Raw genomic sequence first — 57,671 nt, 5'->3', positions numbered from 1 at the left:
TTTTCAGATCGGCGATACGACGGGCATCGGAGGGGTGATCCGACAGGAATTCAGCCGGTGCTTTGCCGCCACCCGCCTGCGCCATACGGGTCCAGAAGGCAATGGCCTGGTTGGGATCATACCCGGCCATCGCCATAAAGATCAAACCCAGGTGATCGGCTTCCGACTCCTGGCGACGGCTGTGCGGCAACCCAACACCGTACTGATAGGCCAGTGGGCCAACGACGCCAAATGCCTGCTGGAAAATAGCCTGCGTCTGCGGGCTGCGGGCCGAAGTAGCGATACCGGTAGCAACCTGCCCGGCCTGTAGCAGCCCATTGGCTACCAGGCCTTCGCTCATCCGTTCGTTACCATGCTCGGCCACCGCGTGCGACACCTCGTGGCCCAGTACCGTTGCCAGCCCGGCTTCATTCTGCGTATACGGCAGAATACCGGAGTACACCACGATCTTGCCACCGGGCATACACCAGGCGTTTACCTGCGGACTCTGCACCAGGTGATACTCCCACTTGAAGCCTTCCAGCCGCTTGCTCAGGCCGTTGCTGTTCATGTACGTTTCGACCGCCTGCCGGATACGATTCCCGACCCGACTAACCATTTCAGCGTCGCCGGAATTACTGCTGACGACTTTACTGGTATCGAGAAACTGTTTGTACTGCATAAAACTCATGCTGAGCATGTCGTTGTTCGGCACGAGAATTAGTTGCCGGCGCCCCGTTAGCGGTACGCGCTCACAAGCTGTTATGGCGAGGGCAAGGCCGAACAGCGCGATCATCATCTTTTTCATTGGGTACTTTGTTTTTCTTTTGTGTGTAAATGGCAAAAATCCGAACACTCACTATGACTGTTACGTCGGCGGGTTTGTTTGATTTTTTACCCATCGGCGTGGTCAGGGGCGCTTTACTGCTTAGATTTGCGCGTATCCCGTTTGTTTAATACGAGCCGGTGCAGGTTACGTCACCGCCTGCTTTATTTTCCTTCGCCCGCTTCTGACCAGGGCCATACCCCGTGGTACTCCTATGAAACTAATCTGCGTTGGCCGCAACTACGTCGACCACATCCACGAACTCAACAACGAACAGCCCGACGATCCGGTCATCTTCCTGAAGCCCGAAACGGCCCTCCCGCTGCGTCATGAACCGTTCTTCTACCCCGACTTTTCCAGGGACGTACACCACGAGGTAGAAGTGCTGGTTAAAATCAGCCGCGTCGGCAAAAACATCGACCAGAAGTTCGCGCACAAATACTACGACGAAATTGGTGTGGGCATCGACTTCACGGCGCGCGACGTACAGAGCAAATTAAAAGCGAAGGGACTGCCGTGGGAACTGGCCAAAGCATTCAACGGCTCGGCCCCCATTTCGAATTTCGTTCCCAAGACAGAGTTCCCGGACCTGCAAAATCTCAACTTCCGGCTCGACGTCAACGGCCAGACGCGGCAGCAGGGCAACACGAGCCTGATGCTGTTCAAGATCGATTACCTGATTTCGTTCGTGTCGCGTTATTTCCTGCTGCAACAGGGCGATATCCTGTTCACCGGTACGCCCAAGGGCGTTGGCCCCGTACAGATCGGCGATACGCTGACGTGCTTCCTGGAAGACCGCCCCATGCTGACGGTCGACGTAAAATAATTCCCTGACCGGTTCGTCTAGTCAGTAGCGAATCGCTTGCTTTTCTTTTTCTCGTTGAAACAATTCCTGTTTTATAGTGCCCTGCTTACGCTGTCCGTCTTCGGTCAGTTGTGGGCGCAAACCCCAGCAGCCGGCACCGGTCAGACGACCCCGAATCGTCCCGCCGGTTATATTCAGTCGGGCACCGTTCAGCCCGGCTATTTTCTGTTTCCGATTCAACCGGGTGGTGCCAACTCGCTGTCGGGTGGGCTGGGCGACCTGCGGCCCAACCACTTTCACGCCGGACTCGACATTCGGACGGGTGGCCGGGAAGGCTTGCCGGTTCACGCGGCTGCCGACGGCTATGTGTCACGCATTGCCGTGTTTACCGGCGGCTACGGTAACGTCGTTTTCCTGAAACACCCCAACGGCCTGACAACGGTGTACGGTCACCTCAAAACGCTGAACGACACGCTGGGGCGGTACCTGCACGAGCAACAGTACGCCCGCAAAACGTTCGAGATCGACCTGCGCCCGGCCCCCGGTCAGTTTACCGTTAAAAAAGGCGACGTGATTGCCGCGTCGGGCAATACGGGCGGATCGGGTGGACCGCACCTGCATTTCGAAATCCGCGATGCCCGCGACAACCTCATCAACCCGCTGCTCTACAATTTTTCGGAACTGAGCGACGACGTACCGCCCTATTTCGAGCGCATTGCCCTGAAAACCATGACGGCCGAGTCGCGCATCAACGGCGAATACCAGCGGGTTAGCTACGCGCCCGTCCGCCGGTCCGATGGCTCGTACGTGCTTACCCAGCCGGTATCCGCGTCGGGGCTGATCGGGCTGGAAGTGCTGGGCTACGACAAAGCCAACGGGTCGCCGTACCGGAATGGGATCAACTGCATGGAGGTCCGGCTCGACGGCCGGGAGGTGTTTGCCTACAACATGAACAGTTTTCCCAATGAGCAGACGCGGCTTCTGAACATCCACGAAAACTACGAGGTCGAACAGACAACGGGGCAGCGTTACCACCGGGGCTACCTTGCCGACGGCAACACGCTGCAACTTTACTCAGCCGTCAATTCGGCTTACCGGGGTCGCCTGCCACTCCTCGACGGCAAACCGCATGAGGTGACAATCACGCTGTTCGACGCGTACGACCACGCAGCCCGGCTATCATTCACGATTCTGCCCGACGGTGTGCGCACGTCGCCCCCTGCCGATACGCTCGCCAGCGACCCGGAAGCCGAGCCCGTCGACAGCAGTGAGGTCGATTTGCCCGCGCCGGGGGTGTCTCCACCCCTCGTGCAACCCTCCGGCCCGCCCGTCGCGACGATTACTACCGACGAGAACGTGCTGAAGCTCACCGTTCGCAACGTATCGATCAGCAACCCGCCTACCGCGCAGTTGGTAACCGGCCGTAGCGCGGTCAGTCAGGCAGTGAGTTACGTGCAGGGCGACAGGGCCGTTTATCTGATCGATTTGCGCAAGACAATGCCCGATTCGATTCTGTTCGGACGGCAGGTTGTCCGCACCAATTTCCGGAAACGCATCCTGCCGGGTCGGGCGGAAACACTGACCGTGGGGGCAGCACGGCTGTCGTTCTCCCCTAAAACCTTGTTCGACACACTACACCTCGCCGTCCGACCGCTACCCGGCGGTGGGCTGGAAATCAATCAGTCGACCATCCCGCTCAACGACTTTCTTTCCGTACAGTATCAGTCGGGCTATTCACCTGGTACGATCGACACCATGCGGACGAAGATGTACTGGGTCAGCGCGGGTCGTCCGAGTTTTCTGGGCGGTAGCTGGCAGAACGGCCGGATCGATTTCCGCACCCGCAACCTGGGTCGGTTCAAAATCCTGACGGATAACACGCCACCAACGGTACAGATCACGGGCGCGACGCCCAACGGCATTACGGCCAAAATTCGCGACGACTTATCCGGTATCGCCGACTTTCGGGCGCTGGTCGACGGTGAATGGGTGCTGATGCAATACGACTACAAGCGCGCGTTGCTCTGGTCGGACAAGCTCGACCCAACCGAACTGTTCGAATCCGGGGCAGAGGTAGTCGTTCAGGTGAAAGACCGCGCCGGCAACATCGGGCAGGCCGAAACCACAATTCATACGCCCCGCCCACCAGCCCGCAAAACGGCGACAAAGAAGGCAACCACCAAGAAGCGCAAGCGAAAATGAGTTCAGTATACGGTTTTCGGTTTACCGTTTTCGGTGTTTTGCGGACGTAGCGAAAATGTAGACCAAACCGAAACCGTATACTGAAAACTGTAAACCGAAAACTACACTTATGCTCACTATTGGCGATACGGCTCCTGATTTTACGAGCATCGATCAAAACGGCGATACCGTCCGGCTCTCCGACTACCGGGGCCGACGCGTGGCGCTGTATTTTTACCCGAAAGACAATACGCCCGGCTGCACCGCACAGGCCTGTAGCCTGCGCGACAGGTACAGCGACCTACAGGCGGCTGGCTACGAGGTACTGGGCGTCAGTACGGACAGTCAGGCGTCGCATCGGAAGTTTGCTGACAAATATGAGCTTCCGTTTCGACTTGTCGCCGACACAGATAAGCAGATCGTCAACGCGTATGGTGTCTGGCAGGAAAAATCGAATTATGGTCGTACGTACATGGGCATCGTCCGCACGACCTTCGTCATTGACGAACAGGGCATCATCACCGACATTATTGGCAAAATCGACACGAAGAACCACGCCAACCAACTGCTGGGCTGATTACTTTTTTGACAGGATTACAGGATTAGATGGCAAGCGGATGACACGGATAGTGCGGATCAGCACAAATTAAGTAATCAGCGGCAATCCGCAGTATCCGCGTCATCCGCGTGCCATTCACACATTGGCCTGTTAAACTGCAATCAGGAATAGATAAAATCCTGTCAATCCGGCAATCCTGTCCATAAAAAGCCGCTCAGTTAGCTGTAAAGCCGTATTATTACACCCAAAATAACCAGTAAACCTCCACATGGAAATCGAACAACTCGAACACGTTGCCACCGCTGTCCGGCGGGATATTGTCCGCATGGTTGCAGCTGTTAATTCGGGGCACCCCGGCGGCTCGCTCGGCTGCACTGACTTTTTGGTCGCCCTGTATTTCGACGTGATGCGCCTGAAACGCGACGCCGACGGCACGCCAATCTTCAACATGGACGGCACCGACGAAGACCTGTTCTTTCTGTCAAACGGCCACATCTCCCCCGTTTTCTATTCGGTACTGGCCCGTGCGGGTTACTTCCCACTGGCAGAGCTGGCTACTTTCCGTAAACTCGACAGCCGCCTGCAAGGACACCCCACTACCGCTGAACACCTGCCGGGCATCCGCATCGCGTCGGGTTCGCTGGGTCAGGGGCTGTCGGTAGCTGCCGGTGCCGCCTACGCCAAGAAACTCAACGGCGACGACAAACACGTCTACGTACTGATGGGCGACGGCGAGCAGCAGGAAGGCCAAATCTGGGAAGCTGCGCAGTTTGCACCCAACAAAAAACTGGGTAACCTGACCGCCGTTGTCGATTATAACCTGGCGCAGATCGACGGTAAAACCGAATACGTCAACGATAACCGGGACTTAGCCGCGAAATATAAAGCGTTTGGCTGGCACGTCGAAGAAATGAAAGGCAATGACATGGCCGACGTCGTTCGGACGCTGAAGAAAGCCCAAGAGAATCCCGACGTTCCGACCTTGATTCTGATGCATACCGAAATGGGCTTTGGCGTCGATTACATGGTTGGCAACTACAAATGGCACGGCGTAGCCCCCAACGCGGAGCAGGTAACCCAAGCCATGAACCAACTGCCCCTGTCCGTCGGCCTCACCGATTACTAGGTCTGAAAGCCTAAAAGGTTTTTGAAACCTTTTAGGCTTGGTAGCCACCTCCTGTCTCAACCCGTTTTTCGCGTCCTGCCGGCACCGGCTTATTTCCCGCGTTGCGTCGATGAAGATCAACCGCCTGGTCATCGAAAATTTCAAGTCTATTGAACGGATCGAACTCATTGAGCCGAATCCGTTCACGGTCTTTGTCGGCCCCAACGGTTCCGGCAAATCGAATATTTTCGAGGCTTTGGAATTCTTCACAATCAACACAAAATTTCGCGATACTGACAGACTGTTCTTAGGCGAAGAAAATTTCCTATTCAGGAATAGATCAGAAGATATGGTCGGCTTTTATTTGAAAACCGACTTTGGAAATTCAGAGTCTAGCTTTGCAAAACACTATGTATCTAAAGCCCATTTAGATAAAATAAATGCAGAAAACGAAGCCGCCGGAGACAGACGAGAAATTTCAAGAAGAGTAATTTCTTTTGAAAATTTCCCAGGCTGGAATAATGACGATGAGATAGTGCCCCTGAAGGAATGGAAAGAATTCTACAATAGTTTCAGTAGAGTTTTTGTTAGGCATTCAGGTATTGATAAAATCATACTGAATGACAACTTGCGTTTGCTACCGTCAGCCAACAACCTCGAAAAAGTTCTAAAGCGTATTCTTACGAACCCCATTCTGCGCGACGAAATATTCGAATGGCTGGATTTATTTGTACCGGGCTTTAAAGCGGTTGAAGTCGATGATCGGGATGAGTTGCACTGGTTTGAAAGTTCATCTTCCGAATATTTTACGAAGGATTTGATCTCTGACGGCACGTACAATATTCTGGCTTTACTGACTGCGGTTTACCAAAGCGATGACAAACCACAGTTTCTGTGCATTGAAGAACCGGAGAATGGCTTGCATCCACAGGTTTTGATGTCTCTAGTTAATTTTCTCCGGCAACAGTGTGAAGAGAAAGGTCACTACATCTGGTTGAACACACACTCTGAATCACTGGTGCGCGGCCTAACGACTGACGAAATAATCTTGGTCAACAAAGTAAACGGTGCAACGCAAACACGCCAAATCAAGGGACGTAATCTATACGATCTGCCAACTGATGAAGCGTGGCTAACAGGGGCTTTGGGAGGTGGCTTGCCGTGGTAAAAGTTGGGTTTATTGTTGAAGGTGGCTCAGAGAAGATAATTTTGAAATCAGTGGAGTTCCAAACGTACCTGCGGACAAAGCAAATCGAACAGGTGGGCGATGTGATTGATATTGATGGCAAGGGAAATCTGAAGGCCAGCAGCCAACGAATGAACACACAGGTTCAGCTACTGCGGGATGCAGGCGCAACGTGGATCATCGTACTTCGAGACATGGATAACGCCACCTCGTTTGAACTCGTTAAAAGCGAGGTATATCAGGCAGCGGACACAGTAACCTGCATTGCTGTGCAGGCACTGGAAGCATGGTTCCTAGCCGACTCCCGAACCTTGCACAACCTGTTCCAGACGAGCTTTGAACATCCCAGTCCCGAAGCAGTATCGAATCCCGTTGATGAATTAAATGCGTTACGCAAACAGTACACGGGCAGGGGCATTGGCGACAAGAAAGCCTTTGCCAGAACAATGCTGGGTTGTGGCTTTACCATCGAGCGGGCGGCAGCGCATCCGAACTGCCCGTCGGCACAGTATTTTTTAAGGAAATTGCAAACCCTCGCTTCGGCGAACTAACCATGATACGGCGTTCCCGGACGTCGCTACACCCAATGAAAAAATACGAATACACAGAATCAAAAGATACGCGCTCGGGCTTCGGCGCGGGTATTGCCGAACTGGGCCGTACCAACCCCAAAGTCGTTGCGCTGACCGCCGACCTCGCCGGTTCGCTTAAACTCGACACGTTTATCAAGGAAAACCCGGAGCGGTTCGTGCAGTGCGGTATCGCCGAAGCCAACATGATCGGCGTATCGGCCGGTCTGACCATCGGTGGGCATATTCCCTTCGCCACGACCTTCGCCAACTTCGCCACGGGCCGCGTCTACGACCAGATCCGGCAGTCGGTCGCTTATTCGAACAAAAACGTCAAAATCTGCGCATCACACGCGGGGCTGACGCTGGGCGAAGACGGCGCGACGCACCAGATTCTGGAAGATCTGGGCATGATGAAGATGCTGCCCAACATGGTCGTTATCAACCCCTGCGATTATAACCAGACCAAAGCCGCTACGCTTGCCATTGCGGAGCACGAAGGACCGGTCTACCTGCGGTTTGGCCGTCCGGTTATTCCAGTATTTTCCCCCGCCGATCAGAAATTCGAGATCGGCAAAGCCTGGACCGTAAACGAAGGTAGCGACGTGTCGATTTTCTGCACGGGTCACCTCGTTTGGGAAGCCATCAAAGCGGGCGAAACGCTGGCAGCTGAGGGCATCGAAGCCGACATCATTAACATTCACACGATTAAACCGTTGGATGAAGAAGCGATTCTGGCGTCGATCAAGAAAACGGGCTGCGCCGTGACAGCCGAAGAGCACATGCTCAACGGTGGTCTGGGCGACAGCGTTGCGCAGGTAGTAGCGCGCAACTACCCCGCTCCCATCGAGTACGTGGGTGTACACGACACGTTCGGCGAAAGCGGCACGCCCGCCCAACTCATGGAGAAGTACGGTCTGACCGCCGAAAACATCGTCGCTCAGGTGAAAAAAGTAATGAGCCGGAAGAAGTGACGGTTTACTGTTCACGGTATTCGGTTTACGGTAGTACTACTAGTAATGTGTATCGACTTGGTACCCTACAGTGAATCCACCGCAAACCGAATACCGTAAACCGACCACCGCAACGTATGACTGACGAAGAACTGCTTGCCAAATTTCGCGATCCGTCGAGCCGGAACTATGCCTTTAATCTGCTGGTGCGTAAATATCAGCAGAAGATCTACTGGCATGTTCGGAAAATGGTCATCGACCACGACGATGCCGATGATCTGGTGCAGGAAACGTTTATCAAAGTCTGGAATAGTCTGGAACAGTTTCGGGGGGATAGTCAGTTGTACACATGGGTGTACCGCATTGCGACCAACGAGTGTCTTAATTTCCTCAACAAGAAACGTCGACGCTTTTTCCTGCCTATCGGCGATGTGGAGGGCGAGCTGATGGAGAAGCTGGAAAGCAATACCAGCTACACAACGTCGGGGAACGACCCGAGTGGCGACGAGGTACAGCTGAAACTACAGCAGGCCCTGCTCAAGCTACCCGACAAACAGCGGCTGGTGTTCAACATGAAGTATTTCGATGATCTGAAATACGAGGACATCGCCGAAATCACCGGTACGTCGGTCGGGGCGCTGAAAGCATCGTATCACCTGGCGGTAAAAAAGATAGAGGATTTTATCAAGAAAACTGACACGTCGGATTAAACCCAGCGGCTGGGAATCAGTCAAATCGGTACATAGATGATTTAAGACAGTTGCTTGCTCAACCTTCCTTATGAACACGGACGATTTTTTCCGGCTCGACGAATTACCACCTGAGCACCCGCTGCGGCAACAGCCGTTTCAGGCGCCTGCGGGTTATTTCGATGAATTACCGATGCGGGTTCAGGCCCGTGTAGCCCGTAAGTCGAAACCGGCTTTCTCGGTCAGTTGGTCGTGGCAACGGTCACTGGCAACACTGGCGGGAGCTGGTCTGGTAGCGGTGCTCGTTTGGCAGACCATACCCCAACGACAGGAGGCACTGCCTTCCGAGGCCCTGACCGGTGTCAGTGATGACGCAATCGCGGCTTATCTTGACGATCAGGGGCTTAATCCGTACGAATTGGCTGATATTGGTCAGATCAATGCGTCGATGGGCAGCGATAGTACCGCGATTCAGTACCTAAACGTACAGCCAACTGATATTCGTCAGCAACTCGACGAACAAAACTTTACGGAGACAAAAAATCTGGACTCCTGATTTTGATAAAACGTATAACTGCCATGAACTACGCATGTGTTGGTCTGCTAGCCGGCTTGCTGACGCTGGCTACCGCAGCCGGAGCACAGGACTTAAATGGACGTCAGAAAATTGAATCGGCCAAAATCGGCATGATTACCAACCGACTCAACCTGACCCCCGAACAAGCTACTGGATTCTGGGCCGTGTACAATGATTACAATAACAAGAAACAGGAACTGAATCGACGTATCCGGCAGCTCAACAACGAGCCGGGTCGGGCTAACCTAAACGACGATCAGCTTATAAACGGCATCCGGGAAGTCAACGCGACCCGGCAAAAGCTGGCTGACCTGGATTCGGAGTACTCGAATCGCTTTCTGAAAGTGATCAGTCCGCAACAACTCGCCGAGCTTTACAAGACCGAGCAGGTATTTAATAATATGCTCCTGAAACGGCTGCGAGATTAGGTTACGGATTTCGGCGACTCACGGTTATAATTTTCGACGAAAAGGGGGACTACAGCCATTGCAGTCCCCCTTTATTTGTTGCTGATCCAGACAGCGTCCTGCCGTCTGAGACAACCGAAACCTGTAAACCGAATACCGTACACGGTATCCCCCCCTAGTATCGAACGACTTTCAGGCTCGATAGGCCGCCGTCGAAACGGATCGTGATTTTCTTCGCCGAGGCATCGTAGCCGGGGCTCAGAAATTCGCCACCACCGGTTTCCGTGAATCCGACAAGGTTTTCGGAGGTCAGGGCACCGTCTTTTTTGACGCGGCAACCCACGTTTTTAGGAACCCGCACCGTTACCGAAGCGGCCCCCACGTCTAACTTCACGTCCGACTGCTCGACTTTATCGCTCAGCTTTACGTCCAGGCTGGCAGCTCCAGCCGCAACCTTGAGCGACTTTACAGCATACTGACTCAGATTCAGCTCACCCTGCCCGGCTCCCAGCGCGACATCCATCGTCCAGATCGGTGCCGTATTCAGCTGCACGTCGACGCGATTTTTGAAGTTACCGTCTTTCAACTCAATGTGCTGATTTCCGTCGGTCGGTTTCAGTTCGATTGTTGGAATGCGGGTCGATGGGTCGCGTTCAACCGACATGGAATAGGAACCCACTGTCTGTTTCGTATCGGCTTTGATCAGCTCATCCGACGTCCCGCCGATGTTGAACTCTCCGGCCCCGCCAGCCATTTTTAGCACGGCTTCACGCGTGTCAGGCGTCATGGCTTCGGTGAATGTACTGCTGCGCTCGACTCCGTCGTTCCGGCGTTCGCGCTCGGCCCGATAGTCGCTTTCGTTATCATCGTCGTCTGCTTCGTCGCTGTCGTCTCCATTGTCGCCGTCTTCGCCATCGTCCGAATCTGTATCGTCATGATCACGATTGTAATTATCCCCCCAGACGACCTGATAGCGATTAGTATCGCGGGAGAAGAAGCCGAAGAGCGTAATCGGAACGGCAACAGCGAGCATAACCGTCGTGATGAAAGCAGCCGGATTGCCACGCCGTTCCAGGATGATGTTGATACCCGCCAGAATCAGCAGTACAGGCCACAGGTTGGTCAGACTGTGCCAGTTTACGTCGAGCCAACCCGCCCGGCGCGCCAGAAACAGAACGCCCAGCGTGAGTAGTAGCAAGCCCCAGAATAAGCCTTTTCGTCGTTGTTGCATAATGAGTAGAGATTAGCCGCGTCGACTCCCGGACGGAGTCGACGCGGACAGTTGATTTACAGACCCGAAGAAGGCGGATTACCTGTGTTATCGTACGGGGGGCGAATCTGGTCGCGGAAGATGAACCACAACCCCAGCGCAATCAGGATGAACGGAAACAGGTCCCCGAAGCTGATGTCGAAATAGCGGTCGATTAGGAAAAGCACGCCGAGGATGATCAGAATAGCCCCACCGATCAGGCTACGGTTTTGCGCATTCGGCTGGTTGGGATTGTATGGATTCATGGAGAACATGGGGTTTGCGTAGAACGTAGAAGAGTGAACCGACAGGCCGTGCGCCTGCTTCGGCATCACGATCCACAAGATACAGTAGATCAGCAAGGAAGGAAAACCCGGCAGCGGGATGCCAATCAGAAAGAGCAAGCGAACAACCGTGCGGTTTATGCCGAAATAGTGGGCCAGTCCGGCCGCTACACCACCGACTACGGCTTCGTCGGCAATGCGCTCTAATCGTTGTGTCATGGCGTTTTGTAGTTGATTAACGATGTAAAGCTATGGGACGATCGGGACCGGTGGTAACAGAATTGGACGGATGGACGGGGCTGTTGATGGAAGTATGTTTTCAATGATAGTAGGTAATACATAGTAGCTACAAAGTTGCCAACTCATCCGTCTCCTGTCTGTGTGGCTTGCGGATTAGTCTTCTTCGATGGCTTCGAGGATATCCATCAGTTCGCCGAACTCTTTGTCGCCGGGTTTCTCTTCGTCACCACCACGCAGGGCGATTCCCCGAACTGGCAGTTCATCGAGCAGCTCATGCACATTGTCGGCGGTGATGCCCGTACCGAGCAGAATCGGATACTTTCCCGCCAGTTTGTAAACGGTAGCCTGTTGCTCGGCAGTGAGCGGCTGGGCCTCGTCACGTTCCAGCAATATGTACTCAGCTGTGGCTGACCCGTCACGCACGATGGCTTCGAGTTGAGCGGAATTCGTCGTCGTCAGATCAACGCGCAGGATCAGTGGCTTGTCAAACGACGCCAGGTACGGCAGCATGGCCGCGTCGTCAACCTGCAGGTAGTCGGGCTGGTAGGCCTGAACCAACTGCTCAATGGCGACGGGGTCGGTCGAGTGCGTTTCACCGACGATCTGCACGCCGGCGACCCACCCCCGAATAGCAGCAAAACGGTCCGGATCGACGTAGTCCGGCGCGTCGGCGTCCATGCAGAAACCCAGCAGATCGACGCCCATACCGGCGCAATAACGAGCATCACTGAGATTGGTAACGTTGGAAATTTTAACGAGGGTACTAAGTGCCATACTACCTGATATACGACTGTCGAACGCTATGATTATCGCACAAATGTACGTGCAAGCCGCGAATTGACTTTCATTGTCAACGGCCGTAGCTCATTGTCGGACTGTGGCCGACTCTGTTCATATACCCGGCACTTCCCTGAACAACCAGCCCGTTTTCCGGACCTGAGTTAACTTTTTTCAATGTAACTACGCTCCACTAATCAACCGCTGATTTATTGTCTGTCCCTGTCCCATCGCCGGTTGCAACGATACCGAGGTAACATTACGCGTCGTCTGTGTACTCGTTATGTGTACATTAACCAGCTACAGGCTACTTATCTGTTTATTCATAAACCGCGCTGGTATTGTACGGTTCTATAACGAAACGATTGTACAACAAGTGTTTACAATTTATACTTTTCTGTGAAATAATTGTAAGATATAGTAAAAATCGTACTAGTTTTAGGTACAGTAGTCAGTCAGGAGCCGGGAATAATGTCATAAACGCGGTAGCTATGCATTGTCGAAAGAACGATCCACATCGAGTAGAACAACGTACCGGTCAGGAAGATCTGCTGGCGTATTGGCTGACAGCCATTGCGGAGTTTCATTCGCTACACACGCAGCTAAGTGACTGTCTCGCTGTTCATAATCACTCCCTGACTTCATCGCCGGAAACAGCGCAATGGATCGGCCAGTGTTCTGTCCGCCAGGTCAAGACATTGATCGCGACAATGCACAACGAACTGGAAGCCCTGCTCAATGACGCGAATCAGTTTGAGCGTCTCACCAAACGGGAGGGGTATGAGCAGTTGGCCACTCATGTCAATCATGTACGTCACCTCAATCAGCAGGCGAAGACATTGCTTTGTCTGGCTTCACTACCGACTGGCTAGCACCGGGTGCCGGCGACAACGGTAAGTCGTGGTCAGCACCGCGAAACGTACCCGCTTTCAGCAGGCCATCGAAACGACGTGGCTTCCCCGACAGTAGTCCGCTTCCGGGCAGGGATGTTAAGTTTTTGAGTTGACACTAACGGTAGCCAAATTCTCTTTGGACCATCTACCCCCCAGCCCCCTAAAGGGGGAGCGTCCTGCGAAGAAACTACTCCCCCCTTTAGGGCAGGGCTGTTAAGTTCTTGATTTGCTACTAACAGTAACCAAATTTCCTTCGGCTAACAATACCCCCCGCCCCCTAAAGGGCAGGGCTGTTAAGTTCTTGATTTAATGCTGGTATTGGCCAAATTTCCTTCGGCTAAACCACCCCCCAGCCCCCTAAAGGGGGAGCATTTTGCGGATGAACTTCTCCCCCTTTAGGGGGCTGGGGGGTGGGGCTACCCAGAACTTAACAGCCCTGCCCTAAAGGGGGAGAAGTTAGCACACGATTTTCTCCCCCTTTAGGGGGCGGGGGGTAGATGAACTAGAACTTAACAGCCCTGCGCTTCCGGGTTGCATCCGAGCCAGCCAACGTTCCCTCTCCAGCATACCCTGCCCGACTCAGCCATGCATGCGCTGGCAGATTTTGCCAGTTCGTCGTTCGGAAACCAAATCGACGGATTTCGGTGTTGGGTACGGAGTCAGCAACCGTGCTGACTGGTTACCATCGGAGGACTTTGACCCCTCGCGGATTCCATAATGAGCAAACACGGACGCATTTTGGTCGCCATGAGTGGCGGCATCGATTCTTCACTGGCAGCGGTTATGCTGCACGAAGAAGGCTACGAAGTCATTGGCATGACCATGAAAACATGGGACTATACCTCGTCGGGCGGAACGAAAAAAGAAACGGGCTGCTGTAGCCTCGACTCGATCAACGACGCCCGTAACATCGCCGTGAGTCTCGGCTTCCCCCACTACATTCTCGACATCCGCGAAGAGTTCGGCGACTCCGTCATCGACCATTTTACGGGTGAATACCTGGAAGGGCGCACGCCAAACCCCTGTGTGCTGTGCAACACCCACATCAAATGGGACGCGCTGCTGCGCCGGGCCGACCGGCTCGACTGTGAATCCATTGCCACGGGCCATTACGCGCACATCCGGCAGGACGTGGGTGCATCCGGATCACCAGGTCGTTCGGACGGGCGGTATGTCATTTCGCGGGGCGTCGACACGCTGAAAGACCAATCCTACGTGCTCTGGGGCGTATCGCAGGAAAGCCTGAGCCGTACCAAGCTGCCGCTGGGCCACCTGCGCAAATCAGAAATTCGGCAGATGGCGACCGAGCGCGGCTTTATCGAGCTGGTCACCAAATCCGAATCGTACGAAATCTGCTTCGTGCCCGACAACGACTACCGGGGCTTTCTGAAACGGCGCGTACCGGGGCTGGAAGCGGAAGTGGCGGGCGGCAACTTCGTCGAAGAAGGTACGGGCCGGGTGCTGGGTAAACACCTGGGCTATCCGTTCTACACGATCGGGCAGCGGAAAGGACTGGGCATGGCCTTTGGTCAGCCGATGTTCGTCACCGAGATTCGGAAAGACACCAACGAAGTCGTGCTGGGCCTTGACAAAGACCTGTTCCGCGATGGCATGTACGTCAGCAAACTGAACCTGCAAAAGTACGCGTCCATTACCGGGCCACTGGAAACGGTTACGAAAGTGCGCTACAAAGATCCCGGTACACCCGCGACCATCACGCAGGATGGCGATCGCATCACGGTCCTGTTCAACGAAGGCGTATCGGCCATTGCACCGGGCCAGGCAGCGGTATTTTACGAAGGCGACGACGTGGTCGGGGGCGGCTGGATTATGAAAAGCTTCCGGCAAACCGATGCCCTTGCCGCTGAACAGCAACTACTAGCGGTTTAACAACTGCTACCAGTTGAAAAGCCAGTAGCTGCCCCGAATACCGGATGCGGCTACTGGCTTTTCGTTTCATTAGCAAGTACGGTAGCCAACTGGCAACGCGCCTGTTTTCCTAGCAAACCAGTTTGTACCCTATTCCCCGTAGATTCAAAATCTGAACCGACGCATCGCTCCGGAGCTGTTTGCGCAGCTTGGTAATGAATACGTCCATTGTCCGGGCATGATAAGGATTGTCGTCGCCCCACAGGTGAAGCAGGGCCTGCCGACGAGCCAGCACGTCGTTGCGATGGTCGTACAGCAACTGCAACAGCTGCGTTTCCCGGTAAGTCAGGCGTGTATCAGGTTGCCCATCCATTTGAAGCACCTGCTGTTGCGGTAAAAACCGATAGCGACCAATCGGACAGGCGTTACCAGCCGACGACTCGCCTGCGTTCCTGCGCCGGAGCAGCTCGGCCACACGCAGGAATAGTTCCTCCAGGCTGAAGGGCTTCTTCAGATAATCATTTCCCCCGCTGCCGTAGCCTTCCATAACATCGGCGGTATCCGTACGGGCAGTCAGAAACAGAACGGGCACCTGCTTATCAACCGCCCGGATCTGGCGCACCAGCGTAAAGCCGTCGACCTGCGGCATCATCACATCGACGATACACAAGGCGAAATCACCCTGTACAAACAGGTCGTAGGCTTTTCGGCCGTCTACCGCATACGTTACCGTGTACGATCGCTGTTCGAGGCTGTCTTTGACAACCCTGGCCAGAAACGGCTCGTCTTCCACCAGGAGAATATGCAGCATAGATTCAGAGCAGGGGAAGTCTAACGATAAACTGGCTACCTACCGGTTCGTTGGCCCCGACCAGCACGGAACCCCGGTGTTGCTGCAGAATCTGCCACACCTGATTCAGCCCCAGCCCGTAGCCTTTTACCGTGTGTACGTTGCCCTGCGGAACCCGGAAGAACGGCTCGAAAATCTGCGTTCGGTATTCGGTCGGTATGCCAATGCCCTTATCGGAAAAGACGATTTCAGCCCAGCGGTTTTTTACGGCCAGTTGAATGTCGAGTTTTAGTCCGCCCGGCGCGTATTTCAGCGCGTTGTCCAGCAGATTGACAAACACTGTCAGCAAACTACCCGCTTCCCCCTTGACCAGTATCGGCGTCTGGCCCGGCTCATACCGGACAGCCGCCTGCTCATATTGAAGTCGCACGGCCATCTCCTCAATCGCTTTGTTTACCAACGTCCGCAGATCAATGGGTTGCCACGGCTGGGCCGGGGTCGTCAACTGGCGATTGGCCTGTAGAACCCGGCTCGTCAGTTCGGTCAGTTTGTCCGTCTGATAGCCGATGATCGTCAGGTATTCCTGCTGCGTGGCAGGATCATGGGCGAATGTTTTGAGCGCTTCCGTCGTGATTTTGATGGATGCCAACGGCGTGTTGAACTCATGCGTCATATTATTGATGAAGTCTTTCCGCAATTCGGCGAGCTTGTGCTGCGACAGCAATGTTTTCACCGTATAGCCGAAGCAGAGTACGCAAACCCCGATCAGCAGCAGCGTCGACAGCAGCACCCATTTCATATGCGCGAAAAAGTACCGACTGGGACTGGCAAGGCTGGCCCACACCAGTTCCCGCTTGTAAGGCCGACGCATCGACGCATTGACCGGCTGCGTCAGAAATTCAGCAGCCGACGTATCAGCCGGGTTCAGTTTGAATGGCGATTGAATATCCCGACTGGCCAATGCCTGCCGGTACAGCGTGTCGAGTACCGGCAGGCGCAGGCGGCTTTTTTGAAAGGCAACGACGATACTGTCGCCCAGCCGCTGCGTGAAATAATACACAGAGCCTTCCTTCAGATCTTTGTGTAACAGGTTGTCGCCAATATGGTCGATCACCAGTTGCCGGGCCTGCGGTGTCATGCGGGTCAGTTTGGGCGTAAAGTCAGCGAGACTAAACGACATTCCTCCACTACCCGCCACCTTCGGGTAGCGGTCGTTAATATTAAATACGGTTCGTCCGTATCGCTTATTGATGCTACAGGTAATGCGGATGAAACTGGTATCGGCCAGCCAACGCTTCGTCTGGTCGATAATCACCCTTCGGCGCTGTGCCATCTCCTGATCGACGGCGATCCGCAGGGCTTCGTTGCTGTCGTGGCGGAAGGTGGCTACGGTACGCTGGTAATTCTGATAATTCCAGAACAGCTGCAAACCGACAACACCGGTAACACACAACGACATCAGCCACAGAATCAGGTTGACGGGCTTTTTCATAGCCATAAATGTACGCGCTTCGACCGGCTGAAAACTCAGGCGTTAACACTAATTAACCTTGCTTAACAGTGCTTAATCGACGGGTACGGCATTTTCAGCGTGGTTTGTCCTCATCAAAAAAAACGCCATGAAAACGATACTGCTACTGCTTGTCCTGAGTGCTCATTGCGGGCTTGCGCAACCCCACACCGGACAGCCTGTCCCTGACTTCTCCGTTCAGTTGCTCAACGCACCGACAACGTCCACGACCCTGTCTGCACAGCGGGGCAAGCTGGTACTGCTGGAATTCTGGGCTACCTGGTGTAGCCCCTGCGTAGCCGCCATGCCACACCTACAGGCGCTGCAACAACGCCACGCCCGGCAGCTACAGGTGATTACCGTTACCGACGAGACGCCCAAACGCATTGGTCAATTTCTAACGAACCGACCGTCCAGCCTGTGGTTTGCCATCGACACCGCCCGGTCGCTGATGAACCTGTTTCCCCATAAGATCATTCCGCACACGGTACTGATTGGTCCGGACGGTACGTTGCTGGCCCAGACCAGCCCTGAGCGGGTAACGGACGGCCTGATCGACAGCCTGTGGCGAAACCTTCCCGTAACCATCACGCCCAAAGCCGACATCACACTGAGCCTGCCGGAAATCATGCAGACTTACTTTCGGGTGGCCGATACAACTCGACACCGATTCGTTATGCAGGGGCCGATGGTGGGTGCCCCCGGCGTAAAAACGCCCCACATGCTGGACAGTATCTTCGCTCACCGACGACTAACCTGCCTGAACTTACCGCTCACCGCACTATATCGCATCGCATACGAAGGCTATTCCTACAAGCGCAGCATCGACAAAACCGGCCTGGGAGACGATGCACCGGTGTATTGTCTGGATATAATCGTCGATAAGCCGGAACAGTTGTTACCTACGCTCAAGGCCGAACTGAACCGGCGTTTTGACCTGAAAGCCAGCCTGGAGCCACAAGCCAGGGAGGTGAGTGTGTTGCAAATCACAGACCCGGTCAAATTCAGGCAGATTCCCCGCAATGCAGCGGGTAAGCAAACTTTTTCGGCCCGGCAAGGTGAGATCGCGCAGCAGGCGGTAACGATGGCTGACTTTGCTCAGGCACTGGAAGACTTTGGCAGCATGCGTGGACTGGTTGTCGATGGAACCGGCAATGACGAAAAACTGGACATTACCCTTTCGTTTCAACCCGAAGATCCCCAGAGTCTGCCCCGCGCTCTGGCGCAGATGGGTTTAGGCCTTGTCAAACAAAAACGAGACGTCATGATGCTGGTGCTGCAACCGTAGTCGTCCGGCTTCGGCCCGTTCGCTGCCGGTTACCACACGACCCACCCACGGCCATTATTTGGTTGCGGGTGGGTCGTGGTTCGTTTGTCAATCGTGTATCTTTACGGCTAAGCCTCATACCAGGGCTGCGCTCAGTTTACCCGTATGACCACCGAACCCATTGACCCACTCCGTTTTCCAATCGGCCCCTGGCAACCGCAGGAGACCTACACCCTAGCCGATATCCGGCAGCTTGTCGACCAGATTCGTACCCTGCCCGACGTGTACGCACTGGTCCTGAACAACGCCACGCCCGACGATCTACAGAAACAGTACCGCCCCGGTAGTTGGACCGTTCAACAACTTGTTCACCATGTGGCGGATATGCATCTACTGCATTTTTTTCGACTAAAAAATGCGCTTGTCGAGCCGGGTACGACCACGCTGATGGTTGATATGAATGGCTGGGCAGCGCTCCCGGAAGCCCAGAATGCCCCCATCTCCGATTCGGTGACGATGCTGTATGGCGTTCACCGGCGCATTGCCTTCCTGGCCGGTTCGTTACAACCCGAAGAACTGGCCGTTACCTACTATCACCCCGTACGCGCCCGTACGCTAACAATCCCGCAGGCACTGTCGATGACGGTATGGCATGGTGAACATCACCTGGCCCATATCCGGCTCGCCATGCAAGCGTAAGATACGTACGAGTAGACCTGACAGGTTTTGAAAACCTGTCAGGTCTGTAAATCAGCAACTTCTCTTAGGCATCCATGCCTACTTATTGACTTGACTTCTGTGCTTATTTCCTTCATGCGCTTCCTGATTATCCTAACCCTGATTGTCAGTTTCGGTCAGTCGACAATGGCCCAGACACCACCCAAAGGCCATCCAAACACCAGCGGGGTCGGCTGGGAGTATCTCTTCGAAACTAACCTGACGAATGCGTCGTTTCCAAAGGGAGTCTGGCGCATGGACGAGGGCGAACTGACGGCAACGGATGACAAGCCCATCTGGACGAACACCCCCTACGACGATTTTATTTTGGATTTGCAGTTTAAAACGGCCGACGGGACAAACAGTGGCGTCGTGGTGCATGCCAGCGATACGGCCAACTGGATTCCGAATTCGGTAGAAATTCAGATTGCCGACGACTACGCCAAAGAGTGGGCGGAAGCACCGGCCAACTGGCGTTGCGGTTCGTTTTTCGGTCACCAGCCGGCAACTAAGAGCGCCGTAAAGAAGCCGGGCGAGTGGAACCGCTATACCATCACCTGTCAGGGCAAGATGATCTACGTGGTGCTGAACAATCAGTTGGTCAACACCATCGACCTGAGTCAGTTTATATCGGCAACGGTCAACCCCGACGGTACCAAGCCGCCCGCGTGGTTCAGCAAAGCCCCGGCGACGTTGCCCCTCCACGGCTTCATCGGTTTGCAGGGTAAACACGCCGGTGCGCCGATCTACTACCGAAACCTGAAAATCAAACCGCTCTGACCATGACCGAGACCCGCCACAGCCACGCGCTACCCGAACTGCGCTTTTCGCTCAGCCTGCTCTACGTAGGTCGCGTGCTGCTGGGCATGAACAGGACAACGGTGCTGGATGACGAACGGCTGGCCGACGTCGACGAGCGGATCGAAGCCGTCACCGACGAACTTGTCGCCACCGAACTCCTCCACGAAGCCGCCCAACTGGCGGGAGACGTAATTAGTTAATTAGTTTGTGGTTCGTGGTTTGTCGTTGGTTAACGCAGGTATGTAGCCTGGACGTCCACGTCCGGGTGGGCGCGATAGCGACCAACAAAGCTGCCGCCCGAATTAATTGCCCTGACGGGCACCCGGACGTGGACGTCCAGGCAACAAAACCACGTCAGCCAACTACGAACCACAAACCAAAACCCATATGCTTACCCCCGCTTTCGCTGCGCTGTTCGACATGGACGGCGTGCTGGTCGACAATACCGATTTTCATATCAATGCCTGGATTCAGTTTGCCCACCACAACGGCCTGACGCTGACCCGCCAACAGTACGTCGACCACATCAACGGGCACGTTTCCGCCGACTCGATGGCTTACGTTTTCGGACACCCGTTGTCTGCTACGGAACTGGCGCAACGGACCGAAGAAAAGGAGGAGATTTACCGGACGCTGTACGTACCGCATCGGCAGCCGCTGACGGGGTTGCTCGATTTCCTGACGGCCATGCAGGCCGACGGAGTACCGATGGCAGTAGGCACGTCGGCACCGGTGAGCAACATCGGCTTCACACTCGACGGGCTGGCGCTGCGCCCTTTTTTCGACACCATCGTCGATGCGAGTATGGTTACGCACGGTAAACCCGACCCCGAAATCTACCTGAAAGCCGCCGACCGGCTCAACATACCGCCCGCCCGATGCGTCGTATTTGAAGATGCGTTTGCCGGTATCGAAGCCGGACTGCGGGCGGGCATGGTTGTCGTGGCGCTGGCGACGACGCATACACGTGCCGAACTGGCCACGTCCGGAGCCGCGCTAATCATCGATAACTTTGTCGGGTTGACACCAGCCTCGATTCAGCAACTACTGCCTACGGAATAAGCGGCTTGTTACGATGCCGTAGGCCTTTTTCGTAGCTTTGCGGCATCATTACCCCGTTCATACATGGCCCCGCTTTCAACCTCGCCGGCGCTGTCCGACGATTTTATTCCGGCACAACACGGCTTTTTCTTCCCGCCCGAATGGCATCCCCACGTCGCTACCTGGCTTAGCTGGCCCCATACGGAAGCTTCGTGGACATCGGAGCGGCTACCGCTGATGCTGCCCGCCTACATCGACTTTATCAAAGCCATTTCGGCCAGCGAACAGGTCTGCATCAACGCGCACAACGAAACGGTGATGCAGACAGCCGCGCAGAAGCTCACCGAAGCCGGTGCCGATATGAGCCGGATTACACTGCTCCCCCACCCGACCAACGATTCGTGGTGCCGCGATCATGGTCCGGCTTTTCTGATCAACCCCGACCGGCAGGAACGCATGATCGTCAACTGGGGCTATAATGCGTGGGGCGGCAAATACCCCCCGTTCGACCTCGACGATCAGATTCCGGCGGCCATCGCCCGCTACCGGAACCTGCCGTACGTAACGCCCATGACCGCTGCCGGTCCGGTAATTATGGAAGGCGGCTCGGTGGAATTCAACGGAGCGGGTACTGTATTGACGAGCCGGGCCTGTCTGCTCAACCAGAACCGCAACGCCCACCTCTCGCAGGCCGACATCGAACGGTATCTGTGCGACTACTACGGCGTGCAGCAGGTGCTGTGGGTCGAAGAAGGCATCGTCGGCGACGACACCGACGGCCACATTGACGATACGGTTCGGTTCGCCAGCGAAGACACGGTCATTGCCGCCTACGAAGCAAATAAAAACGACGACAATTACCCGTTTTTGCAGGAAATCCACCACGAGCTGAAGCAGATGCGTTTGCTCAACGGCAAGCAGCTCACGATCGTGGAATTGCCCATGCCTGACCCAATCGTCAGCGATGGGCTGCGCCTGCCAGCGTCGTACGCCAACTTTCTGATTACGAACGGCTCCGTCATTGTCCCGACGTTCCGTTGCAAGCAGGATCAGACTGCGCTCGATTTGATCGGACAGTGTTACCCCGGCCGCGCTATCGTCGGCATCGACTCGACCGACATCGTCTGGGGGCTGGGCAGTTTCCATTGCCTGAGCCAGCAGGAACCGTCCATCTAATCGCCGTCTGCCATGCACTTCGATCAGCTTCCCGCCACCCTGCAACGGCTACTGCCGCCCACAGACTGGCATCCTGACTCGTTAGGCATGTCGTCGGCGCAGACGATATTCATAAACGGACGGGAGCCGTTCTATCTGAAAGTAAACCCGGTCGACCCCTGGGGCGGTTTACGGGACGAAGCCGACGCGCTAGTCTGGTTACGAACGTACCTGCCAGCCCCGGAGGTGGTCCACTACGAACGGACCGACGGTGTCGATTACTTGCTGATGCGGGCCTTACCCGGCCTGCCAGCGTCGGACGAACGCTGGCAGGCCGATCCGGAACGGTTGGTCAGGCGGCTGGCGGAGAGTCTGCGCATGCTACACGATCTGAACCCCGCCACCTGCCCATTCGATCAGCGCAACGACGTAAAAATCAGCGCGGTGAGCGTGAACGTTCTCCATAACCTGGTGGATACGGACGATTTCAGCGAGGCCAATCAGGGGCGGTCACCGCAGGACATGCTGGCCCAATTGCGTATGGAGCAACCCACCCAGCGCGAACTGGTTGTTACCCACGGCGACTTCTGTTTGCCCAACATAATCCTCGACAACTGGTCGTTGAGCGGCTTTATCGACGTCGGTCGGCTGGGCGTGGGCGACCCGTATCAGGACCTGGCCCTGTGCACCCGCAGCCTGATTCATAATTTCGGCACCGATCGCTTCGGCGCCCTGTTTCTGGCAACTTATGGGCTGACCGCCGTCGATACAGAACGGATGCGCTACTTTACATTGCTGGATGAATTAAACTAACACGTATGTACGACGGAAAAACGTTTCGCTCTGTAACCAACACGGCCAACGGCGAAGTAAGTGGCGACACGCTGTTTCAGTATCATCAGGAAGGTACCATCGTTTGGGCCGAATACGGTGGCGGTTCCATCGTACGCGGCACGCTGATTGCGACCGTTGCGCCCGACAACTCCCTCGACATGCGGTATCAGCATGTCAACACAGCGGGCGAATTGATGACCGGTCATTGCCGGACGACGCCCGAACAGTTGCCCGATGGTCGGCTGCGGCTGCACGAACGCTGGCAGTGGACCAGTGGCGACGGTTCGTCGGGAGAATCAATCATCGAAGAAGAAAAGTAACATGGTAAACCGTCCCGTCTCAGCCCGGCTGCGGCTTCTTTACTGGTTATCGCCCCTGCTGCTAGCGGGGGCCTGTACACCCCAACTGGTACCGACGGCGCAGCTTCGACCGACCCAGCTGACCGCCGTCAACCTGGAAGAAACCGTCAGTCAGCGCGACGAAATCATGCTGGCGTATTCGCTGGCGACGTTCGACGCGCAGAACAAACCCGCTGGGGTCGTCAACGGGGGCTGGGGTGTCGAGACCGTTCGGAAGGGGCAGGTGATCGATTTGCAGGCGGGGCAGAAACCGGCTGCGCCCATCGACATCACCGTTCCGCGCGGGGGGCGGGTCGTAGCCTCGCTGGTGCTGGTCGAAGTCGACGCCTACGACCGGGCGCAACAGTTGGTCGATCAGGTCAAACGGGTACACAACGTGGTGGCGGGTCCGGCCTCGTGGCTACTGACGGCGGCAGACGTGCTGACGCCCCTGCGCTACGTATCGGCGGGACTGGCGGCATCGGGTGTGGGCTTGAAGCTGGTCGACCACCTCGACGACGACGATCTACTGGGCCAAAGCAGTGTCGACCTGAACGAGACGGAACTGCGTCAGAATAAGCAGGGTTATGTGCGTGTGCCCGTGGTTTTCACGGGGCGCAACCTGCGCGACGCGTATGAATACCGCCTGACCTACGACATTCGCCTGAATCGTATTCGCCCCGGAAAAGACAAAAAATAACCCGCTCGCCAATAGGCAGTTTAGTTGCTTCGTTTACGGTGTACAGTATTCCGTTTTCGGTAGTGAAGGCGTTACGCAAAAGCCACCGTGAACCGAATACCGTAAACCATATCTACTACTTTATGCGTGTACTTACTGGCGGTTTGCTCCTGACGTTGCTAGCCGCTGCCTGCAAAACGACAACCCCCACCACGGTGCAGACGGCTCCCCCCCAGCCGACCCTGCTGACACTGGGAAACAAGTCGTTTACAACCGATGACTTCTTTCAGTCGTTTACCAAGAATCAGCTCTCGGCCGATTCGGTCCAGCGTACCGACGTCCGTAACTACTTCGACCTGTACACCAACCTGAAGCTCAAAGTACTCGCGGCTCAGGCCGAGGGGCGCGACACGACGGAAGCCTTCCGGGAAGAAATTGATACCTACCGCAAGCAACTGGCGCAGACGTACCTGACCGACAAACCACTCATTGAATCGCTGGCCGCCGAAGCCTACCAGCGGATGCAGCAGGAGGTCAACGCGTCGCATTTGCTGGTCGCAGTATCGGAAGATGCCGCTCCGGCCGACACACTGGCTGCGTATCAGCGGGTGCAGGCACTCCGGCAGCGGGCCGTAGCCGGTGAAGACTTTGCCAAACTGGCCCGCGAAAACTCAACCGACCGCAGCACGGCGCAAATGGGTGGCAACCTGGGCTACTTCACCGCCTTCTCGGTTGTATACCCGCTTGAGACCGCAGCTTACAAGACACCCGTCGGAGGTATTTCGCAGCCGGTTCGCACCCGCTACGGCTATGATTTGCTAAAGATTAATGATCGGCGACCCAGCCGGGGTCTGGTACGGGTAGCGCACATCCTCGTTCGGCTCAGTCCGGCAGCCGACGAAGCCGGGCAACAGGCAGCCCGGCAACGCATCGACGCGGCTTACGAGCGGCTTCAGAAAGGCGAAGCGTTCGATGACGTGTGCCGCGACCTATCCGACGATGTTACCTCGAAGCTAAACGGCGGGGTACTACCGCTGATTGAAACGGGCCGACAGGTGCCCGCCTTTGAAGAAGCCGCCTTTGCCCTGACCAAACCCGGTGAGCTGTCGAAACCGGTCCGTACGAACTACGGCTGGCACATCATCAAACTCATCGACCGGCAGGGTATTCAGCCCTACGCCGATCTGGCCCCCTCGCTCCGGCAACGCGTCGCTACTGACTCTCGGGCCGAAGTGCTGCGGCAGGCCACCCTGCAACGGCTGGAAAAGAGCTATACGGTACAGGCCAACAAGGCCGTACTGGCAGCCACCCTCGCCAAAGCCGACAGCAGTCTGCTACGCGGGCAATGGCGTTATACCGAACCACTCGATCCGGCCCTGCAAAACAAAACGCTGGTTACGATTGCGAACCAGCCGTTTACGGTTAACCAGTTTTTCGCTTACGTCCGGCAGAAGCAACAGCCGGCCCGCAAGCCCGGCGCGCCAACGCCTGTTCAGCCAGTTGAACAACCACTGACCGGTTCGCCCGCCGTGGCCATGCAGCGCCTATACGACCGCTACGTTGGCGACCGGTTGCTGGCCACCGAAGAAAACGGACTGGAGCAGAAATCAGCGGAATTCCGATCGCTGATGAACGAGATTCGGGACGGGGTGCTGATGTCGCAGGTGATGGAAGCGCACGTCTGGGAAAAATCGGTGGCCGACTCGACGGGGCAACTGGCTTATTTCGACGCGCACAAAGACCGCTATCAGTTTCCAGAACGCATCCGGGCCACGCTCATCACCGCGCCAAACGATGCGCAACTGACGCAGGCCCGCGAGTGGCTCGGTGGCAAAGCACCCTACGCACTCCGGCGCATGAGTCCCGCGCTGACCTACGCACCGGCGCAGACAACTGTTTCGGCCAAAGACCGGGAAGCGCTGTATGAGGTCGTCGTCAACCTGACTCGCAACCCCGATTATATCGTGGAAGTTGCCGCGTCGCACGATCCCGCTGAACGCGATTCGGTCTCCGCCGGCCGTATTCGCAACGCCGTCGCGTTTCTGCGGCAGAACGGTATCGGCCTGAGCCGGATCATGGAAAAAGATTATCAGGGCACCCGGCCGGGCGAAGCGAAACAGGCTACCGCTACCCAGCGCCGGTTGACGTTTCAGTATTTCTCCAGCAATAAGGCCGACGTTGCGCAGGCATTAGCCGGCCACCTGGGTCTGCCTGCCGACGCAATCACCGTATCGGAAGGCCTGTTTGCCCGGGGCGACAATCCGTACGTGGATGGGCTGGCTCCCTGGAAAGCAGGCACAGCTACCACGCTGCACCCAGCCGGTAAGGCCGTATCGGTTCAGCTTGGTCAGATCGAGCCGGCACGGCCCAAAACATTCGCCGAAGCGCGGGGCAGTGTCATCAACGATTATCAGGCGCAGTTGGAGCATCAGTGGCTGGCTCAGCTGCGGCAGCAGTACCCCGCCCAGGTCAACGACGTCGAACTACGCAAACTCGCCAAATGATTTTATTAGACAGGATTACAGGATTGGCAGGATTGTCTTTTCCATGAACAAACGAGGCAATCCTGTTCATCCTGTAATCCTGTCCAACAAGCCCTGTCAATACTTTAAAAAAGCTTAAACAGCGCCCGTAAGTGGCGTGCCTTCGTTATCTTTAGGACATGAAACATCAACTTAATCGCATAGCCTTTGTACTGACAGGCTGGCTGTTTGCAGCCACCGCGTTTGGGCAGGGGCAATCGGTGAGTCTCAATAAGATCATCGCCAAAGTCGATAATTACTACGTGCTGCGGTCGGATCTGGAAGAGGCCATGCAGTCGTACGTGGGGCAGAATCAGACGCCCCCCTCCCGCTGCCAACTGCTGGAAAGCCTGGTCATCAACAAAATGATGCTCGCCAAAGCCGATATCGACTCGGTCGTGGTGGAAGAAAAAATGGTCGACGGCGAACTCGACACCCGGATGCAGTACATGATCTCGCAGTTCGGCTCGGAGAAGAACATCGTCGAAGCCTATGGCAAAAGTCTGGAAATGCTGAAAAGCGAACTGCGGCAGCAGGTGAAAGACCAGAAAGTCGTACAGAAGATGCAGGCGAAGATCACATCCGACGTGAAGGTTACCCCCCGCGACGTGCGCAAATTCTTCGATACCATCCCGAAAGACAGCCTGCCTTACATGCCCGCCGACGTTGAAATCGGTCAGATCGTTCGGTTCGCCAAGCCCACCAAAGAGCAGAAAGAAGCGCTGCGGCAACGTCTGCTCGACATCAAAAAGCGGGTGCAGAACGGTGAAGATTTCGCCAAGCTGGCCAAAGAGTTTTCGGAAGACGTAGGATCGGCCGAAAAAGGGGGCGACCTCGGCTTTGCCAAACGGGGAATGATGGTCGCGCCGTTTGAAGGCGCAGCCCTGAAGCTGAAACCCAATGAGATGTCGGATGTTGTCGAGTCGGACTTTGGTTTGCACCTGATTCAGTTGCTGGAAACTCGCGGTGCCGAATACCACGCCCGCCACATCCTGCTCCGCCCCGACTACAACCGGCTCGACCTGACGACCCAGACGCATTTCCTCGACAGTCTGCGCAAGGAAATTCAGGTTGATTCGATCTCCTTCGAGAAAGCGGCCAAAGAGTTTTCGGAAGACAAAACCACCGCCGACGCGGGTGGCTTGCTGCGCGATGCCCAGTCGGGTAGTTCCCGGCTTGCCATGGACCCTTCGATGGATTACGCCCTGTTTTCCATGCTCGACACGATGAAAGTGGGTAGTATTTCGGCCCCGCTGCCTTACCGAACGGAAGACGGTAAGAGCGCTATGCGCCTGCTTTACTTTAAAAGCAAAGTAGCGCCCCATACCGCCGACTTCAGGACTGACTTCGAGAAGTTGCAGACGATTGTGCTGCAGAACAAAAAGAACCGTGCCATCGACGAGTGGTTCCGGAAGTCAATCGCTGACGTATACATCACCGTCGACCCCGAATTCCAAAGCTGCCGGATTTTCGGCACCACCCAGAACAGTGCCGCCCGCCTGGGGGGGGGAGAATAGTTTTGAGTGAAAGAATGATTGAGTGATGGAATTATAGAATTATTCCGTCACTCAATCATTCTTTCACTCAATCACTCGACAATTCTATCACTAAGCCTATCGCCCGTGCCTTATTCTTCCGATGTAGAGGCTGCCAAAGCCCTGACGAGTTCCTACGAAAAGCTAAAAAGTGAAATCGGTAAAGTCGTTATCGGGCAGGACGAAACGGTCCGGCTCCTGCTGACGGCCATCTTCTGCCAGGGACACTGCCTGCTCGTGGGCGTGCCGGGTCTGGCCAAAACGCTGCTCATTCAAACCGTCGCCAGCGCCCTCGATCTGGATTTCAACCGGATTCAGTTTACGCCCGACCTGATGCCGTCCGATATTCTTGGCTCGGAAACACTGGATCAGGAACGCAATTTCAAGTTCATCAAAGGGCCTGTCTTCGCGAACATCATCCTGGCCGACGAAATCAACCGGACGCCCCCCAAGACGCAGTCGGCGCTGCTGGAAGCCATGCAGGAGTATTCGGTAACGATTGCCGGCCAAAAATATGGACTGGGCCGACCGTTCTTCGTACTGGCTACGCAAAACCCCATCGAGCAGGAAGGTACGTACCCCCTACCCGAAGCCCAGCTCGACCGCTTTATGTTCAACATCTACCTCGACTATCCGTCGTATCAGTCGGAGCTGGACATTGTCAAAAGCACGACGAGTGACAAGCGTAAGGAGGTACAGCGGATCATTACGGGCGACGAAATTCGGGAGTTCCAGCACCTGGTTCGGCGCGTGCCCGTCGTCGACAATGTGATCGAGTACGCGGTAAAGCTGGTTCATAAAACCCGCCCCAACACCGAACTGGCAACAGCCGATACGAACCAGTATCTCGAATGGGGTGCCGGGCCACGGGCGTCGCAGGCGCTGATTCTGGCGGCCAAATGCAACGCTCTCCTGACCGGTAAATACTCGCCCGACATCGAAGACGTGAAAGCCGTTGCCCTGCCGATTCTACGGCACCGGGTGGTCCGCAATTTCAAGGCCGAAGCCGAGAACATTTCGGTCGAACAACTCATCAAGCGACTGATGTGAGTCCCATAGTTTGTAAAACGAATACGGGGTCGGAAACTAATTTCCGACCCCGTATTCGTTTTTACTGACCCTGTACCTTAGTCTTTGTCGTCTTCCGTATTGGTTTTACCCAAGAAGTCGTCCTTCCGACCGGTCGACTTGTCGTCTACCTCTGACGCGTCTACGTCATCGATTTCTTCGCCGACCAGAAAGCCTGTTGACGGGTCCTGACTGGTATCGGTATGGTGTTCGCCTGCTGTCTGTTTGTAGTCCATAATCGTTGCTATTGATTCGTCTACGCACACAACCCGCTAAACAGCGTAAGGGTTATGTTTCGTTAGGCAGGCAGCGTCCACACGGCGTCCGCGTCGACCCGGATCATCACGGTCTGTCCAGGTTCAATATCAGCCCGATGCGTCAACACCCGTAGCGTAACCTGATCGTTCAGGCTAACCTCCAGCTCGTACTGACTACCCATGAAAAACACGGCCCGCACGGTCGCCGGTACGCCCGATTCCGTTAGTTGTACCTGTTCCGGCCGGATGCACAGCCACTGATCGGGCTGATCGCTTTCAGATAATCCCAACAGCGGGCGATTGCTGGCGGGTAGCACCGTAACCCGGCCCGTCAGTTGAGCGGCATAGGCTGTCTGGGGGCGATGATAAACCGCCTTGGGCGTGTCGAGCTGGATAAGCTGTCCGTCGCGCAGGATACCGATAGTGTCGGCAATAGAGAGCGCATCCGACGCGTCGTGCGTGACAAACAAACAGGCTGTCTGCTGCTCCCGAACCAACTCGAACAGCAAGTCGCGCACCAGCAGTCGATTCGGCAGATCGAGGTGGCTAAAGGGCTCATCGAGCAGCAATACGGCGGGTACGTCCGCAATGGCACGGGCAATGGCCGTACGCTGCTTCTCCCCACCCGACACCTGCCGGGGTAGTCGGTCCTGCACAGCGGTCAGCCGACACAGTTTCAGCAGGGCGTCGACCCGGAAGGTACGGTAGCTTTTTTCAAAGTAGCGAACGGCATAGTTGATATTCTCCCGAATGGAGACGTTGGGCATCAACTGGTACTCCTGATGAACAAGCCGAATATCGGGGTGACCAGCGATCAGCACATCCGACGGGCCCGGCACCCGCTTCCCGTTGAGCAACACGGCCCCCGAATCGACGTCGGCCAGGCCCGCCAGCATATTCAGCAGGGTACTTTTCCCGGACCCGCTGGCACCTACCAGGCCCATAATCCGGCCGGGAGCCAGCGAAAACGATACATCGTCTACAGCCTGAACACCGCCGTCAAACGTTTTACTTACTTTATCGGCAATCAACATGAATCAGCCCGCCCAAGCGGAGGAAAGAGAAAAGACGTAAGAAGAAAGAGACGCCCTCCAATTCCGTAAAGGTACGGACTCGTTCCTCAGCAATAGCCACCCGGACTCCTATCCCGCCGATAGTGGCGTATCTTATGCGCTTTTACGGGCACACGTTATCAGGTAAGTTAGAGATTCATGCAAAAAATACGGTCCAGTTCACCCAGACAATTTCTCACCTACGCAAGCGTAAAAAGCCGTCTCAAATTAAGCGCCTTATAATACAACTGCATATCGTTATTGTGTACTTTAGCTAGCAAACACAACATCATACCATGAAACAGATGTCAACTGGTACAACACTCGCTCTGTTCATTATCAGCATTTGTTTATGGTCGTGCATTACCTCGAAAACTAAGCCCTTGACGCAGGTAGGCAGCAGCCCACAAACGGATAGTTCATCAGTTAGGGTTTTTCTCCTCGAGCGGGATATTCCTCAGGACATACAACAGTTAGGTGTCGTCTCACTGTCTGTTAACATCAGACCAGGATTGAACATCGATCAACAGGTTAAACAGCAGTTACGGAACGATTGTCTGCGATTGGGAGCTAATGGTGCTTACCGAATCAGTGACGGAACGTATTATCCTACCATAGTGAGCTATCTTGTTTTCAGATACAGGAAATAGGACTTATGATTGACATGAGTAATGAGTACTGATTAGCTACGAATCGCATGATGGCAGATCGAATTTGAAGTCCCTATTCAGGGTACGACCCTATCGTCTAGAAAAGAATATTCGTGCTCAGGAAATCGGATTACTGCTCACCGACGATCGCGTTCAGAATCGGTATCCATAAAAATTCTTATTGATCGCTGCCCATCGGAACAGCGATCACCTTTCATAATATCGTCGCGGTAATTAGCCTAACGTCAAAATAACACTCACCGGGTGTAAGGATGTTCATCCATCATTTATCAATATATTTGACGAACGACCATCTACAGAACCCATAATATGACTGCTGTCAAAAACTCAATGCAGGCCTTCAGACGCTTCGTCCTGGGGCTAGCCTGCCTGCTCGTTGCCACTGTTACGCTGGCACAGACCACCGGAACGGCCATTACACTAGGAGGTAAACCTATCCATACGGTCGGCAAATTGCCCCCGGTAGGATCATCGATTAAAGAAGTCATGTTGACGGGTGTTGATCTGAAGGATAACGCGCTAGCCGATTACAAAGGCAAGTATGTGATTATGAATATCTTCCCCAGTGTCAACACAGGTGTTTGCTCTAAATCGGTGCGCAAATTCAATGAGGATGCCGCTGGTCTTAAAAACACTACCGTGCTCTGTATTTCCAAAGACCTGCCTTTTGCCCAGAAAGCGTTTTGTGGCGCGGAAGGCATCAAAAACGTGGTTATGCTGTCGGATTTCAGAACTGACTTTGGCCACACGTACGGGGTACAAATTGCCGACGGTCCCATGAAAGGGCTTCTAAGCCGTGCCGTAATCGTGGTGAATCCCGAAGGAAAAATCGTTTACGAACAGCAGGTGCCGGAGATTGGGCAGGAACCCGATTACGCGGCTGCCCTTGCGGCTATCAAGTAGTGTTCAGTCCAACGACCGCATACGAAAAAGGTCCTCAGTTGACAAATGTCGGCTGAGGACCTTTTTCGTGTGAATACCGTAAGTTGAAAACACTCACCCGGCAGCTATACGCTACCGATGCAGGCTATCCACTCACATCTTGCCTCTTTCTTCTTTTATCTCTTCTCTTTCTTCTAAAAAAGAAAATTCGTACTCAGAAAATTAGACTGATGCTCGCCGACAATCGTGTTCAGTATGGCTTTGTTGGCGTCGGTTTCTTTGGTCGCTACGCAGGTACGAATCGAGAACGAACGAAGTGCGTCTTCCACGGACAGCGTTCCTTCGGCTGAATCTTTGCGCCCCGTAAACGGAAACGTGTCCGGCCCGCGCTGACACTGTGCGTTGATGTTTACCCGGCATACCAGATTGACCAGCGGATCGATCAGGTCGGCGATGGGTTTGGTATCCGTTCCGAAAATACTGGCCTGCATGCCGTGGCTGTCGGTTTCCAGGTACTCGATAAACTCTTCTACGTCATCGTACGCGACAACCGGTACGACCGGGCCAAATTGTTCATCGCGGTACAGTTTCATACCGTCTTTGACGGGGTAAACCACCGCCGGCTTGAACAGACTCCCGGCGTATTCCCCGCCCCCTTCGTTCCTGATCGTTGCTCCGCCCGCTTCGGCATCGCGAATCGTATCGTTGAGGTAGTCGACCTTATTGGGTTCGGGTAACGGGGTAATCTGGGCACCATCCGTCCAGGGCATACCCAGTTTCAGGGCGCTAACCGCCGGGCAGAACTGTTCCAAAAACCGATCGGCGATCGACCGATGTACCCAGATGATCTTGATAGCCGTACAACGCTGCCCATTGAACGAAAGCGCCCCGAGCAGACACTCTTTCACGGCTACGTCGAGGTCGGCGTCGGGGAGCACGATCGCTGCGTTTTTGGCGTCGAGGCTAAGGATTGAGCGAAGCCGATTGAGTTTTGGATGATGCCGCTGTAACTCATCAGCGACCTTACTCGACCCGATCAGGGTCAGTACGTTTACCTTACCCGATTGCATGACAGGTGGCACAACGACCGCCCCGCGCCCGTAAATCGAGTTGACGACACCCTTCGGAAAGCTGGTTCGGAACGCTTCCAGAAGCGGATAATGAAGCAACGATCCGTGTTTGGGCGTCTTGAACAGAATCGTGTTGCCCATCAGAATACTCGGGATGAGCGTCGTGTAGGTTTCGTTGAGGGGGTAGTTAAACGGTCCCATCGCTAGCACAACCCCCAGCGGAGCCCGGCGAATCTGCCCGATAATCCCTTCCTCCACCCGAAACCGCGATCCGGCCCGGTCGATGTCCTTCAACGCGTCGATGGTATCGTAGATGTACTTTACGGTGCGATCGAACTCTTTGGTCGAATCGGCGAGGTTCTTGCCAATCTCCCACATCATCAGCGACACAACGCGCTGTTTCTGTTCGAGCATCTTGCCCACGAAGGTTTCCATGCAGGCAATACGCCCGGCCACCGACATGGTGGGCCATTCGCCCCGTCCGTTGTCGTAGGCGGCTACGGCCGCGTCGAGGGCTTCCATAGCTTCCTTTTCCGTGCCGACGGGGAAGCTGCCGACCAGCCGGGGCTTGATAGTACCATCGGCATCGGGCGCGCCGATCTGTGAGTAAACATCGGTCGTGGGGCCGTCCCACTGCCGCATTTCACCATTGATAAGATACTCCCGCTGGTGTACGGGTTCAATACGATACGCGACCGGAATCTGATCGTCGGCGGGGAAAAGCTGCGTCAGCGAAGGTGTATTCATAACGAATCGGGTTGTCTGAACTAACGGCGGTAAACGTCGCCATTGTCGAAACGAATTCCAACCCGCTCCGGCTTAATTTGATCGTTCCGGCACCGATCCGGTTCAAAGCAGCGCGTACTTATACCTACGGACGGACCTACCTGTCAAAATACCCATTCATACAGTTTTTCCATAGCTACTCTATCGGTCAAACAATCTGTCAGTCAGCTAATTACCGTTTAATAAACTTTCAAAACAATACACACATTATCCATAAGTCGCTGACTATTAACACTCTGTTAACAGATTAAATTGATTAACCGGTAGTTTGCCCTTATTTTTAGGCTCTGTTTCTCCGCACCGTCCCCGCCGTAAATTACTTCCTCCCATTATCCCATTTTATACTTGTGTCTACCGTATTTGTACACATGAATCAGCGCCTGGTCAGGCGCGCAGGCCGTGGCATGGGCTTACTGCTGCTGTCGCTAGGGTTAGCGCCGGCGATTTTTGCGCAGACTACGTATTATGTAGCCGCCAACGGTAACGATGGCAATTCCGGCCGCTCGTCCGACAGCCCGTTTCAGTCGCTGGCTAAAGTCAGTGGCCTGACGCTCCAGCCGGGCGATCAGGTGCTGCTGCGCCGGGGCGACACCTTTCGGGGCACCCTTTACATCCGTCAGTCGGGTTCGTCGGGCAGTCCCGTCGTTGTCGACGCGTACGGGTCGGGCAACAAACCTGTTATTGCGGGATCGACGCTCGTGACGGGCTGGACCAACATCGGCAACAACACCTGGCAGGCCAGTTGCCCCAGTTGTGGCAGCCGCGTAACCGGCGTTTACCGCGACAACAGTGCCCTACCGCTGGGGCGTTACCCTAACTTCAGCGACGCGAACAAAGGCTACCTGACCATTCAGTCCCACAGCGGCCGGGGACAGATTACCAGTCAGCAATCGCTCTCGACCAACTGGGCGGGTGCCGATGCCGTCGTTCGCTCGGCGACCTGGGTGATCGACCGCGTAACCATTGCACAGCAAAGCGGCAACACCCTCTCGTTTGCCAGCAACACCACGTATGAACCGACCGATGGCTGGGGTTATTTCGTTCAAAATCACCCGGCTACACTCGATCAGGTCGGCGAATGGTACTATAACCCCAACGACAAGACGATTCGCCTGTACGACAACCAGAACAACCCCAACAACCAGTCGATCGCCATCACGACAGCCAGCGAAGGAGTAAATCTGACGAACGTCAACAACGTGACGGTACGCAACATCAAGGTTACGCAGACGCTGTCGGCGGGTATCCTGTCGGTCAACGGAAACGGCATTACGGTTTCGGGCAATGACGTTACCAATTCGGGCGAAAACGCTATTTTCTTCAACGGGTCGGGTAGTGGCATAACGCTGGAGAACAACCTGCTCGAAGACGCCAACAGCAGTGGTCTGACGATTCAGGCCTTCCAGAATTTCACCTTCCGGGGCAACACCGTACAGCGCATCGGCCTGGTGCCCGGCCGGGGTGCCAACGGCGACGGCAGCTATTCCGGCCTTCAGTCGAGCTGCACCAACAACTCGCTGATCGAATACAACGTCTTCGACTACATTGGCTACACGGGCGCTTCCGTCGTCACCAGTTCGACGGTACAGTACAACCGGGTCTCGAACTACTGCATGACCAAAAGCGACGGTGGCGGCTTGTATACCTGGAACGGTAACCGTAACAACACCACCGGCTTACGCTTCCTGTCGAATATTATTTACAACGGCGTAGGCGCACCGGAGGGGGCACCGATCAACGCCACGACCGGGGCACACGGCATTTTTCTGGACGACTGTACCATCAACGCGGAGGTGTCGGGCAACTCGATTTTCCGGGTCGCCGGCATGGGTATCTTCCTGCGCGGGGCGTACAACAACACGCTGAAAAACAACACGCTGTTCGACAACGGCGAGGAGCAGATCAAGATCGCGGCCAATCAAATCTGTACCCCCCGCAACATCGTCAGTCAGAACAACATCTTCGCCAGCAAACTGGCTACCCAGCTGGTCGCGGCTTACGAATCGAATGCGAACGACCTGAGTCAGTACGGATCGTTCGACTACAACTACTACATGCGGCCGTTCGAGGATCAGTTCAAGATTCAGGCCGTCTACAACCCCGGCTCCGGACTGACCGGGCAGCGGCTTTCACTGGCGGAATGGCAGAGCAAGTACGGGCAGGACCGGAACTCGTTCAACAGCCCGATCACGTACAAGACGCAGATGGTCACGCAGACCGGCACGACGCTGCTGAACTTCCCGTATTCCGGCAACATCAATGGCTGGGGGGTATGGTCGCCCTACGGCAACGGCCGGGCCGACTGGGATAATACCAACAAGCTCGACGGTGGGTCGATGAAACTGTCGTTTGCGTCGTCGTCGGGTAAAAGCGACAGCTACCTGCTGGCAACGATCAGCCTGGGGAGCGTCCGGAAAGGGCAAACGTACCAACTGCTGCTCGACGGGATTGCCTCGGGTGCCAACAAACGCCTGACCGTTTACCCACGGCAGCAGGCCGGCAGCTACCGCGATCTGGCCGACCGCACGACCTTTGTGCTCGGTACGAGCCGTCAGAATCTGGAAGCAACGTTCACCGCCAACGCCGATGAGTCGAACGCGATTCTGGTCGTGCAGGCCTACGAAGATGGCCAGACAGCCTGGGTCGACAACCTGATTATGCGGGAAGCTACCCTGTCGACGCTCAACCCCGACGATTACATTAAAATCGTCTACAACGCGTCGAATCAACCAACGAACGTAGGACTGGACGGCACCTACCGCGACGCGAAAAACACGGCCTACACCGGACAGATCACGCTGGCTCCGTACACGTCGGCCCTGCTGCTCAAACAAACGTCGACCACCACCACCCCAACCCCTACGCCGGTTAGCCTGCGCGATCCGGAGAACCCGGCGTCGACCACAAGCGGGCTTGATTACCAGTACTACGAAGGAAGCTGGACATCGCTGCCCAACTTCGCATCGCTCACGCCGGCCAAGACCGGAACGGCCTCGACCGTCGATTTCTCCATGCGTGGCCGGGATCAGAATTACGGGCTGCGGTTTACGGGCTATATCAATGTTCCCACCGACGGCACCTACACGTTCTACACCACCTCCGACGACGGCACGAAACTGTACATCGGCACCACCGAAGTCGTGAGCAACGACGGTGTTCACGGCGATCAGGAGCAATCGGGTACCATCGGGCTGAAAGCGGGCAAACACGCCATTACCATCGTTTATTTCCAGGGCGTAAATGGTCAGTCGCTGAGCGCCAGCTACAGCGGGCCCAACCTCAACAAACAGGTTATACCCGCCAGCGCGTTCTTCCGCGTCCCGACGACGACGACCACACCCACTCCATCGGGATCGGGCGTGTATCTGTCGGACCTGACCTGGACCTCGGCCACCAACGGCTACGGCCCCGTAGAGAAAGACAAGAGCAACGGCGAGTCCGGCGCGGGCGACGGACGCACCATCACCCTAAACGGACAAACCTACGCCAAAGGGCTGGGCACACACGCAGCGTCTTCCATCAGCTACAACCTGGGCGGGCAGTACACCCAGTTTATCACCGACATGGGCCTGGACGACGAGATCGCCGACGCGGGTTGCGGCAACGTCGAGTTTCAGGTGTTCGTGGACGGGGCCAAAGTCTACAGCAGCGGCAACATGAACGCGGCCACCGCCACCAAGTCGATCGTGCTGGACGTGTCGGGTAAGCAGACGCTGACGCTGGTGGTCACCGACGGGGGCGACGGGGCTGCCTGCGACCACGGCGACTGGGCCGGGGCGCGGCTGATTCCCAGCTCGACAAAGCCGGTAACGAGTTCGTCGTTCTACCTCTCGGACCTGACCTGGACCTCGGCCACCAACGGCTACGGCCCCGTGGAAAAAGACAAGAGCAACGGCGAGTCCGGCGCGGGCGACGGACGCACCATCACCCTAAACGGACAAACCTACGCCAAAGGGCTGGGCACACACGCAGCGTCTTCCATCAGCTATAACCTGGGCGGGCAGTACACCCAGTTTATCACCGACATGGGCCTGGACGACGAGATCGCCGACGCGGGTTGCGGCAACGTCGAGTTTCAGGTGTTCGTGGACGGGGCCAAAGTCTACAGCAGCGGCAACATGAACGCGGCCACCGCCACCAAGTCGATCGTGCTGGACGTGTCGGGTAAGCAGACGCTGACGCTGGTGGTCACCGACGGGGGCGACGGGGCCGCCTGCGACCATGGCGACTGGGCCGGAGCGCGACTGACCAAAACCAGTGGCAGTCGTGTGGCGGCTACCGTGCAGCCAGAAGCCGGTTCATTCACGGCCGATGTATATCCGAACCCAGCCCGCGACATGCTTAAAGTCCGCTATTGGGCGGCTACAGCGGGCGATCTGTCGCTGCAACTACTCAGTCAGGCGGGGCAACCCATGATTCGGCAGGTGTATACGGTTACCGCCGGCGAAAACCTGATTAGCGTACCGGTGCAGGAGATTCCACGGGGCTTTTACATTCTGTCGCTGATTCAGGGGCAGCAGCGCGTGACGAGCAAGGTAATTCTGGCGGAGTAAATACGATACGGATAAGATTAATCAGGTTGGGGGCGTTTGTCGGTTTACGGCAAGGCGTTCCCAACCTGCTGCGTTAAGCCAGACCGTATCGCTCCTGAATCATGGCCATGAAGGCTTCGTTGGTCATCTCTTTCCACTTCGCGTACAGGCCCTGCGCGTCGGCTCCCGCCAGATACCGCAACTGATCCGTATCATCGGTAGCCGCCCGGTAGATCACCTCGGCAATCTGATCGGCGGAAGAATACGCGCCACCGCTTTGCTGAAAAGCAGCCATCACCTGCTGTATGTCTGCGTCGTATACACTGGGGCCGTCCGTTGTTTGCTGTAAGGATCGGGTGGCAAAGTCGGTGGCAACGCCCCCCGGCGCTACAATCTTGACCCGAATACCAAACGGCCTTAGCTCGTAGTTGAGCGATTCCGACAGGCCGTCAAGCCCGAATTTGGTAGCGTGGTAAATCGAGTTGAACGGTAAACCGACCAAGCCCCCGATAGACGTAACGTTGATAATCGTTCCCCGCTTCTGCTCGCGCATCGCCGGCAAGACCCCCTGAATCATGCGGATGGCCCCGAACAGATTGGTTTGAAACTGATCCATCAGTTTTTCAGCTGAAACGGTTTCCAGAGGGCCAAACAGGCCGTAGCCCGCGTTGTTGAGCAGCACGTCGACGCCCGAAAAATCACGCAGGACCTGATCGATCGTCGTACGGATACCGGCCGGCTGCGTAACGTCAAGTGCATAGAGCCGTACCCCCGCAATGTCAGTCAGTTCATTCTCCCGGTCCGGGTGGCGCATCGTAGCCGCTACGTTCCAGCCCTGTGCCGCAAACAGACGGGCCGTCGCTTTACCGATTCCCGACGATGCCCCCGTAATCAATATGGTTTGGCTCATGGTTAGTCTACGTTGGTTTGGGAAAGCCGCATTCATCGTAATGCCGTAGCAGCTTCGGCAACCCGATCCGTATTGATGATGTCGACACCTAATTTTTTAAGCGTTTTCCAGGCGTCCGGCTGATCGGGGATGGCCCACAGGCGGACAGGTTTGCCATCGCTGTGCGCCCGTTTGATGACGCGCTTCAGCTTGTCCCGGTCTTCGCCCGACAGGTCGCCCGTCCCGTTCCAGCGGGTATACGATTGCAGGTTGTCGCTGATCATGGCCACTTTTTGCAGCGTTTCCTGATCATATACTTCGCTCGGTCGCCCGTCGAACTGGAGCAGCGGGTAGTCGAGAAATTTATCGGGGCGGGGCCGGTTGCCGCTGATAATCACCTGCACCGCACTGGCGTTGGCGTTCCGATTAAAGCTAACCAGGTTCGCTTGCAGCATGTCGATCAGCTTGGGCAGCGCCACGGTCGGGTCATCTTTCACGTCGATCATCAGGCCGAACGTATAGTCGCGGTCGGCGCTGACTTTGCCGTTGTGCTGGGCAAACAAAGCCGCAATGGGTTTCAGGTAGAGCGAATCGAGCGTCGGGGCGTTGGGGCCGGGCTTGTCATGCGACACGACCAGCTTGCCGTTCTGCACCCATACGTCGGCTTCGATAAAGTCGGCTTTGTGCGCGTAGGCGTTCACAAACGGTTTCGGCTGCACATAATCGTTGTGCGCGTGGATTTTCTGGGCGAACAGACTGGTCGCTGATAGCCAGCCAAACAGCAGTAACCAATAGCGTTGCATACGTGCAGGTGGTATGTGTGGCAGAAAGGTAAGCAACCTGACGGACTTCAGGTAAATTCTTTTCGGGTTTACCGTAGTCGGTTTACAGTTTACGGGTAGTAGCTTCCAGCCAGCGAACCGTAGACCGATTGCTGTAAACCGTAAACCACGGCCTGCGCTACCAGCGTAGTTGGGTGTGGTTAATGATGCGTTATCGTTGGCGGTTCGGCGGCAACTGGCTATTTTTGGCTTATTCTACGATCAGACCACCGCATCGATCAATCAGTCTGACGGGCGCGGTGCTGTTATTTTTTACCAATGGATTTACTAAAAGGCAAAGTCGTACTCATTACGGGTGCATCACGGGGTATTGGCCGGGCGATGGCTCAGAAATTTGCGCAGGAAGGGGCAACCGTAGCCTTCACTTATCTGTCGAGCGTTGAAAAAGGACAGGCGCTGGAAGAAGAACTGCGGCAGTTTGGCGGGCAGGTGAAAGGCTACCGCTCCGATGCGTCGGATTTTAAAGCCGCCGACGACCTCATCACGCAGGTTATCGCGGACTTCGGCAAGCTCGACGTGCTGGTCAACAACGCGGGCATCACCAAAGATGGGCTGCTGATGCGGATGTCGGAAGAACAATGGGACACCGTTATCAACGTTAATCTGAAGTCGGTCTTTAACCTGACCAAAGCCGCCATCAAACCGATGATGAAAGCCAAAGCCGGGTCGATCATTAACCTGACGTCGGTGGTCGGTATCCGGGGGAACGCGGGGCAAGCCAACTATGCCGCGTCGAAAGCGGGGATCATCGGCTTCACCAAGTCGGTAGCGCTGGAACTGGGCTCGCGGAACATCCGCTCCAACGCCATTGCACCGGGCTTTATCGAAACCGAAATGACCGGCGAAATCAATGAAAAAGCCGTCGAAGAATGGAAGCAGCAGATCCCGATGAAGCGGGGTGGCCAACCCGATGAGGTAGCCGACTGCGCCGTTTTTCTGGCGTCTGACCTCTCGCGCTACATCACCGGTCAGGTGCTGCAGGTCGATGGGGGGATGTTAACATAGTGGTTTACGGTTTTCAGTATTCGGTTTACGGCGGTTCAACCCGAGCGAACGCCGTAAACCGAATACCGTAAACTGACTACCGAAAACCTGATTTCAATGTCCAACGTTATTTTCCAATCGTCGCCCTGGTGGATACTGGTTTGTTTGCTGGTGGGGGCCGTGTATGCGTACGCCCTGTACCAGCCGTTGCCACTGACCACAACGGGCACGACGGTGGGCGGCTTCGACCGGCGTACAACCTACGGACTGGCAGCGCTGCGCTTCCTGGCGGTAAGCCTGCTGTGCTTCCTGCTGCTTGACCCACTCATCCGCAGTATTCAGACTGCGACGGAGAAACCCAAGATCGTTCTGGCCGTCGACAATTCGGAGTCGGTAGTGGCGGGTGGCCGGCCCGCGATCAACCGGTCGATGACGGCCTTGCAGTCGCTGCGGCAGCAACTGACCGACAAAGGCATGGAGGTGACGGTGCGTACGCTCGACGATACGCTGACCGATGCCGGTACCGACCTCACCCAGATTCCCTTTACCCGCCGAACGACCGACCTGTCGGGACTGCTCAACGGCGTCCGGTCCGACTACGAAGGGCGCAACCTGACCGATGTGGTCCTGATGTCCGACGGCATTTTCAATCAGGGTTTATCGCCTACCTTCGGACAGTATCCGTTCACCGTCAATACGATTGGGCTGGGCGACACCATTCCCCGCAAAGACATTCAACTTAAAGGCGTAGTGGCCAACCGCATCGCCTATCTGGGCAACCAGTTTCCGGTGCAGGCCGAAATTGTCAGCTACGGCTATCAGGGACAGTCGGCCACGGTTGTGCTGACACAGGGCGGGCGCGAACTGGCCCGGCAGTCGGTGCGCTTCGGACAGGGCGACGCCTTCAATCAACTAACGTTCCAAACCACCGCCACGCGCAAAGGCGTACAGCATTACGTAGTCGAGGTACTGCCGCAACCGGGTGAATACACGACCCGGAACAACCGGCAGGACGTGTACATCGACGTTATCGACGGGAAAGAAAAGGTGCTGCTCCTGGGGCTAGCCCCCCACCCCGACATTCGGGCGATCCGCAGCATTCTCGAAAAAAATCAGAACTATGAGGTCGACGTACGGGTGCTGACCGGCTCCGTCGACCCCACCCCGCCCGCGGGCAAGAAATATGACCTTATCATCCTGCACCAGATTCCCGATAACCGGGGCACGGGCAATGCCGTTTTCCAGACGCTGCTGAGTGGCAACACGCCGATGCTGTTCGTGCTGGGTAGTCAGTCATCAATCGGGCCGTTTACGGCGTCGAACCCGGTACTGCAAATCAGCGGACCGGGCACGCAGATCGACAAAGTCACCGCGTATTTCAACACCGATTTCAAGCAACTCGCGTTCGACCCCGCCAAGCTCGACTTGCTAGCCAAGTTGCCGCCAATTACCGTTCCGTACGGTGAATACCACGCGCAGCCGGGTAGTGAAGTCGTGCTCTGGCAACAGATCGGCACTGTCAAAACAACCAAGCCGCTGCTGGCCTTCAACGTAACGTCGCCCCGCAAAACGGCCGTACTGGCCGGTGAAGGGCTCTGGGCGTGGCGACTGGAAGAATACGCGCTGACCGAAAAGCAGGAGGTAGTCGACGAACTGTTGCAGAAGATCATTCAGTTGATTTCGGTGAAGGAAGATCGGCGGAAGCTACGCGTCTACCCCATCCGTAACGAGTTCGTCGCGGGCGAGAAAGTCATCTTCGAAACCGAACTCTACAACGACATCTACGAGCGTCAGTACGACCAACCCGTCCGGCTGCAACTGACCGACGAACGGAACCGGACGCTTAGTTATGCGTTCACGCCCACGGCCGCTAACAGCCGTTACGAGATCAGCCAGTTGCCCGAAGGGGCATACCAGTTCCGGGCAACGGCTACGCTCAATGGCCGGGCCGAGCAGTCGTCGGGGCAGTTCATCGTCCGGACGCAGCAACTCGAAGCACTCAACACCACCGCCGACCACGCCATGCTGCGGCAGTTGGCCAGTCAGACCGGCGGTCGTTTTTACAAGCCCGCGCAGGTCGATGCGCTGGTGAACGCGCTGGCAAATCGGCCCCATCCCGCCCGCCTGAGCAGCACCGAATCCATCGACGAGATCATCAACTGGCGGTGGCTGTTCTTCGCCGTACTCCTGCTGGCAACCATCGAATGGGGCCTGCGGAAATTCTACGGGGGGTATTAGACAGCTTTTCTATTCCTTCTATTTCAACACCTGTTTGCTAGTCAGCAGTTACGCTGTTTCGGCTACCGAACAGGTGTTTCTTCTACAGTACCATACGCGGCCCTACCGGAACAATCAATCTGACAAGAGGCTGACAGCTAAAATGGTAACTCTTAAAAAAACCTAATTCTACGCGCGACGCGGTCCGCCTGTCGAGGCAAAAAAGCACTTTTGTGCAACGCCTACGGGCAGACCTAACTCGACGCCGATGAATCGGACTTACCAACGCTTTGGCTGTCTACTGCTGACAGCCTGGTTACTGAGTTGTCCTGCCCTGCGGGGCCAGATCAACCCAGTTGATCTGGGTGTGCTACGGGCCAGCCTGACGCCTTTCCAACCCCAGGCTCTTACAGACACCACGCTGCTTGGGCTGACTACGCCATTGACAGTCGGCAAAACTATCGTTGCGGTTGGCGAAGTCACGCATGGAACGCATCAGACAGCCGATGTACAGGCCAAACTAGCCCGCGATCTGTGCCGAACCCAGCGATTCAATACGATTGTGCTGGCCGAGGTGTATGCATCAGCTACGCTGGCGCTCAACCGTTACGTACTACTCGATGAGGGGACGTTACAAGGCGCATTGACTCCGCTCGCCGATGCGCAGCCGATCGCCCCCCAACTTATCGAGCTGATCCGGTGGGTCCATCAGCAAAATCGGCACCGCCCTTTTGCTGAACGCATCTGGCTGGTGGGTACCGAAATCGATTCACCGGGACAACTAGCCCAGCTACTCCGGTTAACGCCTGGGATACCGGCTGACGCGGATTCCGCTCTAGCCACGTTGAGCTACTTACCGGTTCATCTCTTAAAGAAGGCTTATTCGTCCGCAGCGCAGGCATCGGCACAAGCTATGTTCAACCAATGCCTGCGCAGACTACCCACTACCCAGCCTGACTCGCTGGGCTTGCTGGCCCGCTGGCAACAGCACCTGCTCAGCCAACATCAGCTCGCCTGGGCTATTCACCGGCATGACGAAGAGGCACCCCGCGATTCGGCCATGTTTGCCAGCATCCAATGGCTGCTGGCACAGCGTCCCCACACCAAAATCGTTATCATCAATGCCCATAATGCGCACATCGAAAAGCAACCCTGCTACCAACTAGGCTTCCGGGGTGTTAAACGCCTTGGCCACTATTTGCACCAAGCCTACGGCAGTGCTTACTGCGCACTGGGCACAGAAATCGATGGGGGGCGTTTTCTAAGCCGGTATGACCGTAGGGGCGACAGTCTGGTCAGTGTCGCAATGCCCGGTTCACGTAAAGGCATGGGACGCCTACTGAGTTCGCTGCTGCCAGCTAGCTACGGTCTTCTCGACTTACGGGGCCAGGCCATGGGCGACTTTTTCCGGGCTTATCAACCACGACTTTCCTACGGCACCAGCAGTCAGGGCGTGGGCTACCTGGCTCCCAGCCAGCATATTCCACTGGCCTTCGACGGTCTGATCTTTCTGGGTCCTTCCCATCCGGCTCATTTTATCCATATTACGCCACCCGAACTATTCGGCGTCTACCTAACATTGCCCCCGGCCCGAATCGACAGTCTGGTCAGGCGGCAACGGTTACTGATTGACTGCGGGCAAATTAGCTGGGTTGGTCAGCCTGCTCGTCAGAGCGACCTTCACCTACAGGTTTACCAGCACGATGGTCGAAAGCGATTGCTGAGCTTTGCGGCTCAGGGACTCGCGGGTCACGTAAACCGCAGCTTGCTTGTTGGCTTGCATCCCCGCACGCGTTATCTGAGTATCAGTGTAGTCAGCCGGAACGGGCAGCAGTGTCAGATTGGCCAAATCAGATTGAATGGGCAGCCGGTCGACAGCCAGCTGTTTCAGCTCATTCCCGCTCCTCCTTTCAGCGTGGCACCACTGGCGATGGACTACCAACCGCAGGGGAGTGGCTTTGCCCTGCACTACGAACCAGCTACCACTCAGCCCTGAATCCGGACTTAACGGGTAGCTTTGACCTACGGTGCAGGGTTCAGCTACCCGGACAGATTTAAGTACATCAGAACCTCCTCAATCAACTACATGCTCAAACGTTTCGCGATCACTTGTGCGTTTCTTTCAGCGCTAACCGCACACAACACAGGCTACGCTCAGGCTACGTCTACAGGCAATGCCTGGCTTAGCGGGGGGATCGGTAAATCGTATCTTCCCAGTGGTATGCTGGCAGCAGGCTATGAATTTGCCAACAAGCCTACCCTGCTTATTGCTCGTTACATCCTTAACACGGAATTGCTTTCCGACAAGCAACCCGGTCTTCGATTGAGTGAAGCGAGCCTGCTTTACGGCTTAAAAACGGGAAAATTCCGGTTCTCTGCAGGCCTGAGCGGGCTATGGGGCGTTGATCGAGGGCAGTTAATTCGTGTAGACCCTGACCCGCTTATTTATGGTTCGCAGTACTACGAGCCAGTCAACTATACCACCGTAGGCATTCCGGCTGAAATACGGTTTATTACGTCGACCAAAACCCTCGGTATCGGCGTGACCGCCTTTGGTAACCTGAATACAAGCCGGTCATTCGCCGGGCTCAATATCTCGTTCTACGCCGGGAAAATGAACTAGCCCGTTCCATCGAGGCAGCGAGGTTGGCAGGCCAGCTACTTCTATCGATCAATCGTGATCTGATAGGTGACGTTGTCTGTTCCGATCGATACCGGCTTTTGGTTAGCCTGCACTTCCGTCAGGTGCATCCAACCGTCGCACTTATTGGTGTTTCGCTGAGCCGTCAACCGAAGCGTACCGACAGGCTGCTCGTCTAATTCGATGGCGTATTGCCGGGATAGTGCATCGCTTTCGAGCAACTCGTACCCTAGTTGGTAAACGTATCGATACTGCGTAGTCGTCGGAATCGGCCGGAACTGAGTCAGGGGAACGACCACCTTCGAACCACTGGTCGACGTATAGGCCAGTCGTAGTGTTTTCGCCTGTAGCGAATCGGTCACAAGCGGTTGCCCCTGCACAGCAACAAACGCAAACTGGTATTGCGGGGGCGAATTCTGGCAGAGTGGTTGGTCGCAGCCCATCAGTAGCAAGCCACTTAGCAATCCGGCAACGATAGGTAAAAAGCGTGTCTGCATGGTGTAGTTCGTTTTTTGATGACGACCCGTCCGTAACAAAAAGGGTTGCTTTCTTATGGCGTTGTGCAAACGATATGATAACGCCATAGAATGCTACGTTTGTCGTACTTTGGTATAAACTTGACCTCTTATGCGTCGCTTCTCCATTCAGATTCCGCAGCCCTGCCCCCAGTCGTGGAACGATATGCAACCGAACGAAACGGGTCGATTCTGTGCCAGCTGCCAGAAAACGGTAGTCGACTACACAGCTCTGTCTGATCAGGAACTGATAAAACAACTGGCCCGGCCCACGGCCGAAACACGCTGTGGACGCCTGCGCGACGATCAGTTGAACCGCCTGTTGGTGGCAGACACAGCTGAAAACAACTGGCAGCGCTGGCTCAGCCTGTTGACCATGGGCTGGCTTGGTCTGCAAACCGCTCTGGCTCAGCAGCACCCCACAAAGCCGACAGCATCGACACACCCGACGCAAACATCACCGGTTCAGCCCAGCTTTACACCAATTGTGCGGCCCGATCGCCCGCTTACTACAGATCGTACAAAGCCACTGACGATCACCGGGTGCGTACGGCTGCGCGATACAGCTGGTATCGTCCGACCACTGGCAAACGCTTACGTATCGGTTGGCTACTATCACGGTAATTGGCAGATGAAAACTGATCGTGATGGTACGTATAGCCTGACAATCACCGCGCTGGAAAAGCCGACTACGCTCAACGTTCACGTCAACAGTAGTGACACCGTGCGTACAGAATACAACAATTCATGCCAGATTCAGACCACGGGAATGGAGAAGACGATTCAACTGAATGATGTCACGCTGGTACAGTACGCCCCCCGCCAGTCGCGAACGATCTCCGGGGGGGGCCTGGCGATCATCCCGGCTCCTACACGCTGGCAAAAGTTCTGGCGCGGTCTGCTTCATCGACAGCCGCGCCAGAACGGGTAACTTATCCCTTGTAAAACACCCACTTCGACAGTTCCTTGTAGGTGATCTTCTTGCCGTACATCAGGATACCGACCCGATAAATGCGGGCGGCCAGCCAGATCGTGCCGAGGAAGCCCAGCACCAGTAACACCATCGACAGGGCCAACTGCCAGCCCGGCACGCCAAACGGAATCCGAACCATCATAATCACGGGTGACGTAAACGGAATCATCGAAGTCCAGAACGCCAGCGGCCCGTCGGGGTCGCGGACGACGAACTGCGCGAAGGCAATGGATGCGATGATCGGTAGCATAATCGGGAACATGAACTGCTGCGTTTCGGTCTCGTTATCGACAGCCGCGCCGATGGCTCCGAAGAGAGCGCTGTAGAGCAGGTAGCCGCCCATGAAATAGAAGAGAAAGCAGGAAATAATCAGCGGCAGGTTCAGCGTATCGATAGCCGCCATGATGTTGGCTGCCGGACCGCCAGCCGCCAGTTTGCGTTCCATCGCTTCCCGCCCACCAGCCGACACGGTCGGCACGGAACTGACCCGGCTGCTCACGGCCGACTCCGCCGTTTGTTTGGGCGACTGCCCCAGTATTGCCGATCCGACCGTCAGCAGGCCGACCGTCAGGACAATCCAGAGCAGAAACTGCGTCAGGCCCACCAGGGCTACCCCGATGATTTTGCCCAGCATCAGTTGAAACGGCTTCACCGACGAGATAATGACTTCGATAATGCGGTTAGTCTTTTCCTCCATCACACCCCGCATCACCTGCGTGCCGTAGATGAGCATCATGATGTAAATCATCACGGCACAGGCCCCGCCGATGATCGACGTAGCGACCGAACTGCTGTTCTTTTCGCCTTCTTCGCTCAGGCTGATCGTCTGCGCGTCGACGTTGACTTTGGCGTCTTCAATCACCTTCTGGGTAATACCCGCCCGGTTCAGCTTTATCGTTTCAATCTCCCGCGAAATGGCCCGTTCGACATTGTTCTGCACGTCGAGACTGACGCTTTTCTCGGCAAATATTCGTACCGTTTTCGGTTGTTCGATTACGTTTTTGGGAATATAGACCAGTACGTCGTATCCTTTCTTGACGAACGACTTTTTAGCCGCGTCCAGCGACTCCTTCGGATAGGCGTAGGCCGACTCCTTGTCGTTTTTGAATTTCCCCTGAAACAGGCCCGTCTCGTCGACAACGGCAATTTTTTTCTGGTTAATCGAACTGATTGCCGCCCAGCCGATGACGCCGTAGAAGGCCGTTATCAGCAGCGGCCCCAGGATGGTCATGATGATAAACGACTTCTTGCGCACCCGAACCAGGTACTCGCGTTTTAGAATGATAAAGATGGTATGCATGAAATAAAGAGCGAAAGAGTGAATGAGCGAAAGAGCGAAAGAGCGAATAAGTCCAGAGCAGCCGCTCTTTCACTCTTTCGCTCCTTCGCTCTTTGAGCCTTCTACCGTCCGGATAAAGATGTCGTTCATACTGGGGATGTTTTCGCCGAACGAGCGGAGTGATACCCGGTCGAGAAGGAACCGGATCAGATCGTTGACCGACGCGTCGGGCGGAATCTGAATGTCGACCCGCTGGAAACCGTCGTCGGTCTGTCCCGCCTGTTTGAGCGCGAACGCTGCGGGCAGTTCACCCAGCGTTCCCTGGTATTCGATATGGTAGGTATGCGTGCGAAATTGCTCCTTGATGGCCCGCTTCGAGCCGTCGAGCACCTTGTGCGAGCGATTGATCAGCGCAATATGATCACACAGTTCCTCGACAGATTCCATGCGGTGCGTCGAGAAAATAATTGTCTTACCCCGGTCGCGCAGTTCCAGAATCTCGTCCTTGATCAGATTGGCGTTGATGGGGTCGAAGCCCGAAAACGGCTCGTCCAGGATAATCAGTTCGGGGTCGTGCATGACAGTCGCCACAAACTGCACCTTCTGCTGCATCCCCTTCGACAGATCTTCGACCTGCTTGTCCCACCAGGTTTTGATATCGAACTTGATGAACCAGCTTTTGAGCTTTTCCATCGCCTGCCGCTCGTTGAGTCCTTTGAGCTGCGCCAGGTAAAGCAGTTGCTCGCCCACCTTCATCTTCTTGTACAGCCCGCGCTCTTCGGGCAGGTAGCCAATGTTACGGATGTGGCTCGGATTCAGCCGCTCTCCCATCAGCAAAACGGTTCCCTCATCGGGGGCCGTAATCTGGTTGATAATGCGGATAAGCGATGTTTTTCCCGCGCCATTGGGGCCCAGTAGTCCGAAGATACTGCCCTTGGGTACAGACAGGCTAACATCGTCCAGTGCCCGGTGTTCGGCATACTGTTTGACGATGTGATGCGTTTCCAGAATGTTCATGCGATATAGGGGCGGTACCAAGCCGCTTGGGTCGTAAACCTACTGACAATGGGGCGACGGGCAAACAAAATCGGTTAAAAGGTAATTGAATTCGGTGAATGGCGGGAAATCGCAGGCTTCAGCATGACGATCCGCCGGTTGCTTGTATTTTTGCGGTACGGCTGTGCTTACCCCGTCCACGCCCGCGACTATTGTTTTTTATGCCCTTAGACTCATACGCGCTGTTGCTGGGTGCCCTGTTAGCACTGATCCTGGCCGGCTTTTTCTCCGCCGTCGAAATGGCCTACGTATCGGTCAACCGATTCTATTTCGAGCTGCACGGGAAGCAGGGACCGCTGGGCGAAAAGCTCGTTTCCGAATTTCTGCGCAACCCCGTCCTGTTCATCGGCACCACCCTGACGGGCAATACGCTCTTCCTGGTCATCTACGCCGTGCTGGGCGTCACGGCCCTCAATCCGCTGCTGGTCGACTGGCTCCCGACCGACTGGACCGAGCATGAGTCTGTTCTGATCGGACTGGAAACGCTTATCCTGACGGTCGTCTTCCTGCCCATTGCCGATTATTTACCCAAGAGTCTGGCGCTGATTCACCCCGACCGGTTTCTGGAAAGGCTGGCGGTACCGCTGTGGGTGATCTACCGAACCATCGCTCCTATTGTCCGGGTACTGGTCGGGATCGCCCGGCTGATCATTCGCTACGTATTCAGAAAACGCAACCCTGAGATCCGCCCCGTCTTCGGCCTGACGGATCTGAATCAGTACCTGCAACAGCTCAATCAGAAAGCAAGCCCCGAGGAGGAAGTAGACGTCGACGCGCGCATTTTTAACAACGCCATCGAGTTTCGCGACGTACGAGTGCGCGACTGTCAGGTGCCCCGCACGGAAATTACCGCCGTCGCCGTAGACGATTCGATCGAAGACCTACGGCAGGCGTTTCAGGAAAGCGGGCACTCGAAAATCATCGTGTACCGCGACACGATCGACGATGTAATCGGCTACTGCCACGCACTGGCACTTTTCCGTAAACCGGACTCGATCGAGTCGATCGTAACACCCCTTATTACGGTACCGCAGAGTATGCCCGCGCAGGACTTGCTGCTTCGTTTTCTGTCGGAACGGCGTAATCTGGCACTGGTTGTAGATGAGTTTGGGGGCACGGCCGGTATCGTCAGCATCGAAGATATGGTCGAGCAGATTTTTGGGGAGATTCAGGACGAGTTCGACAGTAATGAAGACTGGGAAGAACGGCAGATCGACGCCAACACCTGGCTGCTCAGCGCCCGCCACGAGATCGACGACCTGAACGAAAAATACGGCTGGCATATCCCCGAAGGCAATTACGACACCCTCGGTGGCCTTATTCTGGCTACCAACGAAGACCTGCCCCGTGTCGGTGAAGTGATCGAGCTGTCGCCGTTTACGTTTACGATCGTATCCATGAACGGCTCCCGCATCGACACCGTCAACGTGCACCGGAAGGTGGGTAGAGAAAGCTAAAAATCGGTTATAAATGTAGCCCAGACGTCCACGTCTGGAGGCCGGCAGGCCAGCTACTCAGAGCGGAAGCCATCTGGTCGCTCCGCGCCCTCCAGACGTGGACGTCTGGGCTACACACGAATGATGAACCAAAAACAAACCATTGCCCGGCAGTTGCTGGAAGTAAAAGCCGTACGGCTGCAACCTGAAAATCCGTTCACCTGGAGTTCAGGCTGGAAATCACCCATCTACTGTGACAACCGCGTAACGCTAGCCTTTCCGGACGTACGCACGTACATCAAAAACGCACTGGCCGACGCCATCCGGCAGCAGTTCCCCACGGCGCAGGCCATTGCCGGTGTTGCCACGGCGGGGATTCCACAGGGCGCACTTGTCGCCGATGCGCTGAACCTCCCCTACTGCTACGTCCGGCCCGAACCCAAGAGCCACGGCATGGGCAAACAAATCGAAGGGCAACTGGCAGCCGGTCAGTCGGTCGTTGTCATCGAAGACCTGATCTCGACGGGCGGCAGTTCGCTGAAAGTTGTTGATGCGCTTCGGGCAGCGGGTGCTAACGTGCTGGGCATGGCAGCCATTTTCACGTACGGTTTCCCGATAGCCGCCCAAAATTTTACCAGCAAAGGCGTCGAGCTTGTCTGCCTGAGTGATTACAACGCGCTGCTCACCGAAGCCGAGTCGATGAAGTATATTTCGGCCGATGCGATGAATTCGCTGGCGTCCTGGCGCGAAAATCCCGCCGACTGGACCGGTCAGTAAGCACACCCTAATTTAGTTATCACCCGCTACCATGCCGACCATTTCCGCCCGAATCGAGCGCACACCGTACGAAACGCACATTACGACCCCGACCCAGGTCGTGGTCTCCGACGAACCGACCGATGTCGGCGGTCAGGATCGGGGCATGAAACCCGGCGAGTTACTGGCGGGTTCACTGGCGGCCTGCACGGTTATCACGCTACGCATGTACGCCGACCGTAAGGAGTGGCCGCTCGACGCAGCCGTGGCCCATGTCGACTACAGTTACGACCGGGAGCAAAAACGGTCGCGCTTCGAGCTGCAACTGGTCTTGACGGGAGAGCTTAGTGATGAACAACGGGAGCGACTGCTGGAGATCGCGGAGAAGTGCCCAATCCATCAGATCCTCGAACACCCCGCCGACTTCCATACGACGCTGGCAAACCCGTAGCTTATCTCGCGTGGTTATTCTCTCTTCTGTCATCCCGACGGAGCCAGGCGGCCGGTGCCGAGGGATCTTCGGAAATAGCCAGGTAGTCATGCCAGCTACCGAAGATCCCTCCTGTTGTCGGGATGACAAAACACTCGCACTATACTCGATCAGTCAATCACTTACAAAATCAACCGTTATCAATCCTTCAGCATCGATTTCAGGTCTGACGAGCGAGTTGGGTAAGCAAAGATTGTGTTGACGAGGTCCGTCGCTTTGATGTGATGTACCATTGCCACGGTAAACAGATTGATCAATTCATCGCTGCCTTCCCCCAACAGATGCGCGCCCAGAATCGCGTCGGTATCCGGGTCGATCAGCAGTTTGTAGCCCGATACGGGCTCGTTGATGTGCGCCGACGTGTACCAGTCGGTGGTGCTTTTACAGGATACGGTTACCGGCTTACCCTGCTCTTTTGCCTTTTCTTCCGTCAGCCCGACTGATGCCATGGGCGGAATCGTGTACACGGTCGTCGGAATGGGCCGCTCCTCGTATTGCTTCGTGTTGCCTTCCACCAGATTCGTCCCAACGATACTGCCTTCGTACGAAGCCAGCGGTGTCAGCGGTAAACCTTTCTCAGCCACGTCACCACAGGCATACACCGCCGGGTTCGACACGCTCTGCATAAACGCATTGACGACTACGCCCTTTTTACCAACCTCGACATTGGCTTTATCGAGCGCCAGTTCGTCTATGTCGGGAACCCGGCCGGCAGCGTGCACGACCAGTTTTGTCGGCACGGATACTTTTTTGCCGTCCTGCTCGTAATCGACAGTCAGGTTGCCTTTCTCACCCGAAATGGCCGATACGGTCGCGTTAACGAGTATCGTAATACCCGCAGCTTCCATCTCCTTTACCAGCATGCCGACCAGGTCGGGGTCGAAGCCACTCAGGGGCCGGGGGGTATCGTTGATAATCGTCACGGTAGCACCAGCGCGCATGGCTACGTTGGCAAACTCAAAGGCAATGTACCCCCCACCGACCAGCACCAATTCGTCTGGCAGTTCGTCCAGATTGAGAAAACCAGTACTGTCGATCAGCAGTTCTTCGCCGGGAATACCAAGCGGCATCGGCTTCAGGCCGGTAGCAATGACAAACTGTTCCCCCTTTATCTCCTCGTCGTTCACGCGGACGGTATCAGCCGATACAAACGTAGCAACGCCGTGGTACGACCGAATACCCTGTTCGTTGAATTTCTCGACCGTATTGTCGGGGATGGGTTCGGTAAAGGTTCGCTTGAACGCCATCAGGTCGGCCCAGTTGATGGTGGGTTGCCGATCGATGCCTTTGCCGGCCATGTAACTGGCGCGGGCTATGATTTCAGCGGCTCCCACCAGTATTTTTTTAGGGTCGCAACCCCGTTGCGAGCAGGTACCGCCAAAGGGGCGCTTGTCGATGATCGCTACCGATTTACCCGCCTTACGAGCGGCTTCGGCAGCGGTTTTACCCGCCGACCCTGTCCCGATCACAATCACATCTACAGTTTGCATGTACGGTTTTGGTTTCGTTATCTGTATAACCAGTTACATCCGCCGGCGGCTGAAAAATCTATCCAGCATCAGACAGCCGGTTTCAGCCTGATCCGGCAAGTCATAACCGGACGAGGATAAAACCGGATGTTTACTTCGCGGGTTAAGCAGTGCATACAGAAACAAGTATGAATCAACCGACAAACAACATCTGGTTTATCACCGGTATTTCCGGCGGGCTGGGGAAAGCCTTAGCCGAGTGCGTCATGCAGCACGGCGATTTCGTCATCGGCACGTTTCGCCAACAGCAGCAGGTCGATGCGTTCAACGAGCAATATTCCGACCGGGGTTTCGCGCTACTCCTCGACGTTACGAATGCGGAAGCGGTAAGCCAGACCGCACAGACTGTCATCGATCGCTTCGGCCGGCTCGACGTACTGGTCAACAATGCGGGGTATGGGTTTGCGGGAGCCGTCGAGGAAGCAACCGAAGCCGACGTACGCGCCGTTTTTGCCGCCAATTTCTTTGGTATGCTCGCCGTTACACAGGCCTTCCTGCCCTTGTTCCGGCGGCAGAAAAAAGGCCGTATTCTTCAGATTTCGTCGCAGTCGGGCGTAAAGGCGGTCCCCGGCTTCGGTATCTACAACGCCAGTAAGTTTGCCCTGGAAGGGCTGAGCGAAGCCCTGGCAGCGGAGGTTGCGCCACTAGGCATTCAGGTGACGCTAGTTGAGCCGGGACCGTTCCGCACCAATTTTGCCGGTTCTTCTTTCGGGCAGGCCGAACAGCACATCGCCGACTACGACGCCACCGCCGGTGCGTTTCGGCAGCGGATGGAAACCGCCAACGGGAAACAGGAAGGCGACCCCGCCAAAGCGGCCGAAGCTATCTGGCAGCTCGCGCAACAGGAAAACCCGCCCCTGCGACTCCCACTGGGCAAGATTGCCGTAGCCACCATTCAGGCCAAAATCGACAGCCTGCAACAGGACCTCGACGCTGGCCGCGCCGTTGCCGAACAGGCTGTGTTCGCTTGATGGGGCGTTTTTCAGTATATGCTTAGCCTTAGCTGTCCATCAACAACCAGTTATTTTCTGAAGGGTAACTGGTCGAATATGATTACGGAGCCATTAGCTCGTACAGTTAAACAAAAGGACGCCAGTAATGCACTGGCGTCCTTTTGTTTAACTGCACTTTCTACATTTGGTGCAAATCGGTACAAGTCAGGTTATCAATAGCTCGGAAGTCTCTGCCATTGCGACTTATGATCGTTGCTCCATACGTCAGAGCCGTAGCTGCGATAACGGCATCCGGCAATTTGATACGGTACCGTCTGCGCAAATCAATCGTTCTGTTTACAACCTCATCGCTTAGTCCATAAACCACAGCCGCGTCCACAAAGTCAGTAATTACCTGATTGACTTCCGAAAAGCCCAGCAACTCGATTTTTGTGATGACAGAAATACAGGGCGCGCTGTCGATTAGTTCGCCCAGAAAACTATGGCCTGCTGGGGGTAACCTACCTTCTGAAAAATCGATGATAGCGTTCGTATCAATCAGAAATTGCGCTCCCATTCAATTCGACTTTCAGCTAGTTCACGACGCATCTGTTCAGCCTGCTGGGGAGTGATACTCCCCGCCAGCCGTTCCGACAGTTTACGTGTGTCGTTAGTAACCGGTTTGTCAACCACTTCCAGTAATTGTAACGCAGCCAGTTCTTCAATCAGGCGGACAGTGTGTGGGTTTGTCACTCGAATCGTGAATGTCTGCATACGCTTATCAGTCTACGCTACGGCCGCATACAGCTCATCGCGCTGCTGCTTGACACGGGCATCGGTCAGGTAATCGTCGTAGGTCATCAGCTTGTCGAGCGTACCGGTCGGAGTAATCTCGATAATCCGGTTGGCAATCGTCTGCACGAACTGGTGGTCATGCGAGGTAAACAGCACCGGCCCTTTGAAATCGATCAGCCCGTTGTTGAGCGATTCGATCGACTCAAGGTCGAGGTGGTTGGTTGGCTCATCGAGCATCACAACGTTAGCCCCCGACAGCATCATTTTCGACAGCATACACCGTACTTTCTCGCCCCCGCTCAGCACGCTTGACTTCTTCAGCGACTCTTCGCCCGAGAACAGCATGCGCCCCAGGAAACCCCGGATAAAGCTTTCGTCTTTTTCCTCCGAGTACTGCCGCAGCCAGTCGACCAGGTTCAGATCGGTCTGGAAAAACTTTTCTTTTTCCGTGTCATTGGGGAAATACGACATCGTAATCGTGATCCCCCAGCGGAACGTACCCGAATCGGCTTTGCGTTCGCCCGCCAGGATGTCCATCAGGGCCGACACCGCCAGTCCGTCGCGGCTGTAGAGGAAAATCTTGTCGTTTTTGTTGACCGTAAACGACAGGTTTTCGAACAGCTTGGTACCATCTTCGGCCGTATAGCTCAGGTTTTCGACGGTCAGAATCTGATCGCCGGGTTCGCGCTCGGGCTTGAAATGCACGTACGGGTACTTGCGCGACGACGGCTGAATATCGTCGATCGTCAGCTTTTCGAGCAGCTTGGCGCGGCTGGTAGCCTGCTTCGACTTCGATGCGTTGGCCGAGAAGCGACGGATGAATTCTTCCAGTTCCTTGCGCTTGTCTTCGGTTTTCTTGTTCTGATCCTGCCGTTGTTTCAGGGCCAGTTGGCTCGACTCGTACCAGAACGAATAGTTACCGGCATAGAGCTTTACTTTGCTGAAATCGACATCGACGATCTGCGTACAGACCTGATCGAGGAAGTGACGGTCGTGGCTGACCACGATCACCGTATTTTCGAAGTTAGCCAGGAAGTTCTCCAGCCAGCCAACCGACTCGACGTCTAGGTTGTTGGTCGGCTCGTCAAGCAGCAGTACGTCGGGGTTGCCGAACAGCGCCTGCGCCAGCAGCACCCGCACTTTTTCCGAGCCATTCAGATCGCTCATCTGTGCGTAGTGCATGTCTTCTTTGATACCCAGACCCGACAGCAGGCTGGCGGCATCCGATTCGGCATCCCAGCCGTTCATCTCGGCAAACTCCGATTCGAGTTCGGCGGCTTTCTCGCCGTCGGCATCGGTAAACTCGGTCTTGGCGTAGAGTTCGTCCTTTTCCTGCATGATGTCGTACAGGCGCTTGTTACCCATGATAACCGTTTGCAAGACAGGGTATTCGTCGTAGGCCGACTGATTCTGGTTCAGCACCGACATCCGTTCGCCGGGGGTCATGGACACCGAGCCCGTCTGCGGTTCGATTTCGCCGGACAGAATTTTCAGAAATGTCGACTTACCGGCTCCGTTGGCACCAATGACGCCATAGCAGTTACCGGGAGTGAATTTTATCGTGACATCGTCAAACAGCACCCGCTTTCCGTAGCGGAGCGAGACGTTGGATACATTAACCATCTGGTGATTTTTCTGGTCAGATTAAGGCGACAAAGATACGACTTTTTGGCCGGAAAGCC

General features: G+C 55.6%; 53 protein-coding genes (1 of these 53 cut by a window edge). 35 read left to right on the top strand and 18 right to left on the bottom strand.

The genetic code is table 11. The features are described 5' to 3' along the window. A protein-coding gene (locus CLV58_RS01535; protein WP_106135996.1) for a M48 family metallopeptidase crosses the window boundary here: on the bottom strand, positions 1-787 show its 5' portion. Its footprint begins 38 nt before the window's first position; 787 of the gene's 825 nt are visible here — the first part of the coding sequence; its start codon is at positions 785-787; its stop codon lies beyond the left edge, outside the window. Between the two features lie 232 nt (positions 788-1,019). On the opposite strand from CLV58_RS01535, the gene CLV58_RS01530 reads away from it, so the two are divergent. The 10 genes from CLV58_RS01530 to CLV58_RS01485 all read left to right on the top strand — a co-directional run bounded on the left by CLV58_RS01530 (position 1,020) and on the right by CLV58_RS01485 (position 9,857). Then, the gene (locus CLV58_RS01530) at positions 1,020-1,631 is read left to right on the top strand and encodes a fumarylacetoacetate hydrolase family protein (RefSeq protein WP_106135995.1); all 612 of its coding nucleotides are present in this window, start codon (positions 1,020-1,022) and stop codon (positions 1,629-1,631) included. Positions 1,632-1,685: 54 nt separating this feature from the next. After that, a complete protein-coding gene (locus CLV58_RS01525) occupies positions 1,686-3,812 on the top strand; it encodes a peptidoglycan DD-metalloendopeptidase family protein (RefSeq protein WP_425443481.1) in 2,127 nt (708 codons plus the stop codon). A 109-nt stretch (positions 3,813-3,921) separates the two neighbouring features. Next, complete coding sequence (gene bcp, locus CLV58_RS01520) at positions 3,922-4,368, top strand: thioredoxin-dependent thiol peroxidase (protein ID WP_106135994.1); 447 nt, start codon at positions 3,922-3,924, stop codon at positions 4,366-4,368. Positions 4,369-4,618: 250 nt separating this feature from the next. After that, on the top strand, positions 4,619-5,476 hold the full coding sequence (locus CLV58_RS01515; RefSeq protein WP_106135993.1) for a transketolase: 858 nt from the start codon (positions 4,619-4,621) through the stop codon (positions 5,474-5,476). A gap of 109 nt (positions 5,477-5,585) precedes the next feature. Next, complete coding sequence (locus tag CLV58_RS01510; protein WP_106135992.1) at positions 5,586-6,623, top strand: AAA family ATPase; 1,038 nt, start codon at positions 5,586-5,588, stop codon at positions 6,621-6,623. Then, positions 6,584-7,192, top strand: a complete 609-nt coding sequence (locus tag CLV58_RS01505; protein ID WP_245882171.1) for a DUF4276 family protein — start codon at positions 6,584-6,586, stop codon at positions 7,190-7,192. Before CLV58_RS01510 ends, CLV58_RS01505 begins: the two co-directional genes overlap by 40 nt. Before the next feature lie 35 nt (positions 7,193-7,227). Then, positions 7,228-8,184, top strand: coding sequence for a transketolase family protein (locus CLV58_RS01500; RefSeq protein WP_106135990.1), 957 nt, complete (start codon positions 7,228-7,230; stop codon positions 8,182-8,184). Between the two features lie 116 nt (positions 8,185-8,300). Next, a complete protein-coding gene (locus CLV58_RS01495) occupies positions 8,301-8,873 on the top strand; it encodes an RNA polymerase sigma factor (RefSeq protein ID WP_106135989.1) in 573 nt (190 codons plus the stop codon). Positions 8,874-8,943: 70 nt separating this feature from the next. Beyond that, positions 8,944-9,408: a hypothetical protein gene (locus CLV58_RS01490; RefSeq protein ID WP_106135988.1), complete on the top strand. Its 465-nt coding sequence runs from the start codon at positions 8,944-8,946 to the stop codon at positions 9,406-9,408. A gap of 23 nt (positions 9,409-9,431) precedes the next feature. Then, positions 9,432-9,857 carry a hypothetical protein gene (locus tag CLV58_RS01485; RefSeq protein ID WP_245882170.1) on the top strand — a complete coding sequence of 142 codons (426 nt, stop codon included), beginning with the start codon at positions 9,432-9,434 and terminating at the stop codon, positions 9,855-9,857. A gap of 154 nt (positions 9,858-10,011) precedes the next feature. Here CLV58_RS01485 and CLV58_RS01480 read toward each other — a convergent pair whose 3' ends face one another. The 3 genes from CLV58_RS01480 to CLV58_RS01470 form a co-directional block, all read right to left on the bottom strand. Next, positions 10,012-11,067, bottom strand: a complete 1,056-nt coding sequence (locus CLV58_RS01480; RefSeq protein WP_106135987.1) for a LiaI-LiaF-like domain-containing protein — start codon at positions 11,065-11,067, stop codon at positions 10,012-10,014. 56 nt (positions 11,068-11,123) lie between these two features. Continuing rightward, complete coding sequence (locus CLV58_RS01475) at positions 11,124-11,588, bottom strand: PspC domain-containing protein (RefSeq protein ID WP_106135986.1); 465 nt, start codon at positions 11,586-11,588, stop codon at positions 11,124-11,126. Between the two features lie 174 nt (positions 11,589-11,762). Continuing rightward, a complete protein-coding gene (locus tag CLV58_RS01470) occupies positions 11,763-12,383 on the bottom strand; it encodes a beta/alpha barrel domain-containing protein (RefSeq protein WP_106135985.1) in 621 nt (206 codons plus the stop codon). A gap of 494 nt (positions 12,384-12,877) precedes the next feature. On the opposite strand from CLV58_RS01470, the gene CLV58_RS01465 reads away from it, so the two are divergent. Together CLV58_RS01465 and mnmA are read left to right on the top strand one after the other, a co-directional pair. Beyond that, positions 12,878-13,258: a hypothetical protein gene (locus tag CLV58_RS01465; protein WP_106135984.1), complete on the top strand. Its 381-nt coding sequence runs from the start codon at positions 12,878-12,880 to the stop codon at positions 13,256-13,258. 738 nt (positions 13,259-13,996) lie between these two features. Then, entirely contained in the window at positions 13,997-15,169 is a 1,173-nt protein-coding gene (mnmA, locus tag CLV58_RS01460) for a tRNA 2-thiouridine(34) synthase MnmA (protein WP_106135983.1), read from the top strand. A 109-nt stretch (positions 15,170-15,278) separates the two neighbouring features. Here mnmA and CLV58_RS01455 read toward each other — a convergent pair whose 3' ends face one another. After that, positions 15,279-15,959 carry a response regulator transcription factor gene (locus tag CLV58_RS01455; RefSeq protein WP_106135982.1) on the bottom strand — a complete coding sequence of 227 codons (681 nt, stop codon included), beginning with the start codon at positions 15,957-15,959 and terminating at the stop codon, positions 15,279-15,281. Between the two features lie 4 nt (positions 15,960-15,963). Further along, positions 15,964-17,430, bottom strand: a complete 1,467-nt coding sequence (locus tag CLV58_RS01450; protein ID WP_170108627.1) for a sensor histidine kinase — start codon at positions 17,428-17,430, stop codon at positions 15,964-15,966. 127 nt (positions 17,431-17,557) lie between these two features. On the opposite strand from CLV58_RS01450, the gene CLV58_RS01445 reads away from it, so the two are divergent. The 12 genes from CLV58_RS01445 (at position 17,558) to CLV58_RS01390 (ending at position 29,387) form a co-directional block, all read left to right on the top strand. Continuing rightward, complete coding sequence (locus CLV58_RS01445; RefSeq protein WP_106135980.1) at positions 17,558-18,736, top strand: redoxin domain-containing protein; 1,179 nt, start codon at positions 17,558-17,560, stop codon at positions 18,734-18,736. Between the two features lie 144 nt (positions 18,737-18,880). Further along, positions 18,881-19,414, top strand: coding sequence for a DinB family protein (locus CLV58_RS01440; RefSeq protein WP_245882169.1), 534 nt, complete (start codon positions 18,881-18,883; stop codon positions 19,412-19,414). Positions 19,415-19,513: 99 nt separating this feature from the next. Beyond that, positions 19,514-20,212 (top strand): 3-keto-disaccharide hydrolase, encoded by a 699-nt coding sequence (locus CLV58_RS01435; RefSeq protein WP_245882168.1) that lies wholly within the window; start codon positions 19,514-19,516, stop codon positions 20,210-20,212. A gap of 2 nt (positions 20,213-20,214) precedes the next feature. Beyond that, the gene (locus tag CLV58_RS01430) at positions 20,215-20,433 is read left to right on the top strand and encodes a hypothetical protein (RefSeq protein ID WP_106135978.1); all 219 of its coding nucleotides are present in this window, start codon (positions 20,215-20,217) and stop codon (positions 20,431-20,433) included. A 187-nt stretch (positions 20,434-20,620) separates the two neighbouring features. Continuing rightward, complete coding sequence (locus CLV58_RS01425) at positions 20,621-21,295, top strand: HAD family hydrolase (protein WP_106135977.1); 675 nt, start codon at positions 20,621-20,623, stop codon at positions 21,293-21,295. Between the two features lie 63 nt (positions 21,296-21,358). After that, positions 21,359-22,450: an agmatine deiminase family protein gene (locus CLV58_RS01420; RefSeq protein WP_106135976.1), complete on the top strand. Its 1,092-nt coding sequence runs from the start codon at positions 21,359-21,361 to the stop codon at positions 22,448-22,450. A gap of 12 nt (positions 22,451-22,462) precedes the next feature. Further along, positions 22,463-23,242: an APH(3') family aminoglycoside O-phosphotransferase gene (locus CLV58_RS01415; RefSeq protein ID WP_106135975.1), complete on the top strand. Its 780-nt coding sequence runs from the start codon at positions 22,463-22,465 to the stop codon at positions 23,240-23,242. Positions 23,243-23,247: 5 nt separating this feature from the next. Further along, the gene (locus CLV58_RS01410) at positions 23,248-23,583 is read left to right on the top strand and encodes an avidin-fold protein (RefSeq protein WP_106135974.1); all 336 of its coding nucleotides are present in this window, start codon (positions 23,248-23,250) and stop codon (positions 23,581-23,583) included. Between the two features lies 1 nt (position 23,584). Further along, positions 23,585-24,301: a hypothetical protein gene (locus CLV58_RS01405; RefSeq protein WP_245882167.1), complete on the top strand. Its 717-nt coding sequence runs from the start codon at positions 23,585-23,587 to the stop codon at positions 24,299-24,301. A 122-nt stretch (positions 24,302-24,423) separates the two neighbouring features. After that, positions 24,424-26,784 carry a peptidylprolyl isomerase gene (locus CLV58_RS01400; protein WP_106135973.1) on the top strand — a complete coding sequence of 787 codons (2,361 nt, stop codon included), beginning with the start codon at positions 24,424-24,426 and terminating at the stop codon, positions 26,782-26,784. A 158-nt stretch (positions 26,785-26,942) separates the two neighbouring features. Next, entirely contained in the window at positions 26,943-28,319 is a 1,377-nt protein-coding gene (locus CLV58_RS01395) for a peptidylprolyl isomerase (protein WP_106135972.1), read from the top strand. 105 nt (positions 28,320-28,424) lie between these two features. Beyond that, positions 28,425-29,387 carry an AAA family ATPase gene (locus CLV58_RS01390; RefSeq protein ID WP_106135971.1) on the top strand — a complete coding sequence of 321 codons (963 nt, stop codon included), beginning with the start codon at positions 28,425-28,427 and terminating at the stop codon, positions 29,385-29,387. 77 nt (positions 29,388-29,464) lie between these two features. Here the strand turns inward: CLV58_RS01390 and CLV58_RS28265 are convergent, their stop codons facing one another. Both CLV58_RS28265 and CLV58_RS01385 read right to left on the bottom strand, forming a co-directional pair. After that, a complete protein-coding gene (locus CLV58_RS28265) occupies positions 29,465-29,641 on the bottom strand; it encodes a hypothetical protein (protein WP_170108626.1) in 177 nt (58 codons plus the stop codon). 62 nt (positions 29,642-29,703) lie between these two features. Further along, the gene (locus CLV58_RS01385; protein WP_106135970.1) at positions 29,704-30,696 is read right to left on the bottom strand and encodes an ABC transporter ATP-binding protein; all 993 of its coding nucleotides are present in this window, start codon (positions 30,694-30,696) and stop codon (positions 29,704-29,706) included. Positions 30,697-31,694: 998 nt separating this feature from the next. On the opposite strand from CLV58_RS01385, the gene tpx reads away from it, so the two are divergent. Further along, positions 31,695-32,288, top strand: coding sequence for a thiol peroxidase (gene tpx, locus CLV58_RS01380; RefSeq protein ID WP_106135969.1), 594 nt, complete (start codon positions 31,695-31,697; stop codon positions 32,286-32,288). Positions 32,289-32,461: 173 nt separating this feature from the next. Here tpx and CLV58_RS01375 read toward each other — a convergent pair whose 3' ends face one another. Beyond that, positions 32,462-34,084, bottom strand: a complete 1,623-nt coding sequence (locus tag CLV58_RS01375) for an NADP-dependent glyceraldehyde-3-phosphate dehydrogenase (protein ID WP_106135968.1) — start codon at positions 34,082-34,084, stop codon at positions 32,462-32,464. 407 nt (positions 34,085-34,491) lie between these two features. Between CLV58_RS01375 and CLV58_RS01365 the strand changes: the two genes are divergently transcribed. Next, positions 34,492-38,676 (top strand): NPCBM/NEW2 domain-containing protein, encoded by a 4,185-nt coding sequence (locus tag CLV58_RS01365; RefSeq protein WP_106135966.1) that lies wholly within the window; start codon positions 34,492-34,494, stop codon positions 38,674-38,676. Positions 38,677-38,749: 73 nt separating this feature from the next. Here CLV58_RS01365 and CLV58_RS01360 read toward each other — a convergent pair whose 3' ends face one another. Both CLV58_RS01360 and CLV58_RS01355 read right to left on the bottom strand, forming a co-directional pair. Beyond that, positions 38,750-39,565 carry an SDR family oxidoreductase gene (locus CLV58_RS01360; RefSeq protein ID WP_106135965.1) on the bottom strand — a complete coding sequence of 272 codons (816 nt, stop codon included), beginning with the start codon at positions 39,563-39,565 and terminating at the stop codon, positions 38,750-38,752. Between the two features lie 32 nt (positions 39,566-39,597). After that, on the bottom strand, positions 39,598-40,347 hold the full coding sequence (locus CLV58_RS01355) for a phosphatidylinositol-specific phospholipase C/glycerophosphodiester phosphodiesterase family protein (RefSeq protein ID WP_106135964.1): 750 nt from the start codon (positions 40,345-40,347) through the stop codon (positions 39,598-39,600). A 297-nt stretch (positions 40,348-40,644) separates the two neighbouring features. Between CLV58_RS01355 and fabG the strand changes: the two genes are divergently transcribed. From fabG to CLV58_RS01335, 4 genes are all read left to right on the top strand, one after another. Continuing rightward, on the top strand, positions 40,645-41,391 hold the full coding sequence (fabG, locus tag CLV58_RS01350; RefSeq protein WP_106135963.1) for a 3-oxoacyl-[acyl-carrier-protein] reductase: 747 nt from the start codon (positions 40,645-40,647) through the stop codon (positions 41,389-41,391). 96 nt (positions 41,392-41,487) lie between these two features. Next, positions 41,488-43,608, top strand: coding sequence for a hypothetical protein (locus tag CLV58_RS01345; RefSeq protein WP_106135962.1), 2,121 nt, complete (start codon positions 41,488-41,490; stop codon positions 43,606-43,608). A 247-nt stretch (positions 43,609-43,855) separates the two neighbouring features. Beyond that, positions 43,856-45,583 carry an erythromycin esterase family protein gene (locus CLV58_RS01340; RefSeq protein WP_106135961.1) on the top strand — a complete coding sequence of 576 codons (1,728 nt, stop codon included), beginning with the start codon at positions 43,856-43,858 and terminating at the stop codon, positions 45,581-45,583. Between the two features lie 90 nt (positions 45,584-45,673). Further along, the gene (locus CLV58_RS01335; RefSeq protein ID WP_106135960.1) at positions 45,674-46,210 is read left to right on the top strand and encodes a hypothetical protein; all 537 of its coding nucleotides are present in this window, start codon (positions 45,674-45,676) and stop codon (positions 46,208-46,210) included. 41 nt (positions 46,211-46,251) lie between these two features. Here CLV58_RS01335 and CLV58_RS01330 read toward each other — a convergent pair whose 3' ends face one another. Continuing rightward, complete coding sequence (locus tag CLV58_RS01330) at positions 46,252-46,725, bottom strand: hypothetical protein (protein WP_106135959.1); 474 nt, start codon at positions 46,723-46,725, stop codon at positions 46,252-46,254. 130 nt (positions 46,726-46,855) lie between these two features. Here CLV58_RS01330 and CLV58_RS01325 point away from each other — a divergent pair, with 130 nt between their 5' ends. Beyond that, on the top strand, positions 46,856-47,674 hold the full coding sequence (locus tag CLV58_RS01325; RefSeq protein WP_106135958.1) for a hypothetical protein: 819 nt from the start codon (positions 46,856-46,858) through the stop codon (positions 47,672-47,674). A 1-nt stretch (position 47,675) separates the two neighbouring features. Here the strand turns inward: CLV58_RS01325 and CLV58_RS01320 are convergent, their stop codons facing one another. Both CLV58_RS01320 and CLV58_RS01315 read right to left on the bottom strand, forming a co-directional pair. Beyond that, entirely contained in the window at positions 47,676-49,016 is a 1,341-nt protein-coding gene (locus CLV58_RS01320) for an ABC transporter permease (RefSeq protein ID WP_106135957.1), read from the bottom strand. A 69-nt stretch (positions 49,017-49,085) separates the two neighbouring features. Beyond that, entirely contained in the window at positions 49,086-50,012 is a 927-nt protein-coding gene (locus tag CLV58_RS01315; RefSeq protein ID WP_106135956.1) for an ABC transporter ATP-binding protein, read from the bottom strand. Positions 50,013-50,212: 200 nt separating this feature from the next. Here CLV58_RS01315 and CLV58_RS01310 point away from each other — a divergent pair, with 200 nt between their 5' ends. The 3 genes from CLV58_RS01310 (at position 50,213) to CLV58_RS01300 (ending at position 52,694) form a co-directional block, all read left to right on the top strand. Next, a complete protein-coding gene (locus CLV58_RS01310) occupies positions 50,213-51,508 on the top strand; it encodes a hemolysin family protein (protein WP_106135955.1) in 1,296 nt (431 codons plus the stop codon). A 120-nt stretch (positions 51,509-51,628) separates the two neighbouring features. Next, on the top strand, positions 51,629-52,264 hold the full coding sequence (pyrE, locus tag CLV58_RS01305; RefSeq protein ID WP_425443480.1) for an orotate phosphoribosyltransferase: 636 nt from the start codon (positions 51,629-51,631) through the stop codon (positions 52,262-52,264). A gap of 31 nt (positions 52,265-52,295) precedes the next feature. Further along, positions 52,296-52,694, top strand: coding sequence for an OsmC family protein (locus CLV58_RS01300; RefSeq protein ID WP_106135953.1), 399 nt, complete (start codon positions 52,296-52,298; stop codon positions 52,692-52,694). A gap of 179 nt (positions 52,695-52,873) precedes the next feature. Here CLV58_RS01300 and CLV58_RS01295 read toward each other — a convergent pair whose 3' ends face one another. Next, on the bottom strand, positions 52,874-54,223 hold the full coding sequence (locus CLV58_RS01295; protein ID WP_106135952.1) for a dihydrolipoyl dehydrogenase family protein: 1,350 nt from the start codon (positions 54,221-54,223) through the stop codon (positions 52,874-52,876). A gap of 167 nt (positions 54,224-54,390) precedes the next feature. Here CLV58_RS01295 and CLV58_RS01290 point away from each other — a divergent pair, with 167 nt between their 5' ends. Further along, entirely contained in the window at positions 54,391-55,233 is an 843-nt protein-coding gene (locus CLV58_RS01290) for an oxidoreductase (protein ID WP_106135951.1), read from the top strand. 160 nt (positions 55,234-55,393) lie between these two features. On the opposite strand, the gene CLV58_RS01285 is transcribed toward CLV58_RS01290, so the two are convergent. From CLV58_RS01285 to CLV58_RS01275, 3 genes are read right to left on the bottom strand one after another with little or no spacing between them, the layout of a single operon-like run. Further along, entirely contained in the window at positions 55,394-55,771 is a 378-nt protein-coding gene (locus CLV58_RS01285) for a type II toxin-antitoxin system VapC family toxin (RefSeq protein WP_106135950.1), read from the bottom strand. Continuing rightward, entirely contained in the window at positions 55,753-55,968 is a 216-nt protein-coding gene (locus tag CLV58_RS01280; protein ID WP_106135949.1) for a hypothetical protein, read from the bottom strand. The genes CLV58_RS01285 and CLV58_RS01280 overlap by 19 nt, the downstream gene beginning before the upstream one ends. Before the next feature lie 12 nt (positions 55,969-55,980). Then, positions 55,981-57,612 carry an ABC-F family ATP-binding cassette domain-containing protein gene (locus tag CLV58_RS01275; protein WP_106135948.1) on the bottom strand — a complete coding sequence of 544 codons (1,632 nt, stop codon included), beginning with the start codon at positions 57,610-57,612 and terminating at the stop codon, positions 55,981-55,983. Positions 57,613-57,671 lie beyond the last annotated feature (59 nt).

The organism is Spirosoma oryzae (assembly GCF_003002825.1).
Lineage (GTDB): Bacteria > Bacteroidota > Bacteroidia > Cytophagales > Spirosomataceae > Spirosoma > Spirosoma oryzae.
The sequence above is the reverse complement of the archived record's forward strand: the minus strand, read 5'-3'. Positions and strand labels throughout refer to the sequence as shown.

Excerpts from the sequence above, each read along its gene's own strand:
- CLV58_RS01500 (WP_106135990.1), top strand. The coding sequence starts at position 7,228 with ATGAAAAAATACGAATACACAGAATCAAAAGATACGCGCTCGGGCTTC.
- CLV58_RS01440 (WP_245882169.1), top strand. The coding sequence starts at position 18,881 with ATGACCACCGAACCCATTGACCCACTCCGTTTTCCAATCGGCCCCTGG.
- CLV58_RS01395 (WP_106135972.1), top strand. The coding sequence starts at position 26,943 with ATGAAACATCAACTTAATCGCATAGCCTTTGTACTGACAGGCTGGCTG.
- CLV58_RS01320 (WP_106135957.1), bottom strand. The coding sequence starts at position 49,016 with ATGCATACCATCTTTATCATTCTAAAACGCGAGTACCTGGTTCGGGTG.
- tpx (WP_106135969.1), top strand. The coding sequence starts at position 31,695 with ATGACTGCTGTCAAAAACTCAATGCAGGCCTTCAGACGCTTCGTCCTG.
- CLV58_RS01495 (WP_106135989.1), top strand. The coding sequence starts at position 8,301 with ATGACTGACGAAGAACTGCTTGCCAAATTTCGCGATCCGTCGAGCCGG.
- CLV58_RS01425 (WP_106135977.1), top strand. The coding sequence starts at position 20,621 with ATGCTTACCCCCGCTTTCGCTGCGCTGTTCGACATGGACGGCGTGCTG.
- CLV58_RS01415 (WP_106135975.1), top strand. The coding sequence starts at position 22,463 with ATGCACTTCGATCAGCTTCCCGCCACCCTGCAACGGCTACTGCCGCCC.
- CLV58_RS01420 (WP_106135976.1), top strand. The coding sequence starts at position 21,359 with ATGGCCCCGCTTTCAACCTCGCCGGCGCTGTCCGACGATTTTATTCCG.
- CLV58_RS28265 (WP_170108626.1), bottom strand. The coding sequence starts at position 29,641 with ATGGACTACAAACAGACAGCAGGCGAACACCATACCGATACCAGTCAG.
- pyrE (WP_425443480.1), top strand. The coding sequence starts at position 51,629 with ATGATGAACCAAAAACAAACCATTGCCCGGCAGTTGCTGGAAGTAAAA.
- CLV58_RS01405 (WP_245882167.1), top strand. The coding sequence starts at position 23,585 with ATGGTAAACCGTCCCGTCTCAGCCCGGCTGCGGCTTCTTTACTGGTTA.
- bcp (WP_106135994.1), top strand. The coding sequence starts at position 3,922 with ATGCTCACTATTGGCGATACGGCTCCTGATTTTACGAGCATCGATCAA.
- CLV58_RS01340 (WP_106135961.1), top strand. The coding sequence starts at position 43,856 with ATGAATCGGACTTACCAACGCTTTGGCTGTCTACTGCTGACAGCCTGG.
- CLV58_RS01365 (WP_106135966.1), top strand. The coding sequence starts at position 34,492 with ATGAATCAGCGCCTGGTCAGGCGCGCAGGCCGTGGCATGGGCTTACTG.
- CLV58_RS01295 (WP_106135952.1), bottom strand. The coding sequence starts at position 54,223 with ATGCAAACTGTAGATGTGATTGTGATCGGGACAGGGTCGGCGGGTAAA.
- CLV58_RS01330 (WP_106135959.1), bottom strand. The coding sequence starts at position 46,725 with ATGCAGACACGCTTTTTACCTATCGTTGCCGGATTGCTAAGTGGCTTG.
- CLV58_RS01510 (WP_106135992.1), top strand. The coding sequence starts at position 5,586 with ATGAAGATCAACCGCCTGGTCATCGAAAATTTCAAGTCTATTGAACGG.
- CLV58_RS01280 (WP_106135949.1), bottom strand. The coding sequence starts at position 55,968 with ATGCAGACATTCACGATTCGAGTGACAAACCCACACACTGTCCGCCTG.
- CLV58_RS01385 (WP_106135970.1), bottom strand. The coding sequence starts at position 30,696 with ATGTTGATTGCCGATAAAGTAAGTAAAACGTTTGACGGCGGTGTTCAG.
- CLV58_RS01355 (WP_106135964.1), bottom strand. The coding sequence starts at position 40,347 with ATGCAACGCTATTGGTTACTGCTGTTTGGCTGGCTATCAGCGACCAGT.
- CLV58_RS01450 (WP_170108627.1), bottom strand. The coding sequence starts at position 17,430 with ATGAAAAAGCCCGTCAACCTGATTCTGTGGCTGATGTCGTTGTGTGTT.
- CLV58_RS01485 (WP_245882170.1), top strand. The coding sequence starts at position 9,432 with ATGAACTACGCATGTGTTGGTCTGCTAGCCGGCTTGCTGACGCTGGCT.
- CLV58_RS01310 (WP_106135955.1), top strand. The coding sequence starts at position 50,213 with ATGCCCTTAGACTCATACGCGCTGTTGCTGGGTGCCCTGTTAGCACTG.
- CLV58_RS01470 (WP_106135985.1), bottom strand. The coding sequence starts at position 12,383 with ATGGCACTTAGTACCCTCGTTAAAATTTCCAACGTTACCAATCTCAGT.
- CLV58_RS01455 (WP_106135982.1), bottom strand. The coding sequence starts at position 15,959 with ATGCTGCATATTCTCCTGGTGGAAGACGAGCCGTTTCTGGCCAGGGTT.
- CLV58_RS01515 (WP_106135993.1), top strand. The coding sequence starts at position 4,619 with ATGGAAATCGAACAACTCGAACACGTTGCCACCGCTGTCCGGCGGGAT.
- CLV58_RS01360 (WP_106135965.1), bottom strand. The coding sequence starts at position 39,565 with ATGAGCCAAACCATATTGATTACGGGGGCATCGTCGGGAATCGGTAAA.
- CLV58_RS01300 (WP_106135953.1), top strand. The coding sequence starts at position 52,296 with ATGCCGACCATTTCCGCCCGAATCGAGCGCACACCGTACGAAACGCAC.
- CLV58_RS01490 (WP_106135988.1), top strand. The coding sequence starts at position 8,944 with ATGAACACGGACGATTTTTTCCGGCTCGACGAATTACCACCTGAGCAC.
- CLV58_RS01410 (WP_106135974.1), top strand. The coding sequence starts at position 23,248 with ATGTACGACGGAAAAACGTTTCGCTCTGTAACCAACACGGCCAACGGC.
- fabG (WP_106135963.1), top strand. The coding sequence starts at position 40,645 with ATGGATTTACTAAAAGGCAAAGTCGTACTCATTACGGGTGCATCACGG.
- CLV58_RS01275 (WP_106135948.1), bottom strand. The coding sequence starts at position 57,612 with ATGGTTAATGTATCCAACGTCTCGCTCCGCTACGGAAAGCGGGTGCTG.
- CLV58_RS01480 (WP_106135987.1), bottom strand. The coding sequence starts at position 11,067 with ATGCAACAACGACGAAAAGGCTTATTCTGGGGCTTGCTACTACTCACG.
- CLV58_RS01315 (WP_106135956.1), bottom strand. The coding sequence starts at position 50,012 with ATGAACATTCTGGAAACGCATCACATCGTCAAACAGTATGCCGAACAC.
- CLV58_RS01530 (WP_106135995.1), top strand. The coding sequence starts at position 1,020 with ATGAAACTAATCTGCGTTGGCCGCAACTACGTCGACCACATCCACGAA.
- CLV58_RS01285 (WP_106135950.1), bottom strand. The coding sequence starts at position 55,771 with ATGGGAGCGCAATTTCTGATTGATACGAACGCTATCATCGATTTTTCA.
- CLV58_RS01400 (WP_106135973.1), top strand. The coding sequence starts at position 24,424 with ATGCGTGTACTTACTGGCGGTTTGCTCCTGACGTTGCTAGCCGCTGCC.
- CLV58_RS01375 (WP_106135968.1), bottom strand. The coding sequence starts at position 34,084 with ATGAATACACCTTCGCTGACGCAGCTTTTCCCCGCCGACGATCAGATT.
- CLV58_RS01445 (WP_106135980.1), top strand. The coding sequence starts at position 17,558 with ATGAAAACGATACTGCTACTGCTTGTCCTGAGTGCTCATTGCGGGCTT.
- CLV58_RS01325 (WP_106135958.1), top strand. The coding sequence starts at position 46,856 with ATGCGTCGCTTCTCCATTCAGATTCCGCAGCCCTGCCCCCAGTCGTGG.
- CLV58_RS01430 (WP_106135978.1), top strand. The coding sequence starts at position 20,215 with ATGACCGAGACCCGCCACAGCCACGCGCTACCCGAACTGCGCTTTTCG.
- CLV58_RS01345 (WP_106135962.1), top strand. The coding sequence starts at position 41,488 with ATGTCCAACGTTATTTTCCAATCGTCGCCCTGGTGGATACTGGTTTGT.
- CLV58_RS01335 (WP_106135960.1), top strand. The coding sequence starts at position 45,674 with ATGCTCAAACGTTTCGCGATCACTTGTGCGTTTCTTTCAGCGCTAACC.
- CLV58_RS01465 (WP_106135984.1), top strand. The coding sequence starts at position 12,878 with ATGCATTGTCGAAAGAACGATCCACATCGAGTAGAACAACGTACCGGT.
- CLV58_RS01290 (WP_106135951.1), top strand. The coding sequence starts at position 54,391 with ATGAATCAACCGACAAACAACATCTGGTTTATCACCGGTATTTCCGGC.
- CLV58_RS01475 (WP_106135986.1), bottom strand. The coding sequence starts at position 11,588 with ATGACACAACGATTAGAGCGCATTGCCGACGAAGCCGTAGTCGGTGGT.
- mnmA (WP_106135983.1), top strand. The coding sequence starts at position 13,997 with ATGAGCAAACACGGACGCATTTTGGTCGCCATGAGTGGCGGCATCGAT.